Origin of the sequence: Bradyrhizobium sp. LCT2 (assembly GCF_009931255.1) — a bacterium.
GTDB lineage: Bacteria > Pseudomonadota > Alphaproteobacteria > Rhizobiales > Xanthobacteraceae > Bradyrhizobium > Bradyrhizobium diazoefficiens.
In genome coordinates, this window is the sequence record NZ_CP034432.1 from 7,806,995 (window position 1) to 7,863,281 (window position 56,287).

The window sequence follows — 56,287 nt, forward strand, 5'->3', positions numbered from 1 at the left end:
TTACCGCCGTCATAGACCTTCATGCCCGCCGCGGGATCGAGATCGGTTTCCGTTGCCTCGGTGACGCGCGCCATCATCATGTAGAAACCGAGCGCGACGATGGATTCCACGACCTCCTGGTCGCTGAAGTGGCGGCGCATGGCGGCAAAGGTCGCCTCGGGAACGCGGACGTTCTCGACGACCTCGCGGCCGAATTTGAGCAGCGCGCGCTCAGCCTCGCTTAAGCCGGCTGCATCGTAGTCACTGCGCTCGACCGCATCGATCTGCGCTTGCGTACAGCCGACACCGAGCGCGATCGGAACATGCTGGCGCCACTCATAGGCGCCGCCTTCGAGCTGGGCGACCTGGAGGATCAAGAGCTCGCGGTTGACGGCGCTGAGCTTCTGCTTGTGCAGGATCGAATTGCCGAGCCGCATCGCCGGGATCATGTTGGCCTCGGCATGAGCCATCATGCGAAAGATGTTCAGCTTGACCGGCATGCGGTCGAACGAGGCGCGGATGTCGCCGCTCGTCGTCTCCGGATCAATCAGGGGCAGCCTTGCCACGCGTTTCTCCCTTGGGTTTTCGTTTCTTGTTGTCGTCATTGCCTGCCGCGATCAGCGACAGGAAGAAGGCGAGGTAGCGGTCGATCGCCTCGATCACCTTCGGCCGCGACGACGGCGTCGCGCCCATCACGTAATGTTCGAGGCGGATATAGATGAGGCCCGCCGCGAACAGCCGCGCGGTCTCGCGCGGATCCGGCGTCGAGACGAGGCCAGCGAGCGCAAAGCCGCGGAAGTAATCCGTCATCAGGCTCTGCTCGCGCGCGTAAAAATGGTCGGCGAACTTGGCACGGATGCCGGGCACGCGGTTACGCTCGGCGGTGATCACCTTCTGGAACTGATGCTCGCGCGGATCGGACCATTGCTCGACGAGATCAAGCGCAAACTGCCGGCAGAACGCGGCGGGCTGGCGCGCAAGCTGCTTGTAGCGCGGCTCCTCCAGCCGGCTCGCCGAGCTGGCCGGGCCATGCTCGGCAACGATCGCTTCCAGGATCGCGGCCTTGCCGGCGAAATGATTGTAGAGGCTGCTCTCGCGAATGCCGACACGGCGCGCGAGTTCGCGCATCGAGGCGCCGCCATAGCCGCTCTGCGCGAACAGGTTGAGCGCTTCGGAGAGGATGCGCTCGCGGGTGGTGGGCGCAGCCGCTGCCGCCGCGCTGGAGGTGTGGACAGCCATGCGACTTGACTAACGAACGATCGTTCGCTAGTCAACCGTACGAACGATCGTTCGTTTGCCAGTCTGGCGGCTACGGTCGCGGCCCGCAAATCCGGTTGCGGGCCCTGTTCTCGCGTTTCAACTCCGCTCCCTTGAGAGGCGGAGAGCAAATCTGGGGAGACGACCTCATGGCGCGCTTTGCCCGCCTTCGCCTGGCCGCGGCCTGCATCCTGTTGCCCATGCTCGCGGCAAGCATCGCCCAGGCGCAAAGCGCAAAATACGATCCCGGCGCCGACGACAAGACCATCAAGATCGGCACCACCGCGCCGCTGAGCGGACCGGTCTCGGCTTTCGCGCAGATCGCAAAATCCGCCGAGGCCTATTTCCGCAAGGTGAACGATGACGGCGGCGTCAACGGGCGGCGCATCCAGATGATCATCGCCGATGACGCCTACAGCCCGCCGAAGACGGTGGAGCAGACGCGGCGGCTGGTCGAGAGCGAGGAAGTGCTCTTGATCTTCGGCGGCGTCGGCACGCCGACCAACAGCGCCGTGCACAAATACCTCAACGACCGCAAGGTACCGCAGCTCTTCCTGGGCTCGGGCGCCGCGAAGTGGGACGATCCGAAGAACTTTCCGTGGACCGTCGGCTGGCAGCCGACCTATCGCGACGAGGCGATCGCCTACGCCAGGTACATCAAGGCAAGCCATGCCAATGCGAAGATCGGCGTGCTCTATCAGAACGACGATCTCGGCAAGGACTATCTGAAGGCGCTGGAGGAAGGACTCGGCGGTGGTGAGGCGATCGTGGCGCGCGCCGCTTACGAGACCACGGCGCCGACCGTGGACACGCAGATCCTGCAACTGAAGACTGCCGGCGCCGATGTGGTGCTGGTTGCGGCGACGCCAAAGTTTGCAGCGCAGGCGATCCGCAAGATCGGCGAGATCGGGTGGAAGCCCGTGACCATCATCTCCAACGTCTCGGCCTCGATCAGCGGCGTGCTGGAGCCGGCCGGCAAGGACAATTCCACCGGAATCATCTCCAGCCAGTACCTGAAGGATGCGACCGACCCCGCGCTGAAGGACGATGCCGGCTACAAGGAGTGGCTCGCCTTTATGGACAAGTACCTGCCTGAAGCCAACAAGAGCGATTGGCTCAACGTCTATGGCTATACCATCGCGCAGACGCTGGTCACCGTGCTGAAGGCGTCCGGCAACGACCTCACCCGCGCCAATGTGATGAAGCAGGCGACGACGCTCAAGGACGTCAAGCTGCCGATGCTAATTAACGGCACCACGGTGAACAACTCGCCGGAGCGCTATACGCCGATGACGAGCCTCCAGCTGATCCGCTTCGACGGCACGCGCTGGGTGCCGTTCGGCGAACTTCTGAAGAATTGAGCGATGCGGCAGGTCAAGGTCGGCGGCATGCGGGTCGATCTCGTCAGCGAGATCGCTTCGCTCGCCTTCGACAAGAGCTGGCTGTTCGCCAACGTCACCGAAGCCGTGATCGCGGAGAACCGGAGCTGGCTCGATCACCGCTATATCGAGCCGGGGACCGGCCGCTTCATCCTCAGCCATCATTCCTATCTCGTGCGCGCGCCGCGCTGGACCGCCATCGTCGATACCTGCTGCGGCAATCACAAGAAACGGCCGCGCGTCCCGGTCTGGAACGACCTCAGCCAGCCTTATCTCGAAAACATGCGGGCGCTTGGCGTTGCGCCTGAAGAGGTCGACTTCGTGATGTGCACGCATCTGCATGTCGATCACGTCGGCTGGAACACGCGGCTCCTCGACGGCCGCTGGGTGCCGACCTTCCCCAACGCGCGCTATCTGATGGGACGCGAGGAGTACCGACATTTCGAGGCCGCGCACAATGCCGCACCGAAGAACCCGGTGAACCACGGCTCGTTCGAGGATTCCGTGCTGCCGGTCGTCGCCGCCGGCCTCGCCGAACTGGTCGAGACCGACCATCGCCTGTTCGAGGATCGCGACGCGGCCTTGCGCTTCGCGCCGGCGCCGGGCCACACCGCCGGCAACATGCAGATCCACCTCAACGGCGGCCACGATCACGCCGTCATGTCGGGCGACGTCATCCATCACCCGATCCAGTGCGCTGCGCCGTGGCTGTCCAATGCCGCCGATGTCGATCCGGCAGCGGCGGTCGCGACGCGGATGGCGCTGCTGGAAGAGCTCGCGGATACGCCGAGCTATCTGCTCACCGGCCATTTTCCCGCGCCGACCGCCGGACGCGTGATCCGGCATGGCGACACTTACAGATTTCGTTTCGAGGATTAGGGGAAGCCATCATGATGTTGCGCACCGTCACGCTTTCGTTTCTCGCATTGCTGTCGGCGGCGTTGCCCGTCCGGGCCGAGGATCCCGCCGCCTACCCCACCCACAAGATCAGGATGCTGCTTCCTTACGCGGCTGGCGGCGGCGGCGATGTGGTCGGCCGGTTGCTCGCGGACAGGATGGGCAAGACGCTCGGGCAGAGCATCTATATCGAGAACCACACGGGTGCGGCCGGTACGCTCGGCACGCAAATGGTCGCGGCGTCGCCGAACGACGGCTACACCATCACCGTCGGCGGCATGACCACGCATGTGCTGGCGCCCGCGATCTATCCAAAGCTGGCTTACGATCCGATCAAGGATTTCACGACGATCGGCCGCGTCGGCACCTCCTCGATCATGCTGGTGGCGACCAAGGACTTTGCCGCCAATGACATCAAGGGCCTGATTGCGCTCGCCAAGAAGGGCGAGCCGATCCAGTATGGCAGCTGGGGCGTCGGCTCGACCGGGCAATTCTGCGCGGAGATCTTAATGCAGCAGAGCGGCATCAAGATGGATCACGTGCCCTTCAACGGCATCGCGAAACTCGCCGGCGACCTGCTCGGCGGCCACATCTCGCTTGCGACACTCGACATGGCGACCGCGACGCCGCTGGTGAAGGACGGCTCGATCAAGGCGCTGGCCGCTTGCGGCGAGCGCTCGCCGAGCCTGCCCGACGTCGCGAGCTACAAGGAACAGGGCGTGGCGTTCGACCGCAGCCTGTCCTGGGCGATGTATGCGCCGGCGGGCCTTGCCGAGCCGGTCGCCAAGAAGCTCTCGGCGGCCCTGAAGGACGCGCTCGGCGATGCCGAGGTGAAGGAGAAGCTGCTGGCGCTCGGAATCACGCCGCAATTCGTCCCCGGCGAGGAGCAGCGCGACATCAACGCCCGCGACATCGCGGCCTGGAAGCAGGTTGCCAAGGACGCCGGCATCGAGGTCAAGTGAATCGAGGTCAAGTGAACAAGGCAAGAGGAGCGCGGGCATGAGCCGCATCTTCGGCGCGGTGCGCCAGAACGGATATGTGGTGCGGGACATCCACGCCGCGATGAAGCACTGGATCGAGGTGATGGGCGTCGGTCCCTGGTACTACATGGACCGCGTCCGGACCGACTGGTTCCGCCATCGCGGCCAGGACTCTCGCATAGAGATGAGCATTGCGCTCGCCAATTCCGGCGATCTCCAGATCGAGCTGATCCAGCAGCGCAACGACGCGCCCTCGCTGTACAAGGAATTCCTCGACGCCGGCCACGAAGGACTCCAGCACATGTCGTACTGGAGCCACGACTATCAGGCGCTCTACGACAAGGCGCTCGCGCTCGGCTACAGGATCGGCCACGAGGGCCAGATCGGCGGCGACAAGGGACGCTTTGCCTATTTCGACACCCAGGCGCATCCGGGAACAGTGATCGAGATCTCCGACACCAGCGGCACCAAGGGGCCGTTCTTCGAGAAGGTCCGGCAGGCGGCGATGAACTGGGACGGATCGCGGCCGATCCGGGAGGTCGGCGGCGGTAAGTCCTAGGACCTGTCGTCGGTTTGCGGCGACAGCAAGCGCCGGACGAAATCAAATAGAAATTGTATTGCGGCCCCGGTCGGATATTCTCGCCGACATTGCAATCCCGGCTCGGGGGCCGTGATGAAGTTCTTTTTTCTATTTCTTCTCAGCGCCCTGGCGCTCGCCTTCCAGCCGACCGCAGCATTGGCCGACCAGCGCATAGCGCTGGTGATGGGCAATTCGGCCTATCAACGCGCACCCAAGCTCGCGAATGCCACCAACGACGCCGGCCTTCTCGAAGCGCGCAAGGCGATGCAGGAACCGGCGGGGTTCACATCGCTGCTCGCGCGGTAGATGGCGATCCATGGTAGCTTGATCCCGTGTCCGAACCTTCAGCGAGGCAAACATGTCCTCTACCGACAAGGTCTTCGCCGGCTCGATCCCGAAAATCTACGACGAGTATCTCGTCCCGCTGATCTTCGCCCACTACGCCGCCGACATCGCCAGGCGTGTCGCTGCGCTCTCCCCGTCAACGCTGCTGGAAACTGCCGCGGGCACCGGCGCTGTGACGCGGGCCGTGACGGCGGCATTGCCTCCCGGCATCCGTTACGTCGCGACCGATCTCAACGAGCCGATGCTTGCGGTCGCGGCGCAGCGCCAGGCCGAAGACAATCGCATTACCTGGCGCCCGGCGGATGCCACCGCGCTGCCGTTCGACGACGCTGCGTTCGACGTGGTCTGCTGCCAGTTCGGCGCCATGTTCTTTCCGGATCGCATCAAGGGTTACGCCGAGGCGAAGCGGGTCTTGCGGCCGGAGGGCACGTTCGTGTTCAACGTCTGGGACCGCATCGAGGAGAACGTGTTCGCCGACGAGGCGACGGCCGTGCTCGGAGAGATCTTTCCCGACGATCCGCCGCGTTTCATGGCGCGGACGCCGCACGGCTATCACGACAAGGCCGTCATCAACGCCGATCTGGAGCAAGCGGGCTTCCGCCACATCTCAATCGAAACGCTTCCTGCCGTGAGCCGCGCGCCGACACCCGAATATGTGGCGTTCGCATACTGCCAGGGGACGCCGCTGCGAAACGAGATCGAGGCAAGGGACGCGAGCAAGCTTGAGGCTGCGACGGACGCCGTTGCCGAGGCGATCCGAATGCGCCATGGGCCCGGCCCCGTCGAAGCCAGGATTCAGGCCCTGGTGATCACGGCGCGACCTTAGTCGAAGGAGAGCTCGCTCCCCGACGGCTGCGCGTCCTACCAGAAGCTCCGCGGCATCGGCTGCGCCGGCTGATAATACGGGTACTGGCCGCCGCGCTGCCGGCGCGGGTTGACCGGTTGCGGGTTCGGATCGCGCTGGAAGAAGAAGCCGAAGCCGTTGCCGCCATTGTCCCAGCTGTCGTCGCTCGCAATGTCCATCGGAGGCGCGGTCGGCTTGCGCGTGATGAAGCCGCCCTGGGGATGGTTGCTCAGCACTGCGACGAATTCGGTGCGGTAGTTGGTCTCGCTGCTCAGTGGCTCGTCCGAGATGATGATCGACGAACGCGGCAATGCGGTCGGCGCGATGCGATCCCAAACGTCCTGCGGAATGGTGATGCGATCGAGCGCGTCCTTGGCATCGTCGCCGTTTTCGATCGTCACCACGCTCCAGCGCAGGCCGGTATCGTTCTTCGCCATCGCCGTGAAGATATGCGTGCCGAGCGGCTGGTCGGGATTGCGGATCGTGACCGGGACCTCGATGCTGGTGTCGAACACCTCGCCGCCGCCATCCGGCGCCGGCTTGTGCGTGTTCCGCCGCACATAGAGCTTCTGCGTCGCGCGGCTGATGTAGACCGAGACCGGCTCGAGCGCGAGCTTTGCGTCGGTCGCAGCCTTCACGATCTCGGCCTTCTTGGTCGCAGCCGCCTTCGCGGCCTCCTTCGTGGCGGCGACGGCGTCGCGCTTCGGTTGCGCGGCCGCCTTGGCGGTGTCGAGCTGGCTCGCCGCATCGGCAGCCTTGGTGGCGGCCTTCTGCTTCAGCTCCTCGGCCTTGGCGCGGGCCTGATCGGTCTTTGCCGCCGCGAGCGACTTGTCGGCAAAAGCAAGCTCGGCATCGGCGCGGGCCTTCTGCTGTTCCAGCTTGCGCAGCGAGGCGGGAAGCGAGGCGGCCTCCTTCGCGGCGATCGCCGCGGCCTTCTTGGCCTCGTCGGCGGCCCGGGTCGCCTCCTCGGCTTCGGCGGAGAGCTTGTCGGCCCGGCTCGGCACCGCCGCAATGGCTTCGCGCTTCGGCACGAACAGCGAGGGATGGTTGAAATCGACCGGGGCCGCGTCGTTCGGCGAGATGATCACGCGCATGCCGATGTTGGTCTTGTCGAACAGCCCCTCCGCAAAGCCGAAGGGCATCCGCACGCAGCCATGCGAAGCGGCATAGCCCGGCAGCGGCCCGCCATGCAGCGCGATACCGTTCCAGGTGATGCGCTGCATGTTGGGCATCCAGGCATCGTCATACATGGTCGAGTGGTGGTCCTTGTCCTTCTCGACGATGGCGAAGACGCCGGCCGGCGTCTCGCGCCCGGTGGTGCCGGTGGACACCGGCGCACGCAGGATCCAGCCGTCGGCGTCGTAGAAGGTGACCTGCTGGCTCTTGATCGACACGATCGCCATGATCGGCTCGCCGGCCTCGCGCGGCGCCACCGCCTCGGTCGGCTGGCGCGCCTGCTTGGCCGCGGTCGCCGGGTTCACCACGGCAAGCACGGCCAACGCCGCAAGCGCGATCCTGCCGGGAGGGGCCCAACGCCGCATCGCCAGGGTGGATTGCGCCGTCGTCAGTCGGTTTTTCATGCCATGCCCCGGTCGAAATGCCAGTCCGCGCTCATGTCGATTAGGTCTCAGATTGCGATCTTTGGATTAAGAAATCGCAGCCGCCATACGTTCCGTCTGTGGCGATATTCGGCACGTTCCAACGACAAATCTCTCATATACGACGGCTCGCGCGGGCGGAAGGGTGGCTCCCGGCCAAGGCTGGTCCGAGGCTGGCGGCGATCGCTGCGGCAGAATGTCTGCCTTGGAGGGGGCGGATCCGCCGGTTTTCCCCCCGTTGCGGTGGAGCGCCGCGGCGATCACGACCCGGATCACAACGGTGCGGCGCAAACCGGCCTATATTCTTTGAACCGGCAGGCTTTGGTTGAGAATGGTGGCTAAACGCCCGGCACCTTCCGGCCGAACCTCAGCGGTAAACGCCACAACCGGGCGCGCACCTTCACGACCCTCAGCGGCCTCGCCGCGAGGCGGCCGCCGGCGTCGGCGAGGCGGTTGAGGTCAAGGCTGCCTCTCCAAAGGAGACGAGCCGCAAGCGCTCCTCATCCCACAAGGTCAGCCGCACGGTCCGCAAGCTCTGGAGCAGTGTGATCCGTCCGACGCCGGCGAGCTGCGGATGGTCCCGCAACACGTCCGGCAGGCGATAGCAGGGAATTCGACTGCACAAATGATGGATGTGGTGGACGCCGATATTCGCCGTGAACCATCGCAAGACACCCGGCAATTGGTAGTGCGAGCTGCCGTACAGCGCAGCGTCGTGAAAATTCCAGTTGTCGTCGTGGGACCAGTGGGTGTGCTCGAATTGGTGCTGGACGTAGAACAGCCAGACACCGATCGACGCCGCCAGAACGATGATCGGCAGGTGTACCAGCAGGAACGGCCCATAGCCGACCAGCCGGATCATCGCGCCGACGAGAACCGCGATCGCGACGTTCGTGCCCATTGTGCTCAGCCAGGGCTTCCAGCCACCGCGCATCAGCCCGACCGGCAAGCGATGCTTCAAGATGAACAAATACGAGGGACCGACGCCAAACATCACGAGGGGATGGCGATACAAACGGTACAGCATCCGACCCCATAGGGGCTGGTCGCGAAACTCGCGCACGGTCAACGTATCGATGTCGCCCGAGCCCCTGTGATCGAGATTGCCGGAGTTCGCATGGTGGCGTGCATGGTTATGTCGCCAGTAATCGTATGGCGTCAGTGTCATCACGCCGATGGCGCGGCCGACCCAATCGTTCGCAACGCGGCCGCGGAAGAACGAGCCATGTCCGCAATCGTGCTGGATCATGAAGAGACGGACCAGCAAACCCGCCGCGGGCACCTCGAGCAGCAGGGCAAACCAATAGCCGTGGTCAAGAGCGGCCCAGATCAGAACCCAGATGATGACAAGCGGCACCGCCGTGATCGCCAGCTCGAGGACACCGCGCGCACTGTCGGGCTCGCGGTAGCGGGCGAGCATCCGCGCCGTCGCGCGGATCTCCGGCGTTCTCTCAGTCATTTCTGGTCTGTTCCCGATGTCCGCCGAAGAAGTATCGTTATCGCCCACGGACGCCTCCGGCAGCAGTTCTGAGGTCCTGCCCCGCACGCACTCATATTGATCCGAGCCTGGATGTCCTGCTGAGCAATATTGCTCACGCCGGGAGCCGGCGTCCCGCCGAATTGGCCTGCCCCCCATGACACACCGCGACTGAGATGGGAAGGGACGCAGGTCGGAGATGTTCACCGACCGGCCGGCGATTTTCCGGCAATGTGAGCAATATTGAACTGAAGCTGACACGCGAGCGCGGCATGCTGGCCATGACGCAGCCGGCGAATCGGCTGTCATCGGCGGCGGCTTCGGGTACAGCGTACCCCGCCATATGGGCAGGAGCTTCATATGTCCGAGGTCTATGCTCGTCCAGAACCGACGCTGATTCCGATACCCCGGCCACTCTGCCCGGCCTGCCAGAGCCGCATGATGCTGATCCACGTCGGGGCAAGCTGCGACGGCCCCAATCTTCGAATCTTCGAATGTGCCAAATGCGGGAACGTCCACAAGATATCCATGGACGACCCGATGAGATCAGCCAAATAGCAGCTGAAGGGGAACGCTCAAGGAAGCGGCCCCAGCACGGGGGTGCGAACCGGGGCCGCCATTCATCGGGTATGATGAGTGGGCATCATATCCGGTCGCCATCACCAAGTAGTCCCGGCGACGTTCGTTCCAGGCAGACTCTCACGATGCCCGCCTACCAGCGTTTGCGCCAAACGCCGCCCCAGCTTCCGCCCCATCGGCTTCGTCCGCGGACGAGCCCGATGATCATGAGCAGCAAGACCGCGCCGACCGCGGCGTCGATGATCTGCGAGACGATCCCCGAACCGAGATGGATTCCCAGCTGCGGAAATAACCAGCTCGCGATGAAGGCGCCCGCTATTCCCACGACGAGATCGCCGACCAGGCCCAAGCCCGTACCCATGACGATCTGGCCCGCAAGCCAACCGGCCGCGATGCCCACAGCCAATATGACGAGAAGGCTTTCACCAGATATGTTCATTTTCACCTCACCAACGGACGACCAAGCAGTGTTCCGTCACCCGTCAGACTAGACCCGGGCAAGGGCGGATGATGTGCAAAACTGCTCAGATGCCGATCGTATGATCGGCGCGCGGCTCAGGATCAGTTGCGGACCATTCCTTCAAAGCTGAGCAATTTTGCTCTGCAGCAGGGCGAGCCAACCGATAGGCTCTCTGATGGCCGTCCCTCGACCGGCACGAAGAGGGGTCGACAAGTGGCGCGGCTGACGCCTCTGCAGTTCGTCCAGGAGATCTCACCTTGACTATCAGAACAACACGGACCACCGTTTCGTTCGCCAATCCCTTCGTCCTTCAGGGCCTGGAGGGCACTCAGCCCGCCGGTGAATATGTCGTCGTCACTGACGACGAGCAGATCGAAGGGTTGTCGAGGATCGCCTATCGGCGCGTGGCGACGCTGCTTCAGACGCCCGCGAGGTCTGCCCCCCAATTACTGATCCAGTTCTACTCGGTCAGCCAAACGGAGCTGGATGCCGCACTCATGAAGGACCGGCATCAGACGGTCGTACGGCATTGAGAGCGCAGGCGAGCCGTATGGCGAGCCGGCCGAGGCCGCCGCCACAATTGCCTGGCCGGGATCACCGGGGGGCCCGAAGGCGGACGCAAGATTTGCCTAACGCGCCCGGCCCCGGCCCTGCTAAACTGAAGCCCCCTCCATCAGGTTCTTGACGACGTTATGCTAAAAGCGGCGAAAAGCTCGTTCGATCCAAAACTCTTTCTCGCCAAGGTCGGCGAGGGCAAAGCCATACTGAAATTCGACAAGAACCAGGTCGTGTTCTCGCAGGGCGACGCCGCGGACACGGTTTTCTACATCCAGAAGGGCAGGATCAAGGTTCTCGTCGTCTCCGAGCAGGGCAAGGAAGCCGTGGTCGGAATCATGGAGCCCGGACAATTCTTCGGCGAAGGTTGCCTGAACGGCCATCCCTTGCGGATTTCGACAACGGTGGCGATGGAGCAATGCCTGGTCACGTCGATCGCGAAATCGGCTATGCTTGCGATACTCAAGGGCGAGCCAAAGTTCTCCGAGTTGTTCATGGAGTATCTGCTCAGTCGAAACAGCCGCATCGAAGAAGACCTGATCGACCAGTTGTTCAATTCGAGCGAGAAGCGGCTTGCGCGTCTTCTCCTGCTCCTGGCGAATTTTGGCAAGGATGGCGCCACGCAGCCCATCACGGCGCAGGTCAGTCAGGAGACGCTCGCAGAGATGATCGGGACGACCCGCTCACGCGTCAGCTTTTTCATGAACAAATTTCGCAAGCTCGGCTTTATCACCTACAACGGCAAGATCGAGGTTCACAGTTCCCTCCTGAACGCGGTCTTGTATGACAAGCCTGAGATCGTGAGGGACGACTGAGACAGTTGGGGGCAAGAACGCCTCGAGCCGCCTCCTGCAACGATATGAAGGTACCCCATGAAAAAGCCGACCGCGCACGCCGACGAGATCGCGCCGAGAATCATTCAAAGGGCTGACGTCGCACCGGCCGATGGCTTCACGCTTGTCGTCGATGGCCACTTCAAGACCCGTTACGACAGCGAAACGGCTGCCCGAGAAGCCGGCGCCGAGCTGCTCGGCAGATTCCCAATGCTGCAAATCCTGGTCTACGATGCTGCGACCGGGACGCGGTCCCCGCTGCAATAGATTTTCGGCGTGACCGGGCCCGCATCGGGTGTCGTTGCGGGCCTGTGCGAAGTGTTCGTGAAGCTCTCGGAATGCAGGATCATCCTTTCTTGGGACGATCGGACGGGGTGTCCGAGACCTGCCGGCGCAGACGTATTGCTTCCGCAAAGCTGTCAGATGGCTGCCTTTGCGGAGCGGGACGGTTCTCGGGCTCGTCAGGCTCCGGTGCTCGCAGGACGGAGAGCAGCGCTTCGCTGTCGCGGTCCAGACGCTTGTCAGCACCCGACGCGTCGAGCGTATGGCCGACCAACTCGCCCGAGAGACGATAGATATTGTTCCCCCGGAGATCGTAGACTTTCTTGCCGGTGAGGTCGAAGATCGATGTGCCGTTCAGAACCCCGGCGCGGATTCCCCTGTTGTTGAATATGTATCCGCTCACCACACATCTCCCATCGACGGCCCTTTGGCGGTACGCCGGCGACCGCCTATCGGGTCGCAACCCGGCCTTTCGCCTCCTCCTCGGCCAGACGTATCATGAGCCATTGCCGCCGGACGTCGTCTTTGGCCAGATCGATCTGCCGTCTGAGGATTTTGAGGTTTTCGAGGTGGATGAAGTCTTCCAGGTCCTCCATTCGGGGGCACCCGCTCAGGTCGGTGGCCTCAAATCGTGACTGGCGAGCCAGAGGGCCGCGGCCGATCTCATCGGATCGGTTTCGACTGCGGCAGCACGAATGTGATGGCAGGCGCGCGCGAACGTTCCGATGTCAAAGGCGGATGAGCCGGGGATCCTCACCAAGCTCATGGGTTCGCCGCACCTGGGACAGCGCGGCCGCCGGTCCGATGCAAGTGACGAACCGAATGAGTGGGAATGTTGCAAATGCATGCGATGCACCCTCGAGATCAGGCGGGAGCGTTACAGCACTCTCAGTCACCGATAGATGCCGATAAGGGGCGGTGATACAGCCAGCATGAGCCGCCGGGACCGAAGTTACTGGTCAATATTGCTCGCTCGAGCAAAGTTCCCGCCGCCTGGAGCCCGGCCCGGTTGCCTCGGCAGACACCGCGGCTAGACGCCCAGCGCCTTCCGATTGAAGGTTCGCAGAACACGCAGCGACAGCGTTCGCACGTTCGCGACATTGAGAAGCCACGCCGCGGCGGCGTAAGCGAAACCGCCCGCAAGGCTCACGATGACCAGCGCGACGAGCCCGGTGCCGTTGACCTGCGACCGCGCGACGAGGATCGCAGCCGCCATGGCTGCGGCGGAGGCGGCAACGCCGGCGAGACGATTGACGTCGAACGGCACGGGATGGGCACGGTGCATCAGGACGAGTGCGACGACGAAGCCGATCGCCTCGGTCGCAAGCGTCGCCAGCGCCGCGCCGTTGAGACCGTAGCCTGCGACCAGCGCGAACATCAGCGCGACGCTCACCACGAGCGTGAGGAAGGACTGCGCCGCCAGCATGAACGGCCGCTCGGCGAGCTGAAAGCTGATCTGGACGTAGAACTGATTGGCGATGCCGAAGAAGCGGGCGAGCACCAGGGTCGGCAGCAGCGCCGACACGCCGGCGCGGAAGTCGACGCCGACCAGCGTGCCTGCGACCTGGTCCGCCGCCAGCGCCAGCCAGATCGCGACGGGCGCGACGACGACGAGCAGCAGTTCGAGACTTTCGGTCAACCGCTCGCGCGTGGTCTCATTGTTCTTCTCCGACAGCGATCGGAACACGAGCGGCACGGTCGCCGCGGCGACGCTGGAGGCGATCATCACCATGAACTGGCGCGGCAGATCGGCGGCGACGCCAAAGATGCCGGCGGCGTCCTTGCCGAGGAGATAAGCGACGATCAGGCGGTCGCAGGTCGAGTACAGCGCGACCGAGAGACCGGCCAGCGTCAGCGGCAGGCCGTAGCGCGCCAGCTGCATGAACTGGCTGCGCTGGAAAGGCGCGATCCTGGTGCGGTCGCCCACGAGATTGAGGATGATGCCGGTCAGCGAGCCCAGCCCGAACGCCGCGAGCAGGCCCATGCCGCCCCAGCCGAGCCAGATCCCGAGCAGGCCGAAGCCCACGCTCGATACGCTGCGCACGATCGAGATCGCCGCGAACCGGTAAGGGCGCAATTTGGCGCGCTCGAACTCCTGGCCGACATCGACCGCATTGGCCATGATCGCGACGAACATGCTGGCGAGCAGCAGCTCGACGCTGACGTCGCTGCGGAACAGGAAGACCAGCGGGGTCGTGGCACAGAGCACCGCGGCCGTGAGCCCAAAGGCGACCATCGCCGTGGCGCGAAAATCCACCTCCGCCGACATCGCCTGATAGCGGGACACCGACAGCTTGATCCAGGCGAAAAAGATCGCACCCAGAATGCCGGCAAGGCTGATGCCGACGACATAGACGCCGTACTCTGCGGGCGTCAGCAGCCGCGTGTAGGCGGTGACCGCGAAGAAGCCCACCGCCGCAGGCAGGATATAGGCGACCAGGTAGATGGAGAAATGGCGGTTCAGCATGCGGGCACGGGACCGGAAGCGGTCATGCGAGTTTTGCGGCCGTTGATCAGTTGGACCTTGGGGTGGCGATCGGACTGCGCCGCAGCATCCCCGAAGAGTGTCACATAAGTCTGCAAATCGGGCCGCGAATGGAGCAGCACGGCGGATTTCGCGCGTTAGCGTTAAATTTGCCCTTTCCTCGAACCGGAGCCACAGATCACTGATAAGAGACCATCATTCAGGCGCCTTAAGACGCTTTCCAGCGCGTGAACGCGCCGGAACAGCGATGCAGCGGCCCATGGGTTGACGCACCGGACACCCGGCAAAGGTTAACCCAACACGACGAAACCCCGGCATTGCACGGCGCCGCTTGGTACGATGGCGCATTGGTTCCCGAGGGAATGCCGTGGCCAGGCTCGACAGACGCGAATTCCTTCTCGGCACTGCCGCAACGCTTGCGGCGGGCGGATCCGCGTCAGCCTTGCCGGCGTCGAAACTTGCCCAGCGCCGTCCGGGATTTGGTGCAGCGGCAACGCTCTGGGACCTGCAGGCCGATCCGCGGCTTGGCGAAGCCATCAGCACCTATTGCACGCAGGTCGTGCCGGTGCTCGAGCTGAAATGGCCGATGCTGCGCCCGGACGCGCACACGTTTGCCTTCGAGCGCGCTGACGCGATCCTGGATTTCGCGCGGGCGAACGATCTGACGATGCGCGGGCATGCGCTGGCCTGGTATCACGACATTCCAGACTGGACCAAGCAGATCAAGGACGCCAAAGGCGTCGAGCGTGCGTATCTCGACCACATCGGCACCGTCGTCTCCTACTACAAGGAGAAGCTGACGTCGTGGGACGTCGTCAACGAGCCGATCCCGGACAATCCCCGCAGTCCGAAAGACCGGCGCGACACGTTCTGGACGCAGCATCTCGGCAACAACTGGATCCCGCTCGCCTTCCGCACGGCGGCCGCGGCCGATCCCTTCGTCAAGCTCGCGATCAACGAATACGACATCGAGTCGGCCAAGGACTCCTTCATCGCCAAGCGCGCTGCCTACCGCAACCTGATCATGGAGCTGCTCGACCAAGGTGTCCCGCTGCACGCCGTGGGATTGCAGTCGCATCTGCATGCCGAGCTCGAGATCGACACCCATGGGCTCGCCGAATTCGTCACCGAGCTGCGCTCGTGGGGGCTGGAAGTTCTCGTCACCGAGCTCGACGTGGACGATCAGAAGCTGACGGGCAACCCGGCCGAGCGCGACGCCATCGTCGCCAAGCGTGTCGATGATCTCCTGACCGCGATCTCGACCAGCGGCCCGGTGCGCTCGATCCTGACCTGGGGCCTCTCGGATCGCTACAGCTGGATCAACGGCACCTTCGCCCGCGCGGACAAGCAGCCGAACCGTCCCCTGCCGCTCGACGGCGAATTCAGGCCGAAGCCGTTCATGGACGTCATCAGCAGGTTCACGAGGGACGTTTGAGGGCAGCTTGTTCTAGCGCGTCTTCGGCGTCTCGAACTCGGCTTCGTCTCCCATATGATCGGGAGACAGGCTCGGTCCGCGACGGTCGCGCGAGCTGAGACGAAACACATCGCGGATATCGTCGATCGAGGTCGACGAATAGGACTGGATGCAGAGCGCGACCTGCTCGGGCGAGGCGGCGCGCATCATCGCCTCGATGGCCGGGCGGTCGAGACGCGTGTCATCCCAATGCGAGACCGCGATGCTGTCTTCCGTCACCCGATGTGCTGCCAGATGCTCCGGCGAATTGGCGACGAAGTGGCCGTAGAGCAGGTACTCGGAAAACTTCTTCTTCCGGCACAGTGCGAGAGCCCAGCCGAGGCCAGTCGCCGACTTGATGGCGTCGGTCATCGCGCGCGCAGTATCCTTGTCCCAGACCAGCGCGTTGCCGACATAGTCGTCCGCCGGAAACGAGCGCTCCTTGATACCGAGAAGCTGATCGACGGTGCGGAGCCACAGCACGTGTAACGGGTGGTCGGCGTCGATCCCTTTGCGCGTGACAAACAGCGGCGTCTTCTCACCGCCGGCATATTGGCCGACATCGAATTCGCGGAAGAACAGATTGTCTGAATCCAGGATGCAGACGCGCTGCTCGGGCGCATTGAGGACGCCGGCGATCTTCAGCATCTGCTGGATGTGCCAGCCGTGCACGGGTGACGACAGCAGCGACAGCCAGACGCGTCGTTTGCTGATGAACTGGAGCGCCGGCGGCAGCGCCCAGAGCCATTTCGGCAAGTACCGCGAGGCCGGAACGATGACGCGCTTGTCGGAAGCGAACCGCTCGAACAGCGGCACGTCCTCATCGTTAACGAGAACATAATGCCGCGTATATCCCGTCAGCCAGGTGTCGATGCTCTCGCTGAGCAGCGAAAAGCGTTCGATATCCTTGGCATAGCTGGCAGTCAGCAGTGCAACGGAATGCATGGAGCGTGCTCGAATGGCCATCAAGCCATAGTCATAACCGCACCGGGGGGCGCTGGATACTCACATTCGCAATCAAGGTAAAATGAAACGAAGCATCAGCCATCCGACGGCAGTCCCTGCTCGATGCCGCGAAACCGCAGCGGCGCCAGCGCGGAGGCGCGCTGCCACCAGTCGGCGACGCGGTCGTCGAGCGCGGTCGTGCCGCGACCCCGGCCGGGAAAGATCCTGATCTGCTGGACCGGCTCGGCCTCGAACCCCTTGCCCCTGCGCGTGATCCTGATGACGGCACCTTCGCGGTCCCGCTGGGTCAGCGGCACCAGAAGGCGGCCGCGCGGGCGGAGCGACTGGAGCCAGAGCGGATGCGGATGCGAGAAGCCGGCATGCACGATGATGACGTCGGCGGGCGCGCCGATGTCCTCACACCCGTCGCCCTGGACGACCTCGACATTGCGATAGGCGCGAAGAAAGTTCGCGGCACGGGCTGCAAGCCGCTCGTCGCATTCGATCGCACGCACGCTGCCCTTCGGACCGACGATCTTCGACAGCACCGCCGAGAAATAGCCAAGCCCGCAGCCGATCTGGACCACGCGGTCCTTGTCCCCGACGTCGAGCAAATCGATGAAATGCGCCCACAGGCTCGGCAGGCCGGTGTCGAGCTTGCGGCGCGCGTCGATCGCGACCAGCACATTGTCGTAGAGATGAACGGGATCGGCGTCGGGCGTCAGCCGATAGCTCCGCGCCGCCTCGCTCTTGATGCGCCAGGGCCCTCTCGCCAGAAAATCCTCGCGCGGCACGGCGGCGAGCGCTTCGAGCAGGCGCTTGGAGGAAATCCGCGCGCGCTTTGCGATTCTTTCCACGTAGCGCGCACGCGCGGCGGTGAGATCGCTCATGTCAGGGATCGATCCGTTCCCGAACGGGCGCGTCCGCGCGAAGGTCGTTGACGAGCTGCATCGCCTGCTTCAGGTCCGGCGTGAGGAAGCCCTCGCTGAACTTGCCGACGATCGGCGTCAGCAGGAGCGTCGCATGCTCGCCCTTGCCGGCATCATGCGACAGGCGCGCGAGACTGACGGCGGTTCGGAGCTCCCAGGACAGCGCGCCCTGCTTGCGCGCGGTCTCCAGCGACAGCACGAACAGATCTTCCGCTTCCTGCACCGACGCCGGATTGCCGTCCGACAGGGTGATCTCGCCTTGCAGCCGATAGACCTCGGCAAGGTAGGAGTGATCGCCGGTCCGCCTTGCGGTCGCCAGCGCTCCGTCCAGCGCGCGAAGGGCGGCGTCGCGCAGGCCGACCTTGGCGTAGGCTTCCGCGAGCAGGCATCGGAACCAGCAGCCGGCGAGCCAGGAATCCATCGCCTCATATTCGTCGAGGCCGAAGCGCATCTGGCTGAGGCCCTCGTCGGCCTCGCCGAGCTGGGTCAGCGCCCAGCCGCGCAGGATCGCGGCCTGCTGCTTCCAGTGCAGGAAATTGTGCTCGGTGGCGATGATCATGGCACGGTTGGCGTGATCGCGCGTGCCTTCGACGTCGCGCAAATGCTGGCAGAGATAGGCGCCGAACACCAGCGCGAAAGCGAGCGTGAAGGGATGGCGGATCTTTTCGGCGTTCGCGATCGCCTGTTCGCTGTGCTGGCGCGCCGCGTCGGGCCGGCCGAGGAACCACAGGAGATAGCCGAGATAGGACAGCGAGACCACGCCGGGATCGGTGCCGTGGCGCACCATCAGGTCGGAATGCAGATCGGGGCTGTAGAGATTGATGCAGCGGTGCAAATGATGCTGCGAGGCGGCAAAGCGCCCGCGATAGAGCATGGTCATCGCGATCGCGCGATGCGCCTCGATCAGATAGCCGGTCTGCTGCGCCGGCTGCGTCCGCTCGCTCAGCCGCTCGCGCTTGGCGAATTTCAAAAGTTCGACGCTGAGATCGTGCGCGCGCGTCAGATCCGCTCGGATGAAGTGGCACACCCAGAGCCCGCGCGTGGCAGCAAAGGTATTCTCCTCATCGTCGAGCTGCCGGCCGAGCTCGAGCGCACGGACGTAGTTCTCCTCGACTTCCTGCACCGCATAGCCTTTGGCGGCGATCAGCGCGTTGCCGAGCGCGATGCGCAGCTCGAGCTCCATCTCGTCGGCGCCCTGCATGCGCGCATTGGCCTGCACGACGCTGAGGCCTCGGTGCAGATGGCCGATCGCCTCGAGATTGGCGCCGCTCTTGGCCGCCTGCTTGCCGGCCTTGAGCCAGAAGCTCGCCGCACCCTCGCTCTGGCCGGATTCGGTCAGATGATGGGCGAGCAGCTCCGGCTCGCGCTCGGTCTTCTCCGGATACATCTCGGCGAGCACCTGGACGATGCGGGCATGCAGCTTGCGCCGCTCGCTGTGCAGCAGGCTCGCATGCGCGGCGTTCTGGATCATCACATGCTTGAAGGAATAGAGCGCGTCCGGCGGATGGCCGCGGCGCATGATCAGCCCCGCCTCCTCCAGGTGATTGAGCGCCGCCTCGATCTGCTCCGAAGGCGTATTGGCGACTGCGTGCAGCGTCTCATAGGAGAACTCGCGGCCGATGGTGGCACCGATCTGCGCGATCCGCTTGAACGGCCCCATCCGGTCGAGACGCGCCATCAGCGAGTCGGTCAGGGTTGCCGGGATCGCGAGTTGCCGCCACGGGCCCGACAGCACGTAGCGCCCGTGCCGCTCGGTCAGCAGGTTGGATTCGAGAACGGTCTTGGTCAGCTCCTCCAGGAACAACGGCACGCCGTCGGTCTTGACGATGATCTCCTCGACGACCTCCTTGGGAAGCTCTCTCCCGGCGACGCGCTCGACCATCGTCGTGCGCAACTGCCGGCTCAGGCGGTTCAGCACCAGGGTGGTGATGTGCGAATGCGCATTCCAGCTGGGCTGGAACTCGGAGCGCGCCGTGATGATGACGAGGATCGGCTCGTTCTGCACCTTGTCGACGAAGAGATCGATGACCTCGCGGGAGGTCGGATCGATCCAGTGCAGGTCCTCGAAGGCCATCACGAGCGGCATCTCGCGTGCGAGGCCGAGGAAATGATTGACCAGCGCCACGACCGTCGCGTCCTTCTGCTGCTGCGGCGACAGTTCGAGCGGCGGATAGCGGTCTCCGGTCGGTATGGACAACAGCGCGGCAAACAGCGGCGTGACCTGCTCGATGTCGCCATGGGCGGCGGCGATAGCGGTCTCCAGGCTCGTCAGCGAGTGCGCGGACGCATCCTCCCGGTCGAGGCCGAGGGAGAATTTGAGCTGCTCGGCGAACGGATAGAACGCGGTGGACGTGTAGTAGGGCGAGCACTGGAACGAGACCTGTCCGTGGCGGTCGCCTGCGATCCGCTCGAATATCTCCTGAATGATGCGCGACTTGCCGATGCCGGGCTCGCCGAACTTGACCACGACCTGGCCGTCGCCATCCTTGACCTGCTGCCAGCGCCCCATCAGCAGCGCGATCTCCTCCTCGCGGTTGACGAGCGGCGTCAGCCGCGTGCCCATCGCGGCGGCAAACCGGGTCTCCACGCGCGAGGCACGCACCACATGCCAGGCCTGCGTTTTCTCCGAGATGCCCTTCAGCGCATGGACGCCGAGATTGCGGTAGTCGAACTTCCCCTTCAGCAGCGACTGCGTCGAGGCCGAAATCACCACGCCATTGGGCGGCGCCAGCGCTTGCAGGCGCGCGGCGAGATTGACGGTTTCTCCGACCGCGGAGTCGCGCTCTTCGGTGCCCTGCCCCACGAGGTCGCCGACCACGACGAGACCGGTCGCGATCCCGATACGGACGGCGGGCGAGTGGCTGAGCGCGCCACGCGGCTCGATCGCGCGTGCAGTCGACAGCACCCGCACGATCTCGAGCCCCGCACGCACCGCGCGCTCGGCGTCGTCCTCATGTGCAGTCGGATAGCCGAAATAGACCAAAATTCCGTCGCCGACGAACCGAGCGGCAAAGCCCTCGTAGTGCTTGACCACGCGGACGCAGGTCTCGCGGAAGCTCGCGATCAAGTCACGCACGTCTTCCGGATCGAACTGCACCGAGAGCGAGGTGGAATCCACCATGTCGCAGAACATGGTGGTGAGTTGACGTCGTTCGGCCCCGACCTCCGCCCGGGCCTGCGGGGGCGCCGCGGCGGCCGGCGCCTCCGCGGTTTCAGCCTGGAACAGCGCCGCCATCGCTCGCTGGAGCCGCTTGCGATCACCAAGCGGCAATCCGAGCTCGACCAGGTCGGATTCGGTGAGATCCGCCATGACATCGAGATCGAGGCGGTGCTGCGCGAAGAGATCGGAGTAGTGCGCAAGGCCGATGCCTTCGAGCCAGCGCTTCAGCCCGCCTTCCGCTCCCGTGCTCGGCTCATTCTCCAGCATGGTGATTCTGCCCGACCATCACTCCGTCGAAGGGCTTTAGGCCCCTCAACCACAGATTTTGGGGCCCGAACTTCACCTCAGACTGGACGCGTTCCCTAACTCATAGGAAGAATAGCTCAATCAGATCAAAAAGGAATGGCATTGTCGGACATTGCATCCGGAGCGGGATCGGTCGGCGCGAGCGGCGAAACGAAGATCTTTTCCCATATCGGCGGCCTTCTCGACTTCTACGCCCGCAGGACGCCGGCGGCGCCCGCCCTCCTCGCCCCTGGCCGGCCGGCCCTCACCTACGGCGCGCTCGGCGAGCGGACGCAGGATCTGGTCCGCACGCTGCGCGGGCTCGGCATCGCGCCGGCTGACCGGATTGCCGTTGCGCTGCCGCGCGGCGCGGACAGCGCGCTGGCACTGATCGCGGTCGCATCAAGCTGCGCCTGCATCCCCGTCAATCCCGATCTGACCGCGGACGAGCTGCAACGCTATTTCAGCGAATTGAAGCTGACGGCGCTCGTCACCCGGGCCGACATGAACTCGGCCAGTCGCGACGTCGCCAGGGCGCTCGATATCGCGGTGATCGATTTCGTGCCGGGGCCGAACGACGATCTCGGAGGCTGCGCGTTCGTGGGCCCGGCGGTCGGTCCGGCGAGCACGAGCGGCGCCTCGCGCGGCGACGACGATGCGTTCATCCTCCTGACGTCAGGCACGGCGGCGCGGCCGAAAATGGTGCCACTCACGCATCGCAATGTCTGCCTGTCCGCCACCAATGCCGGCCGCGTGCTGTCGCTCACGTCCCACGATCGCCTGCTCAACGTCCTGCCGCTGTTTCACGCCCATGGTTTGATCTCGGGTCTGCTGACGGCGCTGGCCGCGGGCTCCAGCGTGATCTGCACCGAGGGTTTCGACGCCTCGTCCTTCTTCGGCTGGATGCGGGAGCTGCAACCGACCTGGTACACGGCGGTGCCGACCATTCATCGCGCGCTGCTGACGGCGGCGGAAGCGAATCCGGACCGCGGCCGGGCCTCGTCGCTGCGCGTGATCCGCTCGGCCTCGGCCTCGCTCGCGCCCGCGATCCTTGGCGGACTGGAGGCGACGTTCGGCGTTCCCGTGCTCGAAACCTACGGCATGACGGAGGCGGCCTCGCAGATCGCGGCCAACCCGTTCGAGCTGCGCAAGCTCGGATCGGTCGGCCGAGCCGCGGGGCCCGAGATCGCGGTCATGGACGAGACGGGCCGCGCGCTTGCGAGCGGCGCACACGGCGAGATCGTGCTGCGCGGCGCGAACATGAGCCGTGGCTATTATAATGACGAGGCGGCGACGCAGGCCGCCTTCCGCGACAGCTGGTTCCGGACCGGCGATCTCGGCTATCTCGATGCCGACGGCTATCTCTTCATCGTCGGCCGCATCAAGGACGTCATCAATCGCGGCGGGCAGAAGATCTCGCCGCTTGAGGTGGAAGAGGTCCTGCTCAGCCATCCGGCAGTGCTGGAGGCCGGCGTCTTTGCCATTCCGCACCCAAAGCTCGGCGAGAACGTCGCCGCCGTCGTGGTGTTGCGAGCGAATTCCGAGGCGACCTCGGACCAGTTGCGCCAGTTCGCGCGAAAGCGTCTCGCGGCCTACAAGGTGCCGAGCCTGATCCGCAGCGTGGCGGCGCTGCCGAAGGGCGCCAGCGGCAAGGTCAAGCGCAACGCACTGGCCGATCTGATCGCGACGGCGGAGGACGCCGATGCGGCGCGCCTGCCGCGCACCACGCTGGAGACGCAGCTCGCGGAGATCTGGGCCGGTCTGCTGGAGCTGCCGCAGGTCGGCATCGATCAGGACGTCTTCGCGCTCGGCGCCGACTCGCTCGCGGTGACGCAGATGCGCTCGCGCCTGCGCGAACGCTTCAACGTCGACTTCTCGTTCGAGGACATCTTCGACTGCGCTACGGTCGCCGCGCTTGCGACCCGGCTGGAGACCGCCGCAACCCATCGCGAAGCGGCGCTGCCGGCCTGGCGCCGGGCCGGAGCTGCGACAGCGGACGCGCCGCTGTCGTACCAGCAGCAGCGGATGTACCTGCTCTCGCGGCTCGATCCGACCCGCTACAACTATAATGTCGTCGAAGTCGCGCTCCTCAAAGGCCTGGTCGACGTCGCCGCGCTTTCTGCGAGCCTCACCGCGATCTGCGCCCGCCATGAGGCGCTGCGTTCGGTCTTCGTCGAACGGCAGGGCGAGCCGGCGCAGCTTGTGCTGCAATCGCCGCCAAAATTCGAGCGGATCAAGCTCAAGCCCTGCCCTGCGGACAAGCAGGTCGCGGTCGTCCGGCGCGAGACGCTCAAGCTCGCGCAATATCCGTTCGACCTGGCGCACGAGCCGCCACTGAAGGTCACGCTGCTGTCGTTCGACAAATCCAGCCACGCACTGGTGGTCAATTTGCATCACCTCGTCACCGATGGCTGGTCGCAGCGGCTGTTCTGGGAGGAACTCGCCGCCCATTATGCCGCGGCACGCAAGAAGGGCGTGGCAGCGCTGCCCTCGTCCACTTTCCAGTATCGCGACTTCGCACTGTGGCAGCAGAGCTGGGCGCGAACGCCGGCGGCAAAAGAACAGCTCGATTACTGGCGGACGCAGCTCGACGGCGTCACCACGCTGCCGCTGCGGACCGACCGGCCGCGGCCGGAGATCTGGAGCGGTCACGGCGCCCGTCACTATTTCGAATTCTCCAGGGCCCTCTCGGGCGACGTCCGCGCGCTGAGCCAGGACCAGGGCGTCACGCCCTTCATGATCCTGCTCGCGGTGTTTCAGTGCCTGCTATTCCGTCACACCTCGCATGAGGATGTCGCGACCGGATCGCTGATCGCCAACCGCAACCAGATCGAGAGCGAGCGTCTGATCGGGCTGTTCGCCAACACCCTGATCCTGCGCAACGATTTCGGCGGCGATCCCAGCTTCGGAGAGATGTTGCGGCGGGTGCGCCAGGTCACGCTGGATGCCTACCGCAACCAGGACCTCCCGATCGAGGAGGTGCTGCGTGCGCTCCAGATCGCACGCCGGAGCGACGGCAATCCGCTGTTCCGGATCATGTTCATCCTCCAGAACGCCTCGATCGAGGCGGCACGCTTTCCGGGTCTGTCGACGCGGCGGCTGGAGGTCGATCCAAAAGTGGCGCGATTCGACATCACGCTCGAGCTGGTCGAGGCCGACGGCCGATTCACCGGGTTCTTCGAGTACGCCACCGATCTGTTCGATGCGGCCACGATCGAAGACATGGCTGCTCAATTCAAGACCCTGCTCAAGGCCGTCATCGCCAATCCGGAACAGCGCATCTCGCGCCTGCCGCTGCTGACCGAAGCCGAACGCCGACAGCTGCTGGCGAAAGGCCACGGCGTGCCGGCCAATTTCACCACGCGCGGCAATTTGAGCGAACGCTTCGACCGTCAGGCCAGGACAACGCCGAACGCTGTTGCGGTATCGGACGGACACACATCGCTGAGCTATCGCGATCTGGCCCGGCGCAGCGAGGCGGCCGCGCGCTGGCTGGCCCGCGAAGGCGTCGGTGCCGAGAGCGTGGTCGCCTTGCTCGCGGAGCGCGGACCCGATCTGCTCGCCGCAATGATCGCGGTGCAACGCGTGGGCGCGGCCTTCCTGAACCTCGATCCCGACCAGCCGCCGGCGCGGCTTGCGACCATCCTTGGATCGAGCTGCGCCCGCGTGCTGCTGATCGGGCGTGCCCAATCGGCCATGGTCGAGGCTCTGCTCGAGCCGCTGGTCGAGCGCATCCAGGTGGCCGAGCTCGACGACGCGATCGCGCCGGGGGCGACCAAGCCGGCCCGCGCCGCGCGGCGCGCGGCATCCAGCCTCGCCTATCTCATCTATACATCGGGCTCCTCCGGCGCGCCGAAAGGCGTCATGATCGAACAGCGCGGGCTGTCGAACCATCTGGCGTCGCTGATTTCCGAGCTGAAGCTGTCGGCCAGGGACGTGATCGCGCAAACCGCGCCGCAAAGCTTCGTCATCTCGGTCTGGCAGTTCCTCGCCGCGCCGATGGTCGGCGCGCGCGTGCATGTCTGCGGCAACGCGATCGTGCAGGACCCGACCCTGCTCGCGCGGGAGATCGAGCGCGAAGGCATCACCGTGCTCGAGATCGTCCCGTCGCTGCTGCGCGTGATCGTCGATCGCATGGACGAAGCGCCGATCCTGCGCGCCTTCGCGAGGCTCCGCCTCCTGATCTCGACCGGCGAGCCGCTGCCGGTCGACCTCTGCCGCGCCTGGTTCGCCCGCTGCCCGAAAGTGCCGCTGATCAATGCTTATGGCGCATCGGAATGTTCCGACGACGTCTCCCTGCATCGCCTGACCAAGCCGCCCGCGACCGCGACGAGCAACGTTCCGGTCGGCGCGCCGCTGCCGAACACCCAGCTCTACGTGCTCGACGCAAACCTTGAGCCGCAGCCGGTCGGCGTGACCGGCGAGCTCTGCATCGGCGGCGCGGGCGTCGGCCGCGGCTATATCAATGATCCCGCGCAGAACAAGCAACGTTTCCTGCCCGATCCGTTCTTGCGCCAGGCTGCTAGCCGGCTGTACCGGACCGGCGACCTCGCCCGCCGCCGCGCCGACGGGACGATCGAGTGCCTCGGCCGCGCCGACCATCAGGTCAAGGTCCGCGGCTACCGCATCGAGCTCAAGGAGATCGAGAATGCGCTGGCTGACCATCCGAGTGTGCGCGCCGGCATCGTCGAGCCGCGCCGCGAGGCCAGCGGCGACGTCAGGCTGATCGCCCATATCGTCGCAAGGCCCGGCAGCCGGGTCAGCGCCAGCGAGTTGCGCGACTTCCTGAAGAGCCGACTGCCCGGCCATGCCATCCCGTCCGCATTCCTATTCATGGATCAGGTTCCGCTCAACGCCCATGGTAAGATCGACCGGTCCATGCTGCTGGCACCCGCACAGCAAGAGGCATCCGAGCCGGATGCGGCCGTGCCGGCGCGGCGTTTCACCGAAAAGGTGCTCTCGGATATCTGGATCGATCTGCTGAAGGTCGAGAACCTCAGTGTCACCGACAATTTCTTCGATCTCGGCGGCCATTCGCTGCTGGCGGGCCAGGCGATGGCGCGCGTCGCCCGCGCGCTCGGCGTCTCGCTGCCGATCAAGACCATCTTCGAGGCGCCGACGATCGAGGAACTTGCCCGGCGGGTCGACGAGGCCGTGGCGGCGAAGCCGCACAAGCCTGCTGCAAGCCTGCCAAGACTCACTGAAACAAGGCTGGCTGAAAACGGCCCTCCAACGCTCTCGATCGCGCAGGACCAGATGATTCGCATCGAGCAGAGCCTGCCGGGGCTGCCGCTGTTCAACCTGCCCTTCGCCTTCCGCCTCCAGGGCCCGCTCGATCCGGCCACCCTCGCCCAGGCGTTCGGCGACATCGTGCGTCGCCACGAATCGCTGCGGACCGCGTTCGGCTGGAGCGGCGGGGAGCCGATCAGCCGCATCGCCACACCCAGCGAACTCGGGCCGGTCCTCACCGTCGAGGTCATTGGCGACGGGCGGCCGCACAACAACAAGCGGCGCCAGGCCCTCGAACTCAGGAAGATCGATCTCCTGATCGAGCAGGAGACCTACACCCCGTTCGACGCCGCGCGGCCGCCGCTGTTGCGGGCACGGCTGTTGCGGCTCCATGCCGACGATCACGTGCTACTGCTGACGCTGCATCATGCCGTTGCCGACGGCTGGTCGATCGGCGTGCTGTTCGAGGAATTGTCGAGCCGCTATGCGGCGCTGGCCGGACGTCCCTCAGCGCCGCTGCCGAAGCTGCCGTCGGCCTTTTCGGACGTCGCACGCTGGCAGCGCTGGTGGTGCGGCACCGACGCCGCACGCCGCCAGGCCGCCGACTGGACGGAGAATCTGCGCGGTGCGGCTCCAATCTTCGACGGCAACGCGAGCCCGGGCGCATCCACCGGTCACCATCCGCTCAGGCTCGAACCCGACCTGATCGCGCGGCTCACGGCGTTCGCCGGTCAGCATAACGCCACGCTGTTCATGTGCCTGCTCACCGGCCTGAAGGCCCTGCTGCTGGCACGGACCGGCCGTACCGACATCTCGGTCGCCACCGCGATGGCCAATCGCGCCCAGCCGGACACCGACCGAATCGTCGGCCCGTTCGAGAATACCGTGATCGTCCGCACGAAAATCACGCCGGATCTGTCGTTCGCCCAAGCCTTGGTCCGCGTGCGCCAGAGCGTGCTCGATGCGCATGCGCGGCAGGAGCTGCCGTTCAACATGCTGGCCGACCATCTGGAGCAGCAGGGGATCGACCCGGCCGCGCTGCTCCAGGTGTATTTCACGCTGCAAAATCCCCTGCGCCAGCCGCTCGATCTGCCGGAGATTGCGGTGCAATCGATCGGAAACATCGCGCGCGAGGGGCAGCCGGTGCTGCCGATCGACCAGACCTGGCTGTCGCTGATGCTCAAGGAGCGCCCGACCGGAGTCACCGGTTCATGCAATTACAAGGGCGAACTGCTCGAGGCCCGTATGGTCGGCGAGTGGATGGAGGATTTCGTCGCGCTGCTGGGGGCCGCCGCCGCCCAACCCAACACGCCGCTCGACCGATTGCTCGATCGCAGGGCTGCTTGACCGCCTGTACAGCACGGGCGAATACAGGTTCACTCGTCAAAGCTGTGAATGACCAAGTTGCATCTTGATTATTTGGCGCCAGCGCGCAAGATTATTCTCGCGTTTCGATTTGGACGATTATTTTGATCCGGGGGAGTGTTATGGGTTTCATCAAATTTACCAAGGGCACCTCGTTGAGCGACAAGGACCGCAAGGCCCTGCAAAAGCTGCTGACCGACGAGAAGAAGAAGCTCCAGTCCGCGCTGAAGGACGTCGACGCCAGCCTTTCCATGCTGGGCGGCTCGAAGAAGGCCAAGAAGAAAAAGTAAGACTCGTCGGCCGGGACGCCGCACGAATCTTTCGGAAAACGGGCCGCTCGCCTGCGAGTTGGGGTCTCGCACAAGCTTGAGCTCGTAAACCGGCCTGCAAATCGACAAGAATTCGCCCGGGTGGACCGATAACAACGCTCCGCTCAGTTGGTTCTTGCTCAATTGATTCTTCCGTCAGGACCGGGGGATTTGGCCTCCGCCTGACGCCATGGGCCTGATTGATGGCAGACGACAGAATTGAACTGTTTGTCGGACTGATCGAGACTATTGACGCGCCGGGCGCGGCCGATGCGTGCCGGCGCCTGCTCTCGGTCGACGAACGAGTCCGCGCCGACCGCTTCGTGTTCGAGCGGCATCGGCGGCAATATATTTTCGCGCATGCCATGCTGCGCCTGGCACTGTCGCGGGTCGCGCCCAACGTCGCTCCCTCCGACTGGTCTTTTGGGGCCGGCCGCTACGGGCGACCGTTTGTCGCTGCGCCCGCGACCTCGATCGCGCTGCATTTCAGCCTGTCGCATGCCGATGGCTGCGTCGCCTGCGTCGTGTCCGGGCATGAGGCCGTCGGCGTCGACGTCGAAACCGTGTCGCGGCGTGTCGCCCCGCTCTCCACCGCGAATCGTTTCTTTGCGCCGGAGGAGGTCGAAACGCTGCGCAGCCTGCCGGAGCCGGCGGCGATCGAGCGCTTCTTCGACTATTGGACGCTCAAGGAGGCCTATCTGAAGGCCAGGGGCTTTGGCCTCAATTTGCCGCTCGACGCCTTCGCGATGCAGGTGTCGCGCGAGGCCATCGAGATCAGCTTCAAACCCGACATCGCCGACGATCCGTCGGGATGGCGCTTCTCGCTGTGCTCGCCCTCCCCCTCGCATCGCCTCGCGATTGCCGACGGCTCCCGTGCGGACGGCGGCCTTCCCATCAGCCGCAACGCCTGGCCGCTCCAGGAAGCGGCTGAATGACGACCTCGCGGCTGCGCGTCTTCCCCGCGATCTCGCGCAACCGCGACCCCAGGACATATGTCGGCGAGCTGATGCGGGTGGCGCAGTTCGCCGACAGCAACGGCTTCGAAGGCATTCTGCTGTTCGAAGGCAACGACGTGTTCGTCGAGCCCTGGGCAATGGCCCAGCACATCATGGCAGGGACGACGCGATCTTCGCCGCTGATCGCCGTCAACCCCATCTACATGCACCCGTTCACGGCAGCCAAATTCGTCTCCTCCTTCGCGCAGTTCTACGGCCGCAAGGTCTATCTCAACATGATCACGGGCACCGCGGTCAGCGACTTGCAGGGCCTCGGCGACGACCAGTCCCATGCGAACCGCTACGTCCGTCTTGGCGAATTCGTCGCGCTGATGCGCCAGTTGCTCTCAAGCCCGCGGCCGGTGAATGTCGCGGGCCGGTTCTACCGTGCGAGCAACCTGCAACTGCGCCCCCGCCTGCCCGCGGAGCTGATGCCGGAATTTCTGATCGCGGGCCAGTCCGAGGCGGCACAGCGCGTGGCGAAGGAGACCGGCTGCATCAAGATGCAGATGTTGCCGCCGGACCTCGATCGCGGGCTCGATGTATCAGGCATGAATTTCGGCATTTTCGCGCGCGAGAGCCGCGACGAGGCGCGGCAGGCGGCCAGGGCGCGCTTTCGCGACAATCCCGATGATCGCGAGCTGCTCGCGCTCACCGTGGAGAACAGCGACTCCGTGTGGAAGCGGCGGCTGTACGAGGGGCAAAGCGGCGAGCTCGCGGACAATGGCTATTGGCTGTTGCCGTTCCTGACCTTCCAGGCCGACTGCCCCTATCTCGTCGGCAGCTATGCCGAGATCGGCGCGAAGCTGAAGGATTTCGCGGCGAAGGGCCTGACCACGATCATGCTCGACATGGTCGCGGACGAGGCCGAGATGCAGCACGTCTGCAAGGCACTTGCGGCGAGCGGGATGTTCTGAGTTTTCCCCCTCTCCCCGCTTGCGGGGAGAGTCCCCCTCACCCGGAATTTGCTGTCGCAAATTCCGGCCTCTCCCCGCACGCGGGGAGAGGCGAAGATATCACCGCGCTTCTTCAAACCCTGCCAGCACCGAGGTCAGGTTCGCACCCAGGATCTCCGAGAGATAGCCGCCCTCCTGCACGAACACGGTCGGCAGGCCCATCCTGGCGATGGCCTGGCCGATACGGCGGAAACCCGGCGTGGTAACGGCAAGGCCCTTCAGTGGATCGTGCTCGGAGGCATCGAGGCCGAGCGCGATGACGAGGGCGCCGGGAGCAAAGGACTCGATCGCCTTGCGCGCGACATCCATCGCCTGGATGTAGCCGTCGTCGCCGGTGCCGATCGCCAGCGGGATGTTGAGATTGGTGCCGAGGCCCGGGCCTTCGCCGCGCTCGTGCGCATAGCCCCAGACATAAGGATAATATGCGACAGGATCGGCATGGATCGACACCGTGTACACGTCCGGCCGCGCATAAAAGATGCCTTGCGTGCCGTTGCCGTGGTGGACGTCGACGTCGAGGATCACGACGCGCTCGTGCTTGAGCCGCAGATGCGCGGCTGCAATCGCGCTGTTGTTGAGAAAGCAGAAGCCGCCGGCCATGTCGCGATAGGCGTGATGGCCGGGCGGACGGCAGAGCGCGTAGGTCGCGTCCTCGCCATCCATCACCATCTGCGCGGCGGTGACCGCAACATCCGTCGCAGCACAGGCCGCGGCCCAGGTGCCCGGGCCGATCGGCGCTGCGGTGTCGGCCGTGTGCCAGCCGAGCTTGCCGACGATGTGGGTCGGATAGGTCGCGGCATGCCGCACGGGATGGATGTTGCCGATCATCTCGGGGCCGGAATCGCCGAGCGCGGTCCAGGCGTCCCAGGCCTCGCTCAGAAACGACAGATATTCCGGACTGTGGATGCGCGCGCGGGGTCCCTGCCCGAATGTCGTCGGCTCGACCAGTTGATGCTTGCCGTCCTTCAACCCCTTGAGCAGGCGGTCGGCGCGCTCGGGCTGCTCGGTGGTGCGCTTGACGACACCGCGAACCAGGAAGAATTGCGGATCATGGCTGCGGTGCAGTTCGGTATGGACGGCTTTCACTCAAACACTCCGTGGTCGCTTTGACGGTGCCACAGATTCTTGATCGCTGCGGCGGCCAGATGCAAGCAAGAAGAATGCCGCCTCTGTCGCACCGCTCTGCGTCGCAAGCAGATCGCCTGTGATGCTCAGCAGCGCCCGCGCTGGAGGCAGTGCTCGCGGCCCGGCTGATCGGTACGGAAGGATTCGACAAAGCCGCCCTGACGCTGCGTGACGAAGACGGTCTTGCCGTCGCTGCCGCCGAAGGCGAGGTTGGTCGGCTCCTTGCCCTTCAGCACGATCTCGCGCTCGACCGCGCCATTGGGTTTCATCAGCGCGATCGTGCCCTTGAGGATGCGCGCGACGTAGAGGCGACCAGCAACGTCGGTGCGCAGCCCGTCGACGGTGTCGGGCTGAAACGACTTCACCAGCTTTGCGCCGGTGAGCTCTTTGCCGCTGATCGTGTAGGACCAGATCTGACCGCTGCTGGATTCGCCGACATAGAGCGTCTTGCCATCCGGACTGAGATCGATGCCGTTGGTGGTGCCCATCGCGCGGGGCGCCGGCATCACCTGCCCCTGCACCGTTCCGTCGGCGGCTTTCGCGATGCGCCAGATGTGGCCCTCGCGGCCCTTCCAGTTCGGATCGGTCGCATAGACCGTGCCGTCGCGCGCGACCGTGATGTCGTTGGGCTGGTTCATCTCGTCGGAGTGAAACCAGATGGCAGGTTCGGTGCTTCCCTTCGCAATGGTGAAGATGTTGTGCTTCTTGTAATCGGCAATGAACATCGCGCCGCTCCGATCGAAACGGATCGCGTTGCCGACGCTGCCATCGGGGAGCGTCGTGAACAGCTCCGAAGCCGCAGCGCCCGCAGGCAGCCTGCCGATGGTGCCGGCCTTGCCGAGATTGACGACGAACAAATTGCCGTCGAGATCGGCGGCGGGTCCTTCGATGCCGAAAGTGTATTCGCTCGCGGGCGTGACCTGCACGCTGTCGAACAGCTTGGTTTCGGCAGCGGCCGGCGGCGTCGCGATGAGCAAGATGCTACTGCACAGGCACCAGAAATTCCTGCCGGATGTAATAGCCATCGTCGTCGGTGCACTCGCCATTCAGATAGGGATCGGCCGGCCGGAAGAATCGGCTGAAGCCGGTTTTGTCTACAGCGCTCCTTTGTGTCACGACAACGACCTTGGCAGCCGGTATTTCGCCGCATTCCTTGTTGGTTTTGCCAAAGAACCTGCGTTGCGGCGGACCGGCCTTGATCCGCATCCGCGTTCCCGGAACCATTCTGGCAACGAGCAGGTCAGCGGTATCGAGCAGGCGTGCGTAACCGGGCTCGGTCTTCGGCAGGCTTTCGCCGCCCGGCGGCATCAGCTTCTCGGCGCCGAGACCGCGAAGGCGCGTCCGCAGCCTGCCGGAATCGGGGTCGCCCGGATAGATCCAGCCGTCCTGCGACAGCATGAAGCGGAGCACCGTCGCATCCTTCTCCGCTTCCGACTGTCCTGCCTTCAGGCCGAAATCCGAATGGCAGCCGAGGCAATGCTTCTCGACGAGGCCCTTGCGCAGCGTGGTGAGGCGAACGCTGTTCTGCGCGTCCCTGGCGATGAAGGCCGCGAGCTGGTCGATCATCGCCTGGCTGCGCGTGTCGCAGGGCAGCGGCTGAGGCGCGTCGCCCGCGGCACGGTCGATGCGGATCACCGTCTGGTTCTTGTCCTCGACCAGCCAGATCGCGCCGTCCTCGGCGACCGTCATGCCGACCGGCGCGCCTTGCGGCCGCGCGCCGTTGACGCGGTGCCAGCCTGCAATCAGCTCCTCGAACGACGCGGCAGCGACCTCGCCGGCGTCGGTCTGGAAGCTGTGGGTCGGATCAGCCGCGCAGCTGACATGGTAGCGCACTGGCGCCGGGCTCGGCTTGGGAAAACCGTGGTCGTCGACATCGTAGGCGAGCACACGGCTGCCGGTCGGGCGATAGCCATGCAGGCCGACCAGCAGCTTGCCCTCGAGCTCCGGGAATTTCGCGCCGTGATAATAGAGCATCGCGAGCGGGGCGCCGTGCGGCGGCAGCAGCGAGAACGGCGGCTTGTAGAGCGCATTGGCCGTGCAGAGCGACTTGTAGGTCCCGGATTGCAGCACGCTCCTGAACTCGGGGCTCGGCGTCGACAGGTCGTAGCAATAGGGCCAGCCATAGTGCCTGCCCTGCTCGATCGCGTTGATCTCCTCGTTGGGCTTGAAGATGTCGGGCAGGTCGCGGCCGTTCTCGCCTTGCAGGAAGGCATAGCCGGCATCGGGGAAATTCGGATGCAGCGCCAGCGCCATCGAGTTGCGCAGGCCACGCGCGTAGACGGTGTGCGGCGGGTCAGGGTCGTTCGGCCTCAATGCCGGGAAGACGCCGCCTGACTGCGGCGTAAACAGCCAGATCGCGGCCATCGCGGAGGCACCCTCGGCCGCCGCACAGGGCTTTGTGATCGGCGCAGGCGTGATGCAGTCGTCGCTGTGCGAGCCGACATTGACGAACAGCCGGCCGTTCCTGTCAAAGACGAACTGCTTGAGCGGATGCGCACTCTCGTCGAGCCTGGTGCCGTCGGGCAGCGTGATCCGGCGGCCCGGCATGTGACGGATGATGGTCTCGACCGTACCGCGCGGATTGTCCGCGAGCGGATCGAACCGGAAGATCGCCTCCGCGGTCGAGGCGTAGAGCTTCCTGTCCGGGCCGATCACGAGGCCGAACGGATATTCGAGGCCGGTCAGCAGTTCCTTGAACCGCTGGCCCAAGGGCGCATGCGGATCGAGCAGCAGCAGCCGCCCATCGGTGTGGCCCCAGCCCCCCATGTCGGCGACCACGAACAGGTCGCGGCCGGGCACCTGGACGATCGAACGCGGAAACTTGAGGCGATCCTCCTCGCTGGCGACGAGGCCGGCGCAAAATCCCGCCTTCATATCGATCTGGAGTCTTGGAAAAGCGAGATCGCCGCTGCCGCAGCTTTCCGTGCCGATCGCATAGCCGCTTTTCCTGACCGACTCGGACGAGGCCGGGGCCAGGCCGAGCAGCACTGCGACGACGGCCGCCGCAAACAAGCGCAGGCTCGGGCGTTCACAGCGGAATGTGAAGTCGTTCACAGCGGCCTCCCGGACGTATCGTCCAGGGTTGTTCCATGCCGCCTGCGCGCCGTCCAGTTGCCGATCACCCGCCTGTGATTAAACCTGTAACGACCTTGGTGCCGACCAACCTCCGTAGATTCCCTTACCGGGCTCGACCCGAATATTTTTCGACCGTTTCCGATGGTATCGGTTTGCCGTCCCAATCGCTTTCTACAGGAGGCGTGTATGGTTCAGATGTATTTCCACTGCTCGAATACCGAAGGCACGCTGATCGATCGGTACGGCACGGCGGTAGCCAATCTGACCGAGGCACGTGACCGTGCCGCCCAGATCATGCGTTCGATGATCCTGACGCCCGGTGCGGAAGACTGGCGCGACTGGGTGATCCATGTCAGCGGCGACGACGGCGAGGAGATTTTCGACCTCCCCTTCACCGCCATGCTCGGCAAGCCGCATTGAGGTGATGCCATGCTGATCGCGTCCTTGAGCCTGCTCCGCCAGCCCTTGAACTTCGTTGCCACCAAATGGCTGACGCTGGTCAGGGTCGCCGGCGACCCCTACCGCCCCGAGCTGCACTACATGCGCGGCCCCGGCCCGAAATGGCACGCCAAGTATCAGGCCAGCCGTCTGAACCGCGCGCTCTGAAGCTGTCGTCTCGCCGCTTGCCGCAAACCGGTTCTCCAAACTCGCTATGCCCGGGCAGCTCCCGGGCATTGACGTCTTCGGCTCGTCACCGCCCGGTGAACTTCGCCTTACGCTTCTCGACGAAGGCATTGCGGCCTTCGATGGCGTCGGCGCTTTTCCGGATCGTGGCCTGAAGCTCGATCTCGCGGCGGAACTGGGCCTCATAGGTCGCGTGCTCGCTCTCCTCGACCAGCGCGCGGGTTGCGACCAACGCGCGCGTCGGGCCCTCCGCCAGGCCGCGCGCCAGCACCAGCGCCTCTCCCATCAGCTTCTCGTCGTCGACGACCTGCCGCACCAGGCCGATCTCCTGGGCGCGTTCCGCCGTCAGCGGCTCGTTGAGCAGCATCAGCTCGAGCGCCCGCTGCCGGCCGACCAGGCGCGGCAGCAGCCAGGTCGAGCCGAGATCGGGCACCAGCGCAATGCGGCTGAACACCTGGATGAAGCTCGCCGACCGCGCCGCGACGATGATGTCGCCGGCCATCGCGAGGCTGAAGCCGCCGCCGGCCGCCACCCCGTTGACGGCGACGACGACGGGCACGCGGCATTCGCGGAGCGCCTTGAAGGCCGGCCAGTAGAAGCGCATCACGCCGGCGGCGATGTCCTCGCCGAGCGCCTCGGAGGCCTTCAAATTCTGTCCCGAGCAGAAGCCGCGCCCGGCGCCGGTGAGGATCAGCGCGCGAACACCCTCGTCCTGTGTCATGCCGCCGACGGCGGCAGCCAGCGCGCCGAGCAGGTCCGGCGTCATCGCGTTCAGGCTCGCCGGCTCGTCCAGCGTCAGGATCCCGACCGCGCCATCCCGCGCCTGTTTCACACCAGCCATGCCGCTTCTCCCTTTGGATGTTCTCGTTGGCTGCAATGTGCCATTGTCCGCGCGCTTCGCCAAATGCGGAGCTTTTCAAGTCGGCACCACCAAGCCAAGTCCACCGAAGCCAAGACCAGCGAAGACAGACACAAGACCGCATCATGCCTCATCAGTTCAGCCTCGCCCAAACCGTCCGCAAGCCTGCCGTCAAGACCAAGGGCGGTATCGTCGCCGCGCAATCGCGCCGGGCTGCCGAAGTGGGCGCGCAAGTGCTGGCCGCGGGCGGCGATTGCGTCGACGCGATCGTCGCGACCACCATGGCGCTGAACGTGCTGGAGCCCTGGAACAGCGGCATCGGCGGTGGCGGCGCGATGGTGCTCTACCGCGCCAGGGAAAATCGCACCGAGGTGATCGACTACGGCATGTGCGCCCCGCAGAGCCTGCGCGTCGCGGACTATCCGCTCAGCGGCGAAGGCGCAGCGTCCGATCTCTTTCCCTGGCCGCGGGTGAAGGACGATCGCAACATCCACGGCCCCGGCGCGATCGCCGTGCCCGGTGTCGTCGCCGGCATGGAGGAAGCGCATCGCCGCCACGCCAAACTGCCGTGGAAGGACCTGGTCGCGCCGGCCGCCGCGCTCGCCGGCGAAGGCCTGCTGGCCGATTGGTGGACCACACTGACGATCGCAAGCTCGGCGGCTGACCTCCGGCGCTATCCCGCGAGCGCGGCAGCGTTCCTGAAGGACGGCCTGCCGCCGACCGCGCCATGGGGCATCAAGTCCGAGACGCGGCTGTCGCAGGACAAGCTGAAGGCAACGCTATCGCACCTCGCCGAAGCCGGACCGCGTGATTTCTACCAGGGCGATCTCGCCAAAAGCATCGCATCCGACATCAAGGCCGACGGCGGCTCGCTGTCGGTCGAGGACCTCGCCGCATTCCGCGCCCATCTGCGCGAGCCGCTGGCGATCCCCTATCGCGGCGGCAAGGTGTTTGCGACGCCGGAGCTCACCGCCGGACCGACGCTGGCGCACGCGCTGCGCCTGTTGCAGCAAAATCTGAAACCGGCAGGTGCACCCGATGCCGCCACCTACGCCGAATATGCGCTCGCCCTGCAAGCTGCCTATCGCGAACGGCTCAAGGACATGGGCGATGCCGACGGCAAGCGCTCGCTCGGCGCCGAATATCTGGCACCAGCCTGCACCACGCATTTCTCCGTCGTCGACCGCCACGGCAATGTCGCCGCGGTGACGCAGACACTGCTTTCGTCCTTCGGCTCGAAATACGTGACGCCGCACACCGGCATCGCCATGAACAACGGCATCATGTGGTTCGATCCGACGCCCGGCACCACCAACTCGCTCGCTCCGGGCAAGCGCTGCCTCACCAACTACACGCCCGTCATCGCCGAGACCAGGGACGGCAAGCGTCTCGCCGTCGGCGCCTCCGGCGGCCGCCGCATCCTGCCCGCGGTGATGCAACTCGCATCGTTCGCGATGGATTTCGGCATGGACCTCGACGCGGCGATCCACCAGCCGCGCATCGACGCCAGCGAGGGCGCGGTCGTGATCGGCGACAGCAGACTGCCGGCGGACGCACGCAAGGCGCTCGCGGCGCGCTTCGACTATGAAGAGAGCCGGGTGCAGGCTTTGCCGCAGAAGTTCGCCTGCCCGAGCGTGGTGATGCGCGAGGGTGAGGTCAATTCCGGTGCGGTCGAGATCTTCCAGCCGTGGGCCGATGCGGTGGCGGAGGCCTGAGTCCGTTTACGAGAGAGCGTGCCAGCGGTGAACCGCGGGCACGTCGCAAGTGCGGATGTGCCAGCACGCGTTGAGCCGATGCTCGATCGCGTATCTCCGCGAGCGTCACGACTCCTCCACATTTGCAGGGAACTTAGCTGCGCACAGTCCGTTCATTGATCGGACAAGTGCGCTCGCCCCACTGGAGAACATGATGAAGAAACTTGCGCTCGCCGCGTCGCTGATCATTGCGGCGGGTTTCACACTGACCAACCCTGCGCTTGCAAAGGGTGGTCACGGTCACGGTTACGGCCATGCGATGGGCCATCATTACCATGGCACGCCGCCCGGATGGTCGCATGGACGCAAGGTCGGCTGGCGCGGTCACGGGTGCCCGCCCGGACTGTGGAAGCAGGGCCGCTGCTGACGCGATCTGCAATTCCTGCAAGGCGCCGCCCCTGACAAGGCGGCGCCTTCTTCATATGCCGAGCCGGTCCCGCACGCGCCCTGTGATGACCGCGGTCGTCACCCCCACCGGCCAGAACGCGTGCATCGGGATCGGCGTGATGCCGGTGACGGGCATGTCGATCTCGGCCTTGGCGCCGCCGATCAGGCGGCGGGCGAGCTGCGCGCCCATCGCGGTCGAGAGCGCGACGCCGCGGCCGTTACAGCCGAGCGAGATCAGGATACTTTCGGCGGGCTCGTGCACATGCGGATAGTGGTCCTTGGTGATCGCGAGCCGGCTATTCCAGCCATGGGTCCAGGCGACGCCCTTCAGCTGCGGCCATAGCCGCTCGGCGTAGCGGATGAGATAGGAGACATCCGACGGCGAGCTGATCCAGCGCATCGGGCCGCGGCCGCCCATCAAGAGGCGGTTGTGCTGGTCGATGCGGTAGTAGACCGTGATGTGGCCGCTCTCGTAGAGCACGGGACGCGTCGGCATGATCGAGCGGGCGACCTCGTCGGAGAGCGGCGCGGAGGCGACGATCGAGGAAAACACCGGCACGATGGTGCGGCGAAGCGCCGGCCAGAGATCATCGGTGAAGCCATTGGTGGCGAGCAGCACCTTTTCTGCTCGAACCACCGCGCGCGGCGTCTCGATGCGCCAATGCGCGCCGTCGCGGCGCAGCGACAGCGCCGGCGTCTCGCCATGCACCTTCGCGCCCGCCGAGATCGCGGCGCGTGCGAGACCGCGGGCATAGCTGAGGGGATGCAGGTCGCCGCCGCGCGCGTCCAGCATGGCGCCGATATAACGGTCGGTGCCGGTCATCTCGCGCAGCTGCTCGCGGTTCAGATATGTCACCGGCATGCCGCGGCGGATGCATTGCTGCGCGGTCTTTTCGATCGTAGCGGCACTGGCCTCGTTATAGGCCGCACGCAGCGTTCCGTTTTGCCGCGCCTCGCACGGGATCTGGTAGCGACGGATCAGCTCGTGCGTAAAATTCGGCGTGCCGTACGAGAACTCGATCATGCGGCGGCCAAGTTCAGTGCCGAAATCGGCCTCGATCTGGTCGGGATCGTGCTTCAGGCCGGGATTGGTGTGGCCGCCATTGTTGCCGGACGCGCCCCAGCCCGGCTCCTGCGCCTCCAGCACCAAGGCCTCGACGCCCTGCTCCGCCAGATGCAGCGCGGTGGACAGGCCGGTGTAGCCGCCGCCGATAATCGCGACGGAGACGGTCTTGTCGGCGTCGAGCGGCGACGTGGCGACCGGCGCAACGGCGGTGTCAGCATAAATCGAGGGCGGCAGAGGCAGGCGCGCAGTCATGGCGTAGACCGATCAGAGCGGATGCAGCACCCGGCGCAGGAAATCCTGCGTGCGCGGGTGCTGGGGTTGGTTGAGCACCGATTTGGCCGGCCCCTGCTCGACGATGACGCCGCCGTCGATGAACAGCACGCGATCGGCGACGTCGCGGGCGAAGCCCATCTCGTGGGTGACGACGACCATGGTCATGCCGTCGTCGGCGAGCTTGCGCATCACGCCGAGAACGTCGCCGACGAGTTCGGGATCGAGCGCCGAGGTCGGCTCGTCGAACAGGATCGCCTTGGGCTGCATCGCGAGCGCGCGCGCGATCGCGACGCGCTGCTGCTGGCCGCCGGAAAGCTGCGGCGGGTGCGCGTCGGCCTTTTCGGCGAGGCCCACTTGGGCAAGCAGCGCGCGGCCGCGCTCGAGCACTTGCGCACGCGCCTCCTTCTTCACGTAGAGCGGGCCCTCGACCACGTTCTCCAGCACCGTGCGATGCGGAAACAGGTTGAAGCGCTGGAACACCATCGAGACCTGGGTGCGGACGTTCACGATCGACGGCGCATCGCGGTCGACCTTCAATCCTTCGACATTGATCTCGCCGCGGTCGTAGCTTTCCAGCCCGTTGATACAGCGCAAGATGGTCGACTTGCCGGAGCCGGACGGACCGACGATGCAGACCACCTCGCCCTTCTCGACCTTCGCCGTGATGCCCTTGAGCACCTCGACCTTGCCGAAACTCTTGTGAACGTCGGTGAGCTCGATCATTTCTTGCCCGCCCGCTTTTCGAAGTGGCGGACCAGCAGGATCAGCGGAATGCTCATGGTGAGGTACATGAGCGCCACCAGCGTGAACACGCTGGTGTTCTTGAAGGTCGAGGACGCGATCAGCTTGCCCTGCAGCGCAAGCTCGGCGACCGTGATGGTCGAGGCCTGCGACGAATCCTTCAGCATCATGATCATGACGTTGCCGTAGGGAGGCAGCACGATGCGCACCGCCTGCGGCAGCACCACGCGGCGCATGGTGAGCCACCAGCCCATGCCGATCGACTGCGCCGCCTCGATCTGGCCCTTGTCGATCGCCTCGATGCCGGCGCGGAAGTTTTCCGCCTCGTAGGCCGAATAGGCGATGCCGAGCCCGAGGATGGCGGCCTGCAAGGCCGACAGCGTGACACCGAGATCGGGCATCACGAAGTAGAGGTAGAACAGGAGCACGATGATCGGGATGCCGCGGATCACGTTGATCAGGCTGGCGCTGAGCATCGACAGGACCTTGATGCCGGAGACCCGCATCATCGCCCAGATCAGGCCGAGCACCGTCGAGAGCAGCAGCGAGCCGATGGTGACGACGATCGTCAGCGCGACGCCGCTCATCAGGATCGGGAAGAACTCGGCAGCGTCGTGCCAAAAGCCTTTCATCGGGCAGCCTTCGATCAGCCTCTAACCATCAGCCCTGGGCTTTCTGGCCCCATTTTTCGAGGATCTTGTCGATGGTGCCGTTGGCCTTGAGCTTGGCCAGCGAGGCGTTGATCTTGCCGAGCAGCGCGCTGTCGCCCTTGCGCACGCCGATGCCGACCGAGCCGACCGTGACGGGCTTGTAGCTGTCGACGAGCCGCACATCGGGGAAGCCGCCCTGCTTCAGATTGTAGGCGAGGATCGGATAGTCGGCGTAGCCGGCCTTGAGGCGGCCGGTGTTCACGTCGCGCAGGATGTCGGGAATGGTGTCGTAGGCCTTGACGTCGGCGAACAGTCCCGACTTCTTCAACGCGTCGACGAAGGCGGTGCCGACCTGGGCGCCGACCGTCTCGCCCTTCAGGTCGTCCTGCGTGGCGTAGGCCTTGGTGTCGTTCTTCGGCACCACCAGACCTTCGCCATAAGTGTAGATCGGGTCGGAGAAGTCGACGACCTCCTTGCGCGGCGCCGTGATGAACATCGCGGCCGCAATGATGTCGATCTTGCTCGAGGTCAGCGACGGGATCAGCGCGGAGAACGACATCGGCTCGATCTGCACGTTGAGGCCGGCGTCCTTGCCGATCTCGGTGATGAGATCGACCATGATGCCCTGGATGGTATTGGTCTTGGTGTCGAGGAAGGTGAAGGGAATGCCCGTCGGCGTCGAGCCGACCTTCAGCACCTGCTGCGCGGAGGCCGGCACGACTGCGGCAATCGCGAGCGCCGCGACTGCGGCCTGGACAAAACGCTTCAACGCCATCGCATCCCCCTTTGGGTCCGGCCGCTGGCGGCGCTCGCAGATGTCTTGATCGCAGACGTTGCGGGCCAAGCCGTTTCGGCCTATTTTCACCAATATGAAAATTTGGTCACACTTTCGCAGGTGATGCAAGTGGTTTTCATGCACATGAAGGAAGCGGTTTGACGTGAGCGGTGGCAAAAGAATGCGCAAACCGGCCGCCGCAAAGCCGGCCAGGAAGCTGAAGGCCAAGACGGTGCCGGCCAAGGCGATGACCAAGCCGGCCGAGCCCGCGATGGACGTCGCGGTCGGCCGTCGCATCCGCGATATCAGGCGCGTCAGGCAATTCTCGCTGGAAACGGTCGCCGCGCGCACCGGCCTGTCGATCGGCTTCCTCAGCCAGATCGAGCGCGGCCTGTCGTCGCCGTCGCTGCGCGCGCTGGCAACGCTCTCCGACGTGCTCGGCGTCGGCATGGCGGCTTTGTTCGGTTCGAACCCAAGTGCCGACGGTGCCTCCGACCAGGTGGTGACGCGCGGGCTTCAGCGGCCGGAACTGAAACTCTGGCGCAGCGGAATTTCGAAGCAATTGCTGAGCGCCGCGGGCAGCGACAACCGGCTCAACCTGTTCCTGGTGCACATCGATCCCGGCGGCTCCGCGGGCGACGAGCTCTACACCCACGACGGCGAGGAAGCCGGCCTCGTGCTTGAAGGGGAGATGATGCTGACGGTGGACAGCGAGACGTGGTCGCTGAAGACGGGCGACAGCTTTCGCTTCGCCAGCCGCCGGCCGCACCGGTTTTCCAATCCGGCGCAGGATGCCAAGGCCGTGGTGCTGTGGGTGAATTGCGTGACGGGGGCGGGGTAGTCAATTGCCGTCATTCCGGGGCGCCTCGAAGAGGCGAACCCGGAATCTCGAGATTCCGGATTCGATGCTTCGCATCGACCCGGAATGACAGCGTCAATCACCCGAACCGGTGCGTGTACCGATCCACCGTCAGCGCGCTGACGTCGACCTCCGGCTTCTTGCCTGACAGCATGTCCGCGAGCACCCGTCCCGAACCGCAGGACATGGTCCAGCCGAGCGTGCCGTGTCCGGTGTTGAGGTGGAGATTGGCGTATTGCGTCGGGCCGATCACGGGCGGGCCGTCCGGCGTCATCGGACGCAGGCCGCTCCAGAACGTCGCCTTGGACAGATCGCCGCCGCGCGGGAACAGATCAGTCAAGGAGTGATCCAGCGTGGCGCGGCGGGCGTCATAGAGCTTGCTCGAGAAGCCCGAGATTTCGGCAGTGCCGCCGACGCGGATGCGATTGCCGAGGCGCGTGATCGCGACCTTGTAGCTCTCGTCCATCACGGTCGATTCCGGCGCGCCCGAGGCATCCTTGATCGGCACCGTGATCGAATATCCCTTCACCGGATAGACCGGCAGCGAAATGCCGAGCGGCGCAACCAGCCGCGACGACCAGCTTCCGAGCGCCAGGACGTAGGCGTCGGCCTGCAACACGCCGGCGCTGGTCACGACGCCACTGACGCGAGCGCCGTCGGTGACGATGCGGTCGATGCCGGTGTTGAACATGAAGCGCACGCCGAGCGCCTGGGCATGCTTGGCCAGCGCCTGCGTGAACATGTGGCAGTCGCCGGTCTCGTCCTGCGGCAGGCGAAGTCCGCCGGCGAACTTCTCCTTCACGCCGGCGAGCGCCGGCTCGACCGCGATGCAGCCTTCGCGGCCCAGCACCTCGAAGGGCACGCCATATTGCTTGAGCACGGCGATGTCTTCGCCGGTGCCGTCGAGCTGCGCCTGGTGGCGGAACAGCTGGAGCGTGCCCTGCGAGCGCTCGTCATATTGAATGCCGATGTCGCGGCGCAGGTCGCGCAGGCAGTCGCGGCTGTATTCCGCGATCGGGATCATCCGGCTCTTGTTGACCGCGTAGCGCGCGCTGGTGCAGTTGCGCAGCATCTTGAGCAGCCAGACCCACATCACCGGATCGAGCTTCGGCCGGATCACCAGCGGGCCGTGCTTCATCAAGAGCCACTTGACCGCCTTCACCGGCACGCCGGGCCCGGCCCAAGGCGAGGAATAGCCGGGCGACACCTCGCCGGCATTGGCGAAAGAGGTCTCCAGTGCCGGCTCCGGTTGACGGTCGACGACCGTCACGTCATGGCCAGCACGCGCAAGGTAGTAGGCAGAGGTGACACCGATGACACCGCTGCCGAGGATCAGAACTTTCACGCTTCGTCAAACTCCCGCGGCATCACGCTCGCCGCTGCAAGAAGAACTTTCGCAACGGCGAGAGCAATTATCAGGCCACCTTCTTGATGGCGTCGCCGAGGATCGAGACCATCTGGTCGATATGGCTCTTCTCGACGATGAGCGGAGGCGACATCGCGAAGCTATCGCCGCTCATGCGCAAATAGAGGCCGGTATTGAAGCAGTCGACCATCACGTCGTAGCCGCGCGCGCCGACCACGCCGGCGCGCGGCGCCAGCTCGACCGCGCCCATCAGGCCGCAATTGCGGATGTCGACGACGTTCGGCAGGCCCTTCAGCGAATGCAGCGCATCGCGCCAGTATTCGGCGATCGACGCACCGCGCGTGAGCAGGCCTTCGTCCTTGTAGATGTCGAGCGTCGCGATGCCGGCGGCGCAGGCCGTCGGATGCGCCGAATAGGTGTAGCCGTGGAACAGCTCCATCTGGTTCTCGGGGCCGACCATCATCCCGTCGTGCACCTTGCGGCTCGCGAACACCGCGCCGCAGGGAATGGTGCCGTTGGTGATGCCCTTGGCCGTCGTCATCAGGTCCGGCGTGACGCCGAAGAAGTTGGCGGCGAACGGCGTGCCGAGGCGGCCGAAGCCGGTGATGACCTCGTCGAAGATGAGGAGGATGCCGTGCTTGTCGCAGATCTCGCGCAGGCGCTGGAGATAGCCCTTCGGCGGCGGCAGCACCGCGGTCGAACCCGGCACCGGCTCGACGATGACGGCGGCGATCGTCTCGGCGCCGTGCAGGCCAACCAGGCGCTCGAGATCGTCGGCGAGCTCGGCACCATGCTCCGGCTGGTCCTTGGCGAAGGCGTTGCGGCTGAGATCGTGGGTGTGGCGAATGTGGTCGACGCCCGGCAGCAGGGTCGCGAAGGCGCGGCGGTTGGCGACCATGCCGCCGACCGACGTGCCGCCGAAGCCGACGCCGTGATAGCCGCGCTCACGTCCGATCAGGCGGGTGCGGCTCGACTGGCCGGTGGCGCGATGATAGGCGAGCGCGATCTTGAGCGCGGTGTCCACCGACTCGGAGCCGGAGTTGGTGAAGAAGATCCGGTCGAGGCCCTTCGGCGCGATCTCGGCGAGCCGCTCGGCGAAGTCGAACGCCAGGGGATGGCCCATCTGGAACGTGGGCGCGAAGTCCAGCGTCATCAGCTGCCGCTCGACCGCGGCGGCGATCTGCTTGCGGCCGTGGCCGGCATTGACGCACCAGAGGCCGGCGGAGCCGTCGATCACCTTGCGGCCGTCGACGGTGGTGTAGTGCATGCCCTCGGCCGAGGAGAACAGGCGCGGCGCCTTCTTGAACTGCCGGTTGGCCGTGAACGGCATCCAGAACGAGTCGGTCTTGATAGTGTTCGGAATCTGATGAAGGGTCACGGCCGCGCTCCTTTGCTGACGGGATAGCAGAGGCACGGCTTCCAAGGCGCAACAAGTCCTTTTCTGGTGACCTGCAAGCCATTGATTTCACTGGGGCCGCTGGTCCATATTTGCGCGATCCGCAACACCTGCAACAGGGACCAGGGGCATGAGCGTCGACATCGGTGGACGGCTGCGATTCATCCGGGCGCGCCAGAAGCTGTCGCAGCGCGAGCTTGCCAAGCGCGCCGGCGTCACCAATTCGACGATTTCGCTGATCGAATCCAACCAGATGAACCCGTCGGTCGGCGCGCTCAAGCGCATCCTCGACGGCATCCCGATGGGGCTCGCCGAGTTCTTCGCACTGGAGCCGGAGAGCCGGCGCAAGATCTTCTATCGCGCCGAAGAGCTGACCGAGGTCGGCAAGAAGCCGATCTCGTATCGGCAAGTCGGCGACAATCTGTTCGGCCGCAGCTTGCAGATTTTGAAGGAGCGCTACGAGCCCGGCAGCGACACCGGACGCGTGCATCTCGTCCATGACGGCGAGGAAGGCGGCATCGTGATTTCAGGCAAGCTCGAAGTCACCGTCGAGGACGAGCGCCGCATCCTCAATCCCGGCGATGCCTATTATTTCGAGAGCCGCCGCCCGCATCGCTTCCGCTGCGTCGGCGGCAAGCCGTGCGAAGTGATCTCGGCGTGCACGCCGCCGACGTTTTGACGCCGATCAAATTCCTCCGGGATCTTACGGAGCCACCGGTTTCCTACGGAGCTTGAGCCATCTCAATTTCCGCGAGCCGAACCTCTATATATTACGAACCGTAGCCGAGCAGCCTGGCGCAGAGGTGCTGAGGTTATGGCCCCGGACTCCTAGGCACTCCGGGGCCGCTTCGTAACAGGGCTCGCCGATGAAGATCACGCTCGCCAATGCAGAAGCCGCGCTCGACGAAGTTCGGCGCGATGCCGACAAGCTCCACTCGCGCGAGCTGCGCGAGGCCATCGCCGCATACATCGAGACGCAGAGAGAGGCGATCAAGGCCCTCCGGCGGAAGATGAACTGACGCTTCGACGCGGGGCGAGAGCCGCGCGGCGATCTCCGCCCGGCTCTCGTTGACATCGCCGCAGCGCTCAAGACTGCGTCAGCAATTCCTCGATCCGGATCGGGAAGCGGCGCACGCGCACCCCGGTCGCGTGCCAGACGGCGTTGGCGACCGCGCCCGCGCTGCCGGTGATGCCGATCTCGCCGACGCCCTTGATCCCGAGCGCATTCACATGCGGGTCGTGCTCCTCGACCGTGATCACGTCGAGCGGCGGCACGTCGGCATTCACGGGGATGTGGTACTCCCCGAGATTGGCATTCATGATCCGGCCGCTGCGGCGGTCGGTGATGGCCTCCTCGTGCAGCGCGAAGGACATGCCCCAGATCATGCCGCCGAACAGCTGGCTCTTCACCAGATGCGGATTGACGATGCGCCCCGCGGCGAAGGCGCCGACCATGCGCGTGACGCGGACCTGGCCGAGTTCGGGATCGACCTTCACTTCCGCGAACACCGCGCCATGGGCGTGCATGGCATACTCCTCCATTGCCGCAGGATTTGGCGCGCCGGTGCCACGCGCCTCGACCTCCGCGACACCGGCACGCGCGAGGATCTCGGCATAGCTCTCGCCGCGACTCCCGTCGTCACGCCGGAACAGCTTTCCGTCGCGCGCGACCACGCCGGCATTACCGGCGCCGAACAGCGGCGAGCGCTCGTCCCCGGTGGCGAGAGCGGCGAGCTTTGCAATCACGGCCGCGCCGGCGCTGTGGATCGCAGCGCCCGCGGTCGCCGTGTGCGCCGAGCCGCCGGCGATGCCGGCGTCGGGTAGGTCGGACGTTCCGGCCTTGAACGTGACGCGATCGATATCGAGGCCGAGACCGTCGGCTGCGATCTGGGCGAGTGCCGTCCAGGCGCCCTGCCCCATGTCATGCGCGCCGATCTCCATCGCGCCGGTGCCGTCGCGGCGGATCGCGGCACGCGCTTCCGCCTGGAACATCAGCGCCGGGAAGGTCGCGGTGCCCATGCCCCAGCCGACCAGAAGACCGGCATCGTCGCGCATCTGCCGCGGCTGGAGCGAGCGCTTGGCCCAGCCGAAGCGCGCGGCGCCCTGCGCGTAGCAGGCACGCAGCGCCTTGGATGAGAACGGCTTTCCCGTGATCGGCTCGACCTCGGCGTAGTTCTTCAGACGGAAGGCGAGCGGATCGATGCCGCAGGCCCAGGCCATCTCGTCGATCGCACTCTCGAGCGCAATCGAACCGGTCGCCTCGCCCGGCGCGCGCATGAACAGCGGCGTACCGGTGTTGACGCGCACGGCATCGTGCGAGGTGCGGATCGCAGGCGCCGCATAGAGCGTGTGCGAGGCATCGGCGGCGGGCTCGTAGAAATCGTCGAACGTGCTCGACACGGTCCGCGCATGGTGATCGAGCGCAGTCAGGCGCCCCTCGCCGTCGGCGCCGATGCGCAGCCGCTGGCGGGTCGGTGCGCGATGGCCGACCGGGCCGTACATCTGCTCACGGCGCAGCACGAGCTTCACCGGCCGGCCGACGAGCTTGGCAGCCATGATGCCGAGGGTCGGCGGGCCGGACATCAGCCCCTTGGAGCCGAAACCGCCACCGAGGAACGGACTGCGGATGTGGATCTTGTCAGGCGCAATGCCGAACAGCTCGGCGATGCGCCCGAGCGAGAGCATCAGGCCCTGGGTCGGCATGTCGAGCGACAGATTGTCCCCGTCCCAGCTGGCCACGATCGCATGCGGCTCCATGGCATTGTGATATTGCGGCGGCGTCTCGTAGACCGCATCGATCTGCTTCTCGGCCGAGGCAAGGCCCGCCTCGACATCGCCGCGGTGGCTTTCCGTGGGATTGCCGACGCCGACGACCGGCGGCACGTAGCTCTCGCCGGCATCGAGGCCGACGAGCGCAGGCAGCGCCTCATAGCGCGGCGCCAGCAGCACCGCGCCTTCCGTTGCCGCTTCCAGCGTCTCGGCGATCACGACGGCGATCGGCTGGTTGGCGTAGCGGACCTCGTCGCTCTGCAGCACCTCCATCCGGAACACGAACGGGTTGGTCTTGATCTCGGGGTCGATCGCGAGTGGCGGCTTGTTGTCTGGTGTCATGACGTCGACGACGCCGGGATGGCGCTTGGCAGCAGAGACATCGAGCGAGACCACGCGGCCGCGCGCAATGCTCGAGACCGCCATCACCGCAAACAGCATCCCGGGCGGATGATTGTCGGCCGCATAAGTCGCCTGACCCTTGACCTTGAGGAGGCCGTCGCGCCGGGTCAGAGGCTGGCCGATGCTCGAGCCGTGGCGCAGATGGGCGGGAGCGCTGGTGAGATTGAGCTCAGGCATGGATGGCTCCGGAGGTCGAGGCAAAGGGAGAGGCCGGCAGCGCCGGCAGGCGCGCCGGCGCACCGGCGGCGGCGAGAGTCAACGCGCGCACGACGATGCGGCGGGCGAGCTCGATCTTGAAGGCATTGTCGCCGGACGGCTTTGCGTCGGTGAGCGCACGCCAGGCGGCTTCCTGGAAGGCGTCGGCCGTGGGCGCGACACCCTTGAGCACGTCTTCCGACGCGCGGGCACGCCAGGGCTTTGCGGCAACGCCGCCGAGCGCGAGCCGCGCCTCCCTGATCTTGCCGTTCTCGATCTGCAACGCAGCGGCGGCCGAGACGACGGCAAAGGCGTAAGATGTGCGCTCACGAACCTTGAGGTAGCGCGCATGCGCCGCAAAGCTGCGCGCCGCAGCCGGCAGGCGCACCGCGACAATCAGGTCGCCGAGTTCGAGCGCGGCCTCGCGCTGAGGCGTATCGCCGGGCAGGCGATGCAGTTCGTCCAGTGCGATCTCGCGACGCCCGCTCTTGCCCTCGATCTCGACGATGGCGTCAAGTGCGACCAGGGGCACGCAGAAGTCCGAGGGATGCGTGGCGATGCAGCTCTCGCTCCAGCCGAGCACGGCATGGGTGCGGTTCTCGCCGTCGCGGGCGTCGCAGCCACTGCCCGCCTCGCGCTTGTTGCAGCGGCTGGCGGTGTCATAGAAATATGCGCAGCGCGTCCGTTGCAGCAGATTGCCGCCGACGGTCGCAGCGTTGCGCAATTGCGCCGATGCCCCGGAGAGCAGCGCTTCGGCGACGGCCGGATAGGACTTCGCGAAGCCGGCATCGTGCGCGAGATCGGCGTTGCTCACCAGCGCGCCGATACGCAGCGACCCGTCGGCGAGATGCTCGATTGCGTCGAGCCCTTCGAGATGCGTGACATCGACCAGGCGATCCGGACGGCTGACGCCGCCCTTCATCAGATCGAGCAGATTGGTGCCGGCGGCGAGATAGACAGCGCCCGGCTGGGCGGCCGCCGCAACGGCTTCGGTAACAGTGGCCGGCCTGACATAATCGAACGGCTTCATGCGGAGCGCCTCTGATTGGATTCGTCCATGCGTTCTTGCGCCTCGCGCACGGCATCGACGATGCCGGCATAGGCGCCGCAGCGGCAGAGATTGCCGCTCATGCATTCGCGGATGCGTTCGGGATCGTCGCCGGCCTGGGCCTCGCGCATCATGCCGATCGCGCTCATGATCTGGCCGGGGGTGCAGAAACCGCACTGAAATCCGTCATGGACAATGAAGGCGGCCTGCACGGGGTGAAGCTGGTCGCCGCGCGCAACGCCCTCGATGGTGAGGATGTCGGCGCCGTCATGGCTGACGGCGAGCGCGAGGCAGGAATTGATACGCTTGCCGTCGACGAGAATGGTGCAGGCGCCGCACTGGCCGCGGTCGCATCCCTTCTTGGTTCCGGTCAGATGGAGGCGCTCACGCAGGAGATCGAGCAGCGTGACGCGCGGATCGTCGAGGACGAAGTCGCGCCGCGCACCGTTCACGGTGAGGCTGATGGAGTGGTTCATACAAGGCTCCGATCAGATATGGACATGAGTGATCGCGCGGCGCGCCACCGCCGTGGCCGCCGTCGATTCCAGCGTTGACCGGGCGAAGCCGGGCAACATCCCAACGAAGATACGGAGGCACCCTCCGCTTAACAAGGGCCGCCGAAAAATATTTGGAATTCGTCAAAAGCCCATGCGCAGACAACGCGATGCAGCTAGGCAAGGGTTCAATCTAACCAATTCGTGATCTACATTGCCGGCATGGACGATCACACCGACCAGACCCGAAAGCCCCGCGCCGATGCCGTGCGCAATCGCGAGCGCGTGCTCGAAGCGGCCAAGGCCGTGTTCAACGCGGGCGGTCCGGAGGCGAGCCTGGAGGCCGTGGCGAAACGCGCCGGCGTCGGCATCGGCACGCTCTACCGGCATTTCCCGACGCGCGAGGATCTGTTCGAGGCGGTATACCGGCGCGAAGTCGAACAGCTCAGCGAGCTTGCCGAGCAGTTGAAGAATGCGAAGGACTCGGTCGACGCACTGCGCCGCTGGCTACGTTCCGGGGTCGAATTCGTGGCCACGAAAAAAGGCATGTCGGCAGCGCTGGCGCTGACGTTCCAGAGTTCGTCGGAACTTGCGGCCTTCTCGATGGACCGGCTGACCAAGGCGATCGGCTCGCTGCTCGACCGCGCCGTCGCGGCCGGCGAGATGCGTGCCGATGTCAGCCCGGAAGACCTGCTCAGGGCTCTGATCGGCATGTGCTACATGCACGACCAGCCCGGCCGGCAATCCTCGGTGCTGCGCATGCTCGACGTGTTCGTCGACGGGCTGCGCGTGCGGCCCGGCGCGAAGGCCAAGGCGCGCTCCGCCGCCAAGCCCGCGACGCCGGCGCCGAAGCGGAAGCGATAGCGCGTCCCGCGTTCTGCAAAATCGTGCTAGGATCAAGGCCGCCGGGATATCAACGCGGAGCCTGTCGTGCGCGTCGCAGCCTTGCTTCTCCTTCTCGCTGTTGCTCTCAGCCCGTTCTGCGCACTGGCCGACGACATCGCCGCGGCACAAGGCATCATCCGCGCCCAGGAGCAGGCGTTCGTCCGCGACGATGCCACGGCCGCCTATTCCTATGCCGCACCGGCAATCAAGGAGATCTTTCCGGCGCCCGACATCTTCATGTCCATGGTGCAAAACGGCTACGCGCCGGTCTACCGCCACAAGAGTTTCGAGTTCGGCGACAGCAAGACCGAAGGCAACTGGATCGCCCAGCGCGTCCACATCGTCGACGCCAATGGCGAGGCCTGGGAGGCGCTCTACACGCTCGAGCAGCAGGCCGATGGCAGTTACAAGATCACCGGCTGCTCGCTGCTGAAGGCGGGACAGGCGGTTTAGGTCGCGAAACCCGGTCTTGCCTTGACCGAATTCGTCCGCGAGCGGATCAGCAAGGTCAGGACGATGGCTATATTCAGCGCGTTCCAGGCCACGCCGTTTGCGAACGCCGCGGCATACGAGCCGGTGGCATCGAAAATGACGCCCGACACCCAGCCGCCGAACGACATGCCGAACACCGAGGCGAAGATCACGATGCCGACACGGGTCGCCGCCTCGCCAGCCGGCATCGCCTCGCGCACGATGATGGCGTAGCTCGGCACGATGCCGCCCTGGAACAGTCCGAACATCGCGGAGATCAGGTAGAGTGAGGCGAGGCTGTCGAAGAACAGGTAGAACACCAGCGCAAATCCCTGCGCCAGCGACCCGATCAGCAGCGTGCGGACGCCGCCGATCTTGTCGGCGAGGAAGCCCGAGCCGATCCGGCTGACGATGCCGCAGGCCATCATCAAGGACAGCATCTCGGCGCCCCTCGCCACGCCATAACCGAGATCGCCGCAATAGGCGACGATATGCACCTGCGGCATCGCCATGGCGACGCAGCAGGAGATGCTGGCGATCGAGAGCAGCACCGTCAGCGTATTGGTCGAGAGCTTGAGATCGACCCGCGGCGGCGGTGCATTGGCATGATCGCGAACCTTGTTGCCGCCCATCTGCGCGCGTAGGACCAGCACCAGGATCGTCATCAAGCCCACGCAGACGAGACCGATGCCGATATGGGTCATGCGCCAGCCGATCGTCTGCAGGCCCCAATTCACCAGCGGCGGCCACATTGTGCCGGCGACGTAATTGCCGCTCGCGACGATGGTCACGGCCAGCCCGCGATAGCGCTCGAACCAGTGCGAAGCCTCCGCCATCAGCGGCGCGAAGGTCGCCGAGGTGCCGAGCCCGATCAGGAAATACGCCGCCACGAACTGCCAGAGTTGACCAGACAGGCCCGCGAGCACATTGGCGACGCCGAGGAAGGCGATGCTGATCGCCATCGCCGGCACGATGCCGAATCGGTCGGTGATCTTGCCGGCGATCACGCCGCCAAGCCCGAAGCCGAACATCATGAGGGTGAAGGCCAGCGACACCGCGCCGCGCGTGGCGGCGAATTCGGCCTGGACCGCGGGAATCATGACCACGATCGCCCACATGCCGACGCCTCCGATCGATCCGATCAGAAGCGCAATGACAAGCCGCACCCAGGCCTGACGGGAATCAGGGCTGAATGAGTCTAATGAGTCTGATGTTTGTCCGGGATGATTTGGGGCGTGCACGGGCCGAACCATGGCCCGCGGATCGGAACACGGTCAAGCTTCGTGGCGTGATATTGGGCATGCGCGGTGCACTGCGGTAAGAAGATGCTTGGCGGATGCGCGTTTTGCCATTAGTTTGCAATCTGCGTGTGCAAGACTGCCGCGCGAGGAGCCTATCGGCGGAATGCTGTTGCGATTGACACGATCGATGCGGATCAGGGTGGGGCGGATCATCGCCCTCGCCTATCTGTTCTGCGTGCTCGCGCCGGCCGCAAGCCTTGCCTGGGGCAATGGTCCGGCGCCGTGCCTCGACGACGCGCTCCTCGCCGACCCCGTGCCGGTGCATCATCAGACGCCAGCCGGCCACATGCATGACGGCGCCTCGCATGACCACGCCGGACCGCATGCGCATCCCCAGACCGCGGCGCAGGACGCGCCTGCACCGCATCATCATGACGGCAAGGGAACAGTCGGCCCGTGCTGCGCGATGATGTGCGTGAGTGCGCTGCCGGCCGATCTGCCCGTCGTCGCCAAGCCGCTTCAGCCCATCTCCGCCTGCGCGCCCGAGATCGTGGCCAGCCTGCGTAGCGAGGCGCCGCCCCTGCTCTACCGTCCCCCCATCGCCTGATCTGACACGATGACGTCAGGGCCAGCGCGCGTCTGCGCGCGCGGGCCTGTGGTCTCACGACAGTTCAGGGATGAATCATGCTTACCCTTTCCGGGGCGAAGTCCGGCGCCGCATCCGCGGTGCGTGGACGACTCTTTCTAATTGGCTGGCCCCTGCTGGCCGTGATTGCGTTCGCGCTGTCCGGCTGCATGCCGGCCACCACGCAAGTGGCCGACGCCGATCCTGCCGATCCCTCGGCAAAGGTCGCCCGCGCCAGTTATCGGTCGACCGTCGCGCCCTATACCAGCCTGCGGCCTGCGACCCCGGCGCCATGGCGCGACCGCAACGACGCCGTGACACCGCAGCCGAAGCAAGACCGCTAGGAACCCGCCATGACACAGCATTCTGCGCGGGGCCTGCTCATGCTCACAGCGTTCGGACTCTCCGGCTGCATGGCGTTCTCGCCGGACGGCGGCATGACGACGGTCTCGGACCTCGCCAGCCAGACCATCAACAAGGACGTCGCCTTCGTCCGATCGGCAGAAGGCGCCGAGGCTGTCAACGCGACCGTCCACCGGTTGCTGGCGCGCACGCTGACCGCCGAGACCGCCGTGCAGATCGCGCTGCTCAACAACAAGGGGCTGCAAGCCGCTTACAACGAGCTGGCGCTGGCCGAAGCCGAGCAGGTCGAGCAGAGCCTGCCGCCCAATCCCGTGTTCTCGATCTCGCGGATATCGGGCAATGGCGCGAACGAGATCGAGCGCCAGGTGGTCGGTGACATCCTCGCGCTGGCGACCCTGCCGTTCCGCTCCGACATCGCCCGCGACCGCTTCCGCCAGGCCCAATTGCGCGCGGCACTGGCGACGTTACGGCTCGCGGCCGACGTGCGCCGCGCCTATGTCCGCGCGGTCACCTGCAACGAGCTGGCGGTGCTGCTGACGGACGCGAAAGCGACGGCGGAATCGACGGCCCAACTCGCCGTAAAGCTCGGCGAAACCGGCTCGATCAACAAGCTCGACCAGGCCCGCGAACAGGTGTTCTACGCCGAGACCACCGCCGACCTCGCGACCGCACGGCAGGCCGCGACGAGCACGCGCGAAAGGCTCGCGCGCCTGATGGGACTATGGGACGACGGCCTCGATTTCCGTCTGCCCAACCAGTTGCCGCCATTGCCGCGCCGGCCACAAGCGCTGCCTTCGATCGAGGCCGACGCGGTCGCCCATCGCATCGACTTGCAGGTCGCGCGGCTCGAGCTGACGGCGCTGGCCAAATCGCTCAATCTCACCGAGGCGACGCGCTTCGTGACGCTGCTCGATCTCGCCGGCATCTCCCGCCGCACCCAGGATCCGGAAGGGGCGCCGTTCCGCGAACGCGGCTTCGACGTGCAGTTCCAGATCCCGATCTTCGACGGCGGTGAGGTGCGCGTGCGACAAGCGGCGGAGACTTACAATCTCGCCTTCAATCGCCTGACCGAGCGTGCCGTGAACGTTCGCTCGGAGGCGCGCGATGCCTACCGGACCTACCGGTCCACCTACGATATCGCCAGTCATTACCAGCGCGAGATCATCCCCCTGCGCAAAATCATCACCGAGGAGATGCAGCTCCGCTTCTCCAGCATGCAGGTCGACATCTTTGCGCTGCTGACCGAGGCGCGGCAGCGCCTGGCGTCGCTGCGCGGCGCCATCGATGCCAGGCAAAGATTCTTCCTCGCCCAGTCCGACTTGCAGACCGCCGTCAACGGCGGCGGCGCGCCTGCTTCCGGCGGCGACACGTCAACCACCATCGCCGCGGCAGCGTCTGCCGACGGCGACCACTGAGATGGAGGCCAGCATGTATTCCCGCCGAGGATTCTTGGGCACTGCCGCGCTTGCCAGCGCGTCGGCCATCAGCGGCCGCGTCCAGGCTGCGTCGATTCCGGAAGCACCTCACATGGACAAGGTGGTGATGCAGCCGCCGCTGCATCCGATCAGCGGCCCGGACTATCGCCCCGTGGTCACGCTGAACGGCTGGTCGCTGCCGTTCCGCATGAACGGTGACTGGAAGGAATTCCACCTCGTCGCCGAACCCGTGGTGCGCGAGTTCGCCGAAGGCATGAAGGTGAACCTGTGGGGCTATAACGGCCAGTCGCCGGGCCCGACCATCGAGGCCGTCGAGGGCGACAAGGTCCGCATCTTCGTCACCAACAAATTGCCCGAATACACCACGGTGCACTGGCACGGCATGATCGTGCCGAGCGGCATGGACGGCGTCGGCGGGCTGAATCAGCCGCACATCGAGCCGGGCAAGACCTTCGTCTACGAGTTCGAGATGAAGAAGAGCGGGACCTTCATGTACCACCCGCATTCCGACGAGATGGTGCAGATGGCCATGGGCATGATGGGCATGGTCGTCGTGCATCCGCGCGACCCGAATTTCCGGCCCGTCGACCGCGACTATGTCTTCGTGATGAGCACCTATCGCGTCGATCCCGGCAGCTACCTGCCGCGGGTCAACGAGATGACCGACTTCAACATGTGGACCTGGAATTCGCGGGTGTTTCCGGGGATCGATCCGCTGCCGGTGCGGCTCGGCGACAAGGTGCGCGTGCGCATCGGCAATCTCAGCATGACCAACCATCCGATCCATCTGCACGGCCACAGCTTCGCGGTGACCTGCACCGACGGCGGCTGGATTCCGGAGAGCGCGCAGATTCCCGAGACGACCACCGACGTCCCCGTCGGCGCTGTGCGGGTGTTCGACGTGCTCGCCGACAATCCCGGCGACTGGGCGTTCCACTGCCACAAGTCGCATCACACCATGAACGCAATGGGACACGAGGTGCGCACCCTCATTGGCGTGTCGCGCAAGGATCTCGCCAAGGCCGTCGGCAAGCTCGCACCAGACAGCATGGCGATGGGCTCGACCGGCATGGCGATGGGCAACATGGAGATGCCCGCACCCGACAACACGCTGCCGATGATGACCGGCACCGGCCAGTTCGGCCCGATCGAGATGGGCGGCATGTTCACGGTGATGAAGATCCGCGAGGACCTCGCGCGCGACGATTACGGCGATCCCGGCCCGTACAAATTCCCGCAAGGCACCGTCGCCT

Annotated in this window: 52 protein-coding genes (2 of these 52 cut by a window edge); 27 read left to right on the plus strand and 25 right to left on the minus strand. The window is 65.4% G+C overall.

The window, feature by feature from the left end; all coding sequences use genetic code 11:
- On the minus strand, positions 1-545 hold the 5' portion of the coding sequence (locus EI171_RS36900; RefSeq protein WP_028175205.1) for a carboxymuconolactone decarboxylase family protein. It extends 16 nt beyond the left edge of the window; the window shows 545 of its 561 coding nt (coding positions 1-545); it begins with the start codon at positions 543-545; its stop codon lies beyond the left edge, outside the window.
- Positions 523-1,218, minus strand: coding sequence for a TetR/AcrR family transcriptional regulator (locus EI171_RS36905; RefSeq protein ID WP_060910734.1), 696 nt, complete (start codon positions 1,216-1,218; stop codon positions 523-525). The genes EI171_RS36900 and EI171_RS36905 overlap by 23 nt, the downstream gene beginning before the upstream one ends.
- A 167-nt stretch (positions 1,219-1,385) precedes the next feature.
- Between EI171_RS36905 and EI171_RS36910 the strand changes: the two genes are divergently transcribed.
- The 6 genes from EI171_RS36910 (at position 1,386) to EI171_RS36935 (ending at position 6,243) form a co-directional block, all read left to right on the plus strand.
- On the plus strand, positions 1,386-2,597 hold the full coding sequence (locus tag EI171_RS36910; protein ID WP_161536204.1) for an ABC transporter substrate-binding protein: 1,212 nt from the start codon (positions 1,386-1,388) through the stop codon (positions 2,595-2,597).
- 3 nt (positions 2,598-2,600) lie between these two features.
- A complete protein-coding gene (locus EI171_RS36915) occupies positions 2,601-3,494 on the plus strand; it encodes an MBL fold metallo-hydrolase (RefSeq protein ID WP_060910732.1) in 894 nt (297 codons plus the stop codon).
- Positions 3,495-3,505: 11 nt separating this feature from the next.
- The gene (locus EI171_RS36920) at positions 3,506-4,474 is read left to right on the plus strand and encodes a tripartite tricarboxylate transporter substrate binding protein (RefSeq protein WP_161536205.1); all 969 of its coding nucleotides are present in this window, start codon (positions 3,506-3,508) and stop codon (positions 4,472-4,474) included.
- A gap of 37 nt (positions 4,475-4,511) precedes the next feature.
- Complete coding sequence (locus EI171_RS36925; RefSeq protein WP_161536206.1) at positions 4,512-5,051, plus strand: VOC family protein; 540 nt, start codon at positions 4,512-4,514, stop codon at positions 5,049-5,051.
- 114 nt (positions 5,052-5,165) lie between these two features.
- A complete protein-coding gene (locus EI171_RS45065) occupies positions 5,166-5,378 on the plus strand; it encodes a caspase family protein (RefSeq protein ID WP_202633051.1) in 213 nt (70 codons plus the stop codon).
- Positions 5,379-5,430: 52 nt separating this feature from the next.
- The gene (locus EI171_RS36935; protein ID WP_161536207.1) at positions 5,431-6,243 is read left to right on the plus strand and encodes a class I SAM-dependent methyltransferase; all 813 of its coding nucleotides are present in this window, start codon (positions 5,431-5,433) and stop codon (positions 6,241-6,243) included.
- 35 nt (positions 6,244-6,278) lie between these two features.
- Here the strand turns inward: EI171_RS36935 and EI171_RS36940 are convergent, their stop codons facing one another.
- The 3 genes from EI171_RS36940 to EI171_RS36950 form a co-directional block, all read right to left on the minus strand.
- Positions 6,279-7,841, minus strand: coding sequence for a L,D-transpeptidase (locus tag EI171_RS36940; protein ID WP_161536208.1), 1,563 nt, complete (start codon positions 7,839-7,841; stop codon positions 6,279-6,281).
- Positions 7,842-8,268: 427 nt separating this feature from the next.
- Complete coding sequence (locus tag EI171_RS36945; RefSeq protein ID WP_063921406.1) at positions 8,269-9,318, minus strand: fatty acid desaturase; 1,050 nt, start codon at positions 9,316-9,318, stop codon at positions 8,269-8,271.
- Between the two features lie 730 nt (positions 9,319-10,048).
- Positions 10,049-10,354, minus strand: a complete 306-nt coding sequence (locus EI171_RS36950) for a GlsB/YeaQ/YmgE family stress response membrane protein (protein WP_038966522.1) — start codon at positions 10,352-10,354, stop codon at positions 10,049-10,051.
- A 278-nt stretch (positions 10,355-10,632) separates the two neighbouring features.
- On the opposite strand from EI171_RS36950, the gene EI171_RS36955 reads away from it, so the two are divergent.
- The 3 genes from EI171_RS36955 (at position 10,633) to EI171_RS36965 (ending at position 12,030) form a co-directional block, all read left to right on the plus strand.
- Entirely contained in the window at positions 10,633-10,908 is a 276-nt protein-coding gene (locus tag EI171_RS36955) for a hypothetical protein (RefSeq protein ID WP_011085033.1), read from the plus strand.
- 159 nt (positions 10,909-11,067) lie between these two features.
- Positions 11,068-11,745 (plus strand): Crp/Fnr family transcriptional regulator, encoded by a 678-nt coding sequence (locus tag EI171_RS36960; RefSeq protein ID WP_011085032.1) that lies wholly within the window; start codon positions 11,068-11,070, stop codon positions 11,743-11,745.
- Positions 11,746-11,802: 57 nt separating this feature from the next.
- Positions 11,803-12,030 carry a hypothetical protein gene (locus EI171_RS36965; RefSeq protein ID WP_161536209.1) on the plus strand — a complete coding sequence of 76 codons (228 nt, stop codon included), beginning with the start codon at positions 11,803-11,805 and terminating at the stop codon, positions 12,028-12,030.
- Positions 12,031-12,109: 79 nt separating this feature from the next.
- Here the strand turns inward: EI171_RS36965 and EI171_RS45070 are convergent, their stop codons facing one another.
- The 3 genes from EI171_RS45070 to EI171_RS36980 form a co-directional block, all read right to left on the minus strand.
- Positions 12,110-12,448 carry a hypothetical protein gene (locus EI171_RS45070; protein WP_049832558.1) on the minus strand — a complete coding sequence of 113 codons (339 nt, stop codon included), beginning with the start codon at positions 12,446-12,448 and terminating at the stop codon, positions 12,110-12,112.
- A 46-nt stretch (positions 12,449-12,494) separates the two neighbouring features.
- On the minus strand, positions 12,495-12,641 hold the full coding sequence (locus EI171_RS36975; protein ID WP_156149857.1) for a hypothetical protein: 147 nt from the start codon (positions 12,639-12,641) through the stop codon (positions 12,495-12,497).
- Positions 12,642-13,075: 434 nt separating this feature from the next.
- The gene (locus tag EI171_RS36980; RefSeq protein ID WP_161536210.1) at positions 13,076-14,512 is read right to left on the minus strand and encodes a lipopolysaccharide biosynthesis protein; all 1,437 of its coding nucleotides are present in this window, start codon (positions 14,510-14,512) and stop codon (positions 13,076-13,078) included.
- A 385-nt stretch (positions 14,513-14,897) separates the two neighbouring features.
- On the opposite strand from EI171_RS36980, the gene EI171_RS36985 reads away from it, so the two are divergent.
- Positions 14,898-15,965, plus strand: coding sequence for an endo-1,4-beta-xylanase (locus EI171_RS36985; protein ID WP_161536211.1), 1,068 nt, complete (start codon positions 14,898-14,900; stop codon positions 15,963-15,965).
- A gap of 12 nt (positions 15,966-15,977) precedes the next feature.
- Here EI171_RS36985 and EI171_RS36990 read toward each other — a convergent pair whose 3' ends face one another.
- The 3 genes from EI171_RS36990 to EI171_RS37000 all read right to left on the minus strand — a co-directional run bounded on the left by EI171_RS36990 (position 15,978) and on the right by EI171_RS37000 (position 21,284).
- Entirely contained in the window at positions 15,978-16,928 is a 951-nt protein-coding gene (locus tag EI171_RS36990) for a DUF6492 family protein (RefSeq protein WP_038966521.1), read from the minus strand.
- A 95-nt stretch (positions 16,929-17,023) separates the two neighbouring features.
- Positions 17,024-17,818, minus strand: coding sequence for a protein-L-isoaspartate O-methyltransferase (locus EI171_RS36995; protein WP_161536212.1), 795 nt, complete (start codon positions 17,816-17,818; stop codon positions 17,024-17,026).
- A gap of 1 nt (position 17,819) precedes the next feature.
- Positions 17,820-21,284: an AAA family ATPase gene (locus EI171_RS37000; protein ID WP_161536213.1), complete on the minus strand. Its 3,465-nt coding sequence runs from the start codon at positions 21,282-21,284 to the stop codon at positions 17,820-17,822.
- Positions 21,285-21,419: 135 nt separating this feature from the next.
- On the opposite strand from EI171_RS37000, the gene EI171_RS37005 reads away from it, so the two are divergent.
- From EI171_RS37005 to EI171_RS37015, 4 genes are all read left to right on the plus strand, one after another.
- Positions 21,420-27,878: a non-ribosomal peptide synthetase gene (locus tag EI171_RS37005; RefSeq protein WP_161536214.1), complete on the plus strand. Its 6,459-nt coding sequence runs from the start codon at positions 21,420-21,422 to the stop codon at positions 27,876-27,878.
- Between the two features lie 140 nt (positions 27,879-28,018).
- A complete protein-coding gene (locus EI171_RS45075; protein WP_166466031.1) occupies positions 28,019-28,186 on the plus strand; it encodes a hypothetical protein in 168 nt (55 codons plus the stop codon).
- A 221-nt stretch (positions 28,187-28,407) separates the two neighbouring features.
- Entirely contained in the window at positions 28,408-29,139 is a 732-nt protein-coding gene (locus tag EI171_RS37010) for a 4'-phosphopantetheinyl transferase superfamily protein (protein WP_011085024.1), read from the plus strand.
- Complete coding sequence (locus EI171_RS37015) at positions 29,136-30,116, plus strand: LLM class flavin-dependent oxidoreductase (protein ID WP_110115993.1); 981 nt, start codon at positions 29,136-29,138, stop codon at positions 30,114-30,116. The genes EI171_RS37010 and EI171_RS37015 overlap by 4 nt, the downstream gene beginning before the upstream one ends.
- A 99-nt stretch (positions 30,117-30,215) precedes the next feature.
- Here the strand turns inward: EI171_RS37015 and EI171_RS37020 are convergent, their stop codons facing one another.
- The 3 genes from EI171_RS37020 to EI171_RS37030 all read right to left on the minus strand — a co-directional run bounded on the left by EI171_RS37020 (position 30,216) and on the right by EI171_RS37030 (position 34,334).
- Positions 30,216-31,241, minus strand: coding sequence for a histone deacetylase family protein (locus EI171_RS37020; RefSeq protein ID WP_011085022.1), 1,026 nt, complete (start codon positions 31,239-31,241; stop codon positions 30,216-30,218).
- Positions 31,242-31,366: 125 nt separating this feature from the next.
- Positions 31,367-32,305, minus strand: a complete 939-nt coding sequence (locus EI171_RS37025; protein WP_161536215.1) for an SMP-30/gluconolactonase/LRE family protein — start codon at positions 32,303-32,305, stop codon at positions 31,367-31,369.
- Positions 32,262-34,334, minus strand: a complete 2,073-nt coding sequence (locus EI171_RS37030; RefSeq protein ID WP_161536216.1) for a sorbosone dehydrogenase family protein — start codon at positions 34,332-34,334, stop codon at positions 32,262-32,264. The genes EI171_RS37025 and EI171_RS37030 overlap by 44 nt, the downstream gene beginning before the upstream one ends.
- Before the next feature lie 207 nt (positions 34,335-34,541).
- Here EI171_RS37030 and EI171_RS37035 point away from each other — a divergent pair, with 207 nt between their 5' ends.
- Together EI171_RS37035 and EI171_RS45080 are read left to right on the plus strand one after the other, a co-directional pair.
- Positions 34,542-34,775 carry a hypothetical protein gene (locus EI171_RS37035; RefSeq protein WP_028175186.1) on the plus strand — a complete coding sequence of 78 codons (234 nt, stop codon included), beginning with the start codon at positions 34,542-34,544 and terminating at the stop codon, positions 34,773-34,775.
- 9 nt (positions 34,776-34,784) lie between these two features.
- Complete coding sequence (locus EI171_RS45080) at positions 34,785-34,961, plus strand: hypothetical protein (RefSeq protein ID WP_166466030.1); 177 nt, start codon at positions 34,785-34,787, stop codon at positions 34,959-34,961.
- A gap of 85 nt (positions 34,962-35,046) precedes the next feature.
- Here EI171_RS45080 and EI171_RS37040 read toward each other — a convergent pair whose 3' ends face one another.
- Positions 35,047-35,820, minus strand: coding sequence for an enoyl-CoA hydratase-related protein (locus EI171_RS37040; protein WP_060910717.1), 774 nt, complete (start codon positions 35,818-35,820; stop codon positions 35,047-35,049).
- Between the two features lie 143 nt (positions 35,821-35,963).
- On the opposite strand from EI171_RS37040, the gene EI171_RS37045 reads away from it, so the two are divergent.
- Together EI171_RS37045 and EI171_RS37050 are read left to right on the plus strand one after the other, a co-directional pair.
- On the plus strand, positions 35,964-37,553 hold the full coding sequence (locus EI171_RS37045) for a gamma-glutamyltransferase family protein (RefSeq protein ID WP_161536217.1): 1,590 nt from the start codon (positions 35,964-35,966) through the stop codon (positions 37,551-37,553).
- A 193-nt stretch (positions 37,554-37,746) separates the two neighbouring features.
- Positions 37,747-37,959 carry a hypothetical protein gene (locus tag EI171_RS37050; RefSeq protein ID WP_161536218.1) on the plus strand — a complete coding sequence of 71 codons (213 nt, stop codon included), beginning with the start codon at positions 37,747-37,749 and terminating at the stop codon, positions 37,957-37,959.
- Positions 37,960-38,010: 51 nt separating this feature from the next.
- On the opposite strand, the gene EI171_RS37055 is transcribed toward EI171_RS37050, so the two are convergent.
- Genes EI171_RS37055 through EI171_RS37070 form a run of 4 tightly spaced genes read right to left on the minus strand, consistent with a single transcriptional unit; the run spans position 38,011 to position 41,484 of the window.
- On the minus strand, positions 38,011-39,297 hold the full coding sequence (locus EI171_RS37055) for an FAD-binding oxidoreductase (protein WP_161536219.1): 1,287 nt from the start codon (positions 39,295-39,297) through the stop codon (positions 38,011-38,013).
- A gap of 12 nt (positions 39,298-39,309) precedes the next feature.
- Positions 39,310-40,041 carry an amino acid ABC transporter ATP-binding protein gene (locus tag EI171_RS37060; protein ID WP_011085014.1) on the minus strand — a complete coding sequence of 244 codons (732 nt, stop codon included), beginning with the start codon at positions 40,039-40,041 and terminating at the stop codon, positions 39,310-39,312.
- Positions 40,038-40,691 (minus strand): amino acid ABC transporter permease, encoded by a 654-nt coding sequence (locus EI171_RS37065; RefSeq protein ID WP_161536220.1) that lies wholly within the window; start codon positions 40,689-40,691, stop codon positions 40,038-40,040. The genes EI171_RS37060 and EI171_RS37065 overlap by 4 nt, the downstream gene beginning before the upstream one ends.
- Before the next feature lie 28 nt (positions 40,692-40,719).
- Positions 40,720-41,484 carry an ABC transporter substrate-binding protein gene (locus EI171_RS37070; protein WP_161536221.1) on the minus strand — a complete coding sequence of 255 codons (765 nt, stop codon included), beginning with the start codon at positions 41,482-41,484 and terminating at the stop codon, positions 40,720-40,722.
- 181 nt (positions 41,485-41,665) lie between these two features.
- On the opposite strand from EI171_RS37070, the gene EI171_RS37075 reads away from it, so the two are divergent.
- A complete protein-coding gene (locus tag EI171_RS37075; protein ID WP_039185887.1) occupies positions 41,666-42,325 on the plus strand; it encodes a helix-turn-helix domain-containing protein in 660 nt (219 codons plus the stop codon).
- A 97-nt stretch (positions 42,326-42,422) separates the two neighbouring features.
- On the opposite strand, the gene EI171_RS37080 is transcribed toward EI171_RS37075, so the two are convergent.
- Both EI171_RS37080 and EI171_RS37085 read right to left on the minus strand, forming a co-directional pair.
- A complete protein-coding gene (locus tag EI171_RS37080) occupies positions 42,423-43,688 on the minus strand; it encodes a D-amino acid dehydrogenase (protein ID WP_161536222.1) in 1,266 nt (421 codons plus the stop codon).
- A 70-nt stretch (positions 43,689-43,758) separates the two neighbouring features.
- Entirely contained in the window at positions 43,759-45,087 is a 1,329-nt protein-coding gene (locus EI171_RS37085; RefSeq protein ID WP_039185890.1) for an aspartate aminotransferase family protein, read from the minus strand.
- 148 nt (positions 45,088-45,235) lie between these two features.
- On the opposite strand from EI171_RS37085, the gene EI171_RS37090 reads away from it, so the two are divergent.
- Both EI171_RS37090 and EI171_RS45085 read left to right on the plus strand, forming a co-directional pair.
- The gene (locus tag EI171_RS37090) at positions 45,236-45,784 is read left to right on the plus strand and encodes a cupin domain-containing protein (protein ID WP_011085008.1); all 549 of its coding nucleotides are present in this window, start codon (positions 45,236-45,238) and stop codon (positions 45,782-45,784) included.
- 187 nt (positions 45,785-45,971) lie between these two features.
- On the plus strand, positions 45,972-46,124 hold the full coding sequence (locus tag EI171_RS45085; protein WP_165448138.1) for a hypothetical protein: 153 nt from the start codon (positions 45,972-45,974) through the stop codon (positions 46,122-46,124).
- A gap of 67 nt (positions 46,125-46,191) precedes the next feature.
- Here the strand turns inward: EI171_RS45085 and EI171_RS37095 are convergent, their stop codons facing one another.
- From EI171_RS37095 to EI171_RS37105, 3 genes are read right to left on the minus strand one after another with little or no spacing between them, the layout of a single operon-like run.
- Positions 46,192-48,453 (minus strand): xanthine dehydrogenase family protein molybdopterin-binding subunit, encoded by a 2,262-nt coding sequence (locus EI171_RS37095; protein WP_161536223.1) that lies wholly within the window; start codon positions 48,451-48,453, stop codon positions 46,192-46,194.
- A complete protein-coding gene (locus EI171_RS37100; RefSeq protein WP_161536224.1) occupies positions 48,446-49,501 on the minus strand; it encodes a xanthine dehydrogenase family protein subunit M in 1,056 nt (351 codons plus the stop codon). The genes EI171_RS37095 and EI171_RS37100 overlap by 8 nt, the downstream gene beginning before the upstream one ends.
- Positions 49,498-49,995 (minus strand): (2Fe-2S)-binding protein, encoded by a 498-nt coding sequence (locus EI171_RS37105; RefSeq protein WP_161536225.1) that lies wholly within the window; start codon positions 49,993-49,995, stop codon positions 49,498-49,500. Before EI171_RS37105 ends, EI171_RS37100 begins: the two co-directional genes overlap by 4 nt.
- Before the next feature lie 240 nt (positions 49,996-50,235).
- Between EI171_RS37105 and EI171_RS37110 the strand changes: the two genes are divergently transcribed.
- Both EI171_RS37110 and EI171_RS37115 read left to right on the plus strand, forming a co-directional pair.
- Positions 50,236-50,877: a TetR/AcrR family transcriptional regulator gene (locus EI171_RS37110; RefSeq protein WP_202633219.1), complete on the plus strand. Its 642-nt coding sequence runs from the start codon at positions 50,236-50,238 to the stop codon at positions 50,875-50,877.
- A gap of 66 nt (positions 50,878-50,943) precedes the next feature.
- On the plus strand, positions 50,944-51,351 hold the full coding sequence (locus EI171_RS37115) for a DUF4864 domain-containing protein (protein ID WP_011085003.1): 408 nt from the start codon (positions 50,944-50,946) through the stop codon (positions 51,349-51,351).
- Here EI171_RS37115 and EI171_RS37120 read toward each other — a convergent pair.
- Positions 51,348-52,622 (minus strand): MFS transporter, encoded by a 1,275-nt coding sequence (locus tag EI171_RS37120; protein WP_161536227.1) that lies wholly within the window; start codon positions 52,620-52,622, stop codon positions 51,348-51,350. The genes EI171_RS37115 and EI171_RS37120 overlap by 4 nt on opposite strands.
- Positions 52,623-52,773: 151 nt before the next feature.
- Here EI171_RS37120 and EI171_RS37125 point away from each other — a divergent pair, with 151 nt between their 5' ends.
- The 4 genes from EI171_RS37125 to EI171_RS37140 all read left to right on the plus strand — a co-directional run.
- A complete protein-coding gene (locus tag EI171_RS37125; RefSeq protein WP_161536228.1) occupies positions 52,774-53,217 on the plus strand; it encodes a hypothetical protein in 444 nt (147 codons plus the stop codon).
- A 77-nt stretch (positions 53,218-53,294) separates the two neighbouring features.
- Positions 53,295-53,579: a hypothetical protein gene (locus EI171_RS37130; RefSeq protein ID WP_028175170.1), complete on the plus strand. Its 285-nt coding sequence runs from the start codon at positions 53,295-53,297 to the stop codon at positions 53,577-53,579.
- Between the two features lie 9 nt (positions 53,580-53,588).
- Positions 53,589-55,013: a TolC family protein gene (locus tag EI171_RS37135; RefSeq protein WP_161536229.1), complete on the plus strand. Its 1,425-nt coding sequence runs from the start codon at positions 53,589-53,591 to the stop codon at positions 55,011-55,013.
- A 13-nt stretch (positions 55,014-55,026) separates the two neighbouring features.
- Positions 55,027-56,287 carry the 5' portion of a copper oxidase gene (locus tag EI171_RS37140; RefSeq protein ID WP_161536230.1) on the plus strand. 77 nt of this gene lie beyond the right edge of the window, so only the first 1,261 of its 1,338 coding nucleotides appear in the window; it begins with the start codon at positions 55,027-55,029; the stop codon falls past the right edge of the window.

Bases quoted from the DNA above. Each gene is read 5' to 3' on its own strand.
- EI171_RS36905 (WP_060910734.1), bottom strand. From the start codon at position 1,218: ATGGCTGTCCACACCTCCAGCGCGGCGGCAGCGGCTGCGCCCACCACC.
- EI171_RS36910 (WP_161536204.1), top strand. From the start codon at position 1,386: ATGGCGCGCTTTGCCCGCCTTCGCCTGGCCGCGGCCTGCATCCTGTTG.
- EI171_RS36915 (WP_060910732.1), top strand. From the start codon at position 2,601: ATGCGGCAGGTCAAGGTCGGCGGCATGCGGGTCGATCTCGTCAGCGAG.
- EI171_RS36920 (WP_161536205.1), top strand. From the start codon at position 3,506: ATGATGTTGCGCACCGTCACGCTTTCGTTTCTCGCATTGCTGTCGGCG.
- EI171_RS36925 (WP_161536206.1), top strand. From the start codon at position 4,512: ATGAGCCGCATCTTCGGCGCGGTGCGCCAGAACGGATATGTGGTGCGG.
- EI171_RS45065 (WP_202633051.1), top strand. From the start codon at position 5,166: ATGAAGTTCTTTTTTCTATTTCTTCTCAGCGCCCTGGCGCTCGCCTTC.
- EI171_RS36935 (WP_161536207.1), top strand. From the start codon at position 5,431: ATGTCCTCTACCGACAAGGTCTTCGCCGGCTCGATCCCGAAAATCTAC.
- EI171_RS36940 (WP_161536208.1), bottom strand. From the start codon at position 7,841: ATGAAAAACCGACTGACGACGGCGCAATCCACCCTGGCGATGCGGCGT.
- EI171_RS36945 (WP_063921406.1), bottom strand. From the start codon at position 9,318: ATGACTGAGAGAACGCCGGAGATCCGCGCGACGGCGCGGATGCTCGCC.
- EI171_RS36950 (WP_038966522.1), bottom strand. From the start codon at position 10,354: ATGAACATATCTGGTGAAAGCCTTCTCGTCATATTGGCTGTGGGCATC.
- EI171_RS36960 (WP_011085032.1), top strand. From the start codon at position 11,068: ATGCTAAAAGCGGCGAAAAGCTCGTTCGATCCAAAACTCTTTCTCGCC.
- EI171_RS36965 (WP_161536209.1), top strand. From the start codon at position 11,803: ATGAAAAAGCCGACCGCGCACGCCGACGAGATCGCGCCGAGAATCATT.
- EI171_RS36975 (WP_156149857.1), bottom strand. From the start codon at position 12,641: ATGGAGGACCTGGAAGACTTCATCCACCTCGAAAACCTCAAAATCCTC.
- EI171_RS36980 (WP_161536210.1), bottom strand. From the start codon at position 14,512: ATGCTGAACCGCCATTTCTCCATCTACCTGGTCGCCTATATCCTGCCT.
- EI171_RS36990 (WP_038966521.1), bottom strand. From the start codon at position 16,928: ATGCATTCCGTTGCACTGCTGACTGCCAGCTATGCCAAGGATATCGAA.
- EI171_RS36995 (WP_161536212.1), bottom strand. From the start codon at position 17,818: ATGAGCGATCTCACCGCCGCGCGTGCGCGCTACGTGGAAAGAATCGCA.
- EI171_RS37000 (WP_161536213.1), bottom strand. From the start codon at position 21,284: ATGCTGGAGAATGAGCCGAGCACGGGAGCGGAAGGCGGGCTGAAGCGC.
- EI171_RS37005 (WP_161536214.1), top strand. From the start codon at position 21,420: ATGGCATTGTCGGACATTGCATCCGGAGCGGGATCGGTCGGCGCGAGC.
- EI171_RS45075 (WP_166466031.1), top strand. From the start codon at position 28,019: ATGGGTTTCATCAAATTTACCAAGGGCACCTCGTTGAGCGACAAGGAC.
- EI171_RS37010 (WP_011085024.1), top strand. From the start codon at position 28,408: ATGGCAGACGACAGAATTGAACTGTTTGTCGGACTGATCGAGACTATT.
- EI171_RS37015 (WP_110115993.1), top strand. From the start codon at position 29,136: ATGACGACCTCGCGGCTGCGCGTCTTCCCCGCGATCTCGCGCAACCGC.
- EI171_RS37025 (WP_161536215.1), bottom strand. From the start codon at position 32,305: ATGGCTATTACATCCGGCAGGAATTTCTGGTGCCTGTGCAGTAGCATC.
- EI171_RS37035 (WP_028175186.1), top strand. From the start codon at position 34,542: ATGGTTCAGATGTATTTCCACTGCTCGAATACCGAAGGCACGCTGATC.
- EI171_RS45080 (WP_166466030.1), top strand. From the start codon at position 34,785: ATGCTGATCGCGTCCTTGAGCCTGCTCCGCCAGCCCTTGAACTTCGTT.
- EI171_RS37040 (WP_060910717.1), bottom strand. From the start codon at position 35,820: ATGGCTGGTGTGAAACAGGCGCGGGATGGCGCGGTCGGGATCCTGACG.
- EI171_RS37045 (WP_161536217.1), top strand. From the start codon at position 35,964: ATGCCTCATCAGTTCAGCCTCGCCCAAACCGTCCGCAAGCCTGCCGTC.
- EI171_RS37050 (WP_161536218.1), top strand. From the start codon at position 37,747: ATGAAGAAACTTGCGCTCGCCGCGTCGCTGATCATTGCGGCGGGTTTC.
- EI171_RS37055 (WP_161536219.1), bottom strand. From the start codon at position 39,297: ATGACTGCGCGCCTGCCTCTGCCGCCCTCGATTTATGCTGACACCGCC.
- EI171_RS37060 (WP_011085014.1), bottom strand. From the start codon at position 40,041: ATGATCGAGCTCACCGACGTTCACAAGAGTTTCGGCAAGGTCGAGGTG.
- EI171_RS37065 (WP_161536220.1), bottom strand. From the start codon at position 40,691: ATGAAAGGCTTTTGGCACGACGCTGCCGAGTTCTTCCCGATCCTGATG.
- EI171_RS37070 (WP_161536221.1), bottom strand. From the start codon at position 41,484: ATGGCGTTGAAGCGTTTTGTCCAGGCCGCAGTCGCGGCGCTCGCGATT.
- EI171_RS37075 (WP_039185887.1), top strand. From the start codon at position 41,666: ATGCGCAAACCGGCCGCCGCAAAGCCGGCCAGGAAGCTGAAGGCCAAG.
- EI171_RS37090 (WP_011085008.1), top strand. From the start codon at position 45,236: ATGAGCGTCGACATCGGTGGACGGCTGCGATTCATCCGGGCGCGCCAG.
- EI171_RS45085 (WP_165448138.1), top strand. From the start codon at position 45,972: ATGAAGATCACGCTCGCCAATGCAGAAGCCGCGCTCGACGAAGTTCGG.
- EI171_RS37095 (WP_161536223.1), bottom strand. From the start codon at position 48,453: ATGCCTGAGCTCAATCTCACCAGCGCTCCCGCCCATCTGCGCCACGGC.
- EI171_RS37100 (WP_161536224.1), bottom strand. From the start codon at position 49,501: ATGAAGCCGTTCGATTATGTCAGGCCGGCCACTGTTACCGAAGCCGTT.
- EI171_RS37105 (WP_161536225.1), bottom strand. From the start codon at position 49,995: ATGAACCACTCCATCAGCCTCACCGTGAACGGTGCGCGGCGCGACTTC.
- EI171_RS37110 (WP_202633219.1), top strand. From the start codon at position 50,236: ATGGACGATCACACCGACCAGACCCGAAAGCCCCGCGCCGATGCCGTG.
- EI171_RS37120 (WP_161536227.1), bottom strand. From the start codon at position 52,622: ATGGTTCGGCCCGTGCACGCCCCAAATCATCCCGGACAAACATCAGAC.
- EI171_RS37125 (WP_161536228.1), top strand. From the start codon at position 52,774: ATGCTGTTGCGATTGACACGATCGATGCGGATCAGGGTGGGGCGGATC.
- EI171_RS37130 (WP_028175170.1), top strand. From the start codon at position 53,295: ATGCTTACCCTTTCCGGGGCGAAGTCCGGCGCCGCATCCGCGGTGCGT.
- EI171_RS37135 (WP_161536229.1), top strand. From the start codon at position 53,589: ATGACACAGCATTCTGCGCGGGGCCTGCTCATGCTCACAGCGTTCGGA.